Here is a 45889-nt window from a genome sequence, read left to right as displayed (position 1 = left end):
ACCCGGACCGACCTGGTCGACCGACCCCCAGGAGATCTTCGACGAGCTCCGAGCCGCCACGAAGGGCGGCAAGGCCGACTACAGCGGCATCACCTACGACCGCATCCGCGAGGAGGACGGCGTGTTCTGGCCGTGCCCGGAGGGCAGCGAGGGCACCCCGCGGATGTTCACCGACTCCTTCTTCCACCCCGACGGCCGGGCTCGCTTCATCGATGTCGACCACCGCGGGGCGGCCGAGCAGCCGACCGCCGACTACCCGCTCCACCTGACCACCGGCCGGGTGCTCGCGCAGTACCAGTCCGGTGCCCAGACCCGGCGGATCAAGGACCTTCCCGACGAGGGCGCCTTCGTCGAGATCCATCCGCTGCTGGCCGACCGCGTCGGCGCCCACGACGGCGACCCGGTCGTCGTCCGCACCCCGCGCGGCGAGATGAAGGCGCCCGCCCGGATCGTGACCACGATCCGCCCGGACACGGTCTTCGTACCGTTCCACTGGGTCGGCGCCAACAAGCTCACCAACGACGCCCTCGACCCCTCCAGCCGGATGCCGGAGTTCAAGGTCTGTGCCGCGGCGGTGAGCGCATGAGCGAGCGCATGACCGAGCCCATGACCGAGCGCAGGATCGTCATCATCGGTGGTGGCATGGCCGCGGCGCGGCTCGTCGAGGGACTGGTCGCGCGCGGCCTCGGCCCGCAGACGACCGTGCTGGCGGAGGAGCAGCACGTGCCGTACAACCGGATCCTGCTCTCCGCGGTGCTCGAGGGCACCCACCGCCCCGGGGCGCTCGCGCTCCGCGAGAAGCAGTGGTACGCCGACCGGGGCGTCGACCTCCGCCTGAACAGCCTCGTCGTGGACATCCACCGAGACACCAAGACGGTCGAGCTCGCCGACCGCACGACCGTCTCCTACGACCAGGTCGTCCTCGCCACCGGAGCCATCCCGACCCTGCCGCCGATCCGCGGCGTGGTGCGGATGGACGGTTCGATGGACCCGCGGGTGCAGGCCTTCCGCAGTCTCGACGACTGCGCGCGGCTGCTCGACACGCTGCACGACCACCCGCGCAGCGCGGTGATCGTCGGCGGCGGCCTGCTCGGCCTCCAGGTCTCCCGCGCCCTGGCGGTCCGCGGGATCGAGACCGAGATCGTCGAGGGTCGCGACCATCTACTCAGCAGCCAGGTCGACGCCTCGGCCGGCAGGGTGCTGAAGCGGTCGATGGCCAAGCTCGGCACCCAGGTCTACCTCGGCGCCCGCGCGACCCGGCTGACCGACGAGGGCCTCAGGCTCGACAACGGCTACACCCTCGAGACCGACCTGGTGGTGCTCACCGCCGGCGGCCGTCCCCGTGCAAATCTCGCCAGAAGAGCCGAGCTCACCGTCAACCGTGGCGTCGTCGTCGACGACCAGCTCCGCAGCGTCGACGACCCCGATGTCTACGCGATCGGCGACTGCGCCGAGCACAACGCGACCACCACCGGTTTCGTCAGCCCCGCCTGGGAGCAGGCCGGCGTCCTCGCGGACGTCCTGGCCGGCAACCAGGCGGCCTACGAGGGGCACCGGATCGTCGCCCGCCTGCGCGCCACCGACCTCGACGTCTGCGTCCTCGGCGAGCCCGAGAACGAGACCGGCGAGGTCGTCGAGATCGCCAACCCGATCAAGGGCACCCACCGCAAGCTGGTCGTACGTGACGGCCGCATCGTCGCCGGTGCCCTCGTGGGCGATCTGAGCCGGGTCGGCCTGATCACCCAGGCCTTCGACCGGCAGACCGTGCTCGGCGAGCAAGAGGCCGGGCAGCTGCTGCTGCCCGAGCCGTCCTCGTCGGGCTCCGGGATCGCCGACCTCCCCGACGACGCGGAGGTGTGCGCCTGCGCCGGTGTCAGCGCCGGCCGGATCCGGGCGTGCCAGTCCCTCGAGAACGTACGCGACACCACCCGTGCGACTACCGGCTGCGGTGGCTGCGCGCCGACCGTACGTCAGCTCCTGGCCACGCGGCCCAGCGGCAATCAGCTCAGTGCAACGCAGCTCAGTCTGGAAGGAACTACGTCATGAGCCCTCACCTCCGCAAGAAGGTCGTCGTCGTCGGCCACGGGATGGTCGGTCACCGCTTCGTGACCGCCGCCATCGAGCGCGGTCTCACCGAGACCCACGACATCGTGGTCTTCGGCGAGGAGCCGCGTCCGGCGTACGACCGGGTCGCCCTCACCAGCTTCTTCGAGGTCGGCGCCGAGGCACTCTCCTTCCTGCCCTCGGGTGTCTACGAGGACCCGCGGGTCACGCTGCGCACCGGCACCTGCGTCGTCGAGATCGACGTCGCCGCCCAGACGGTGATGCTCGCCGACGGCGAGGAGATGGCGTACGACGAGCTGGTGCTCGCCACCGGAGCGGCACCGTTCGTGCCGCCGGTGCCGGGCGCGGAGCTCGGGAACGTGTTCGTCTACCGCACGATCGAGGACCTCGAGGCGATCCGCGAGGCCGCCAAGACGGCTCGCGCGGGTGCGGTGATCGGCGGTGGCCTGCTCGGGCTGGAGGCCGCCAACGCGCTGCACCAGCTCGGCGTCGAGACCCACGTGGTCGAGCTCGCGCCACGGCTGATGGCGGTGCAGGTCGACGACGCCGGCGGCAACACGCTCAAGCGCCACATCGAGAAGCTCGGCCTCACCGTCCACACCGGGGTGATGACCGAGTCGATCTCGCCCGACGCCGTGGTCTCGGTGGTCGACGAGGACGCCGAGGGTGCCCTCGACGGCCAGGTCAGCGCGTTGAAGTTCAAGGACGTCGAGGAGCCGCTGGCGGTCGACATGGTCGTCTTCTCCGCGGGCATCCGGCCGCGGGACGCCCTGGCCCGAGCGGCCGGCCTGGACCTGGCCGAGCGCGGCGGGGTGCTCGTCGACGAACAGTGCCGCTCCTCTGACCCGCACGTGTGGGCGATCGGCGAGTGCGCCGCGCCGGGCGGGAAGATGTACGGCCTGGTGGCCCCCGGCTACGACATGGCCGAGGTCGTCGCCGACGCCCTGCTCGGTGGCGCCGGCACCTTCACCGGTGCCGATATGTCGACAAAGCTCAAGCTCCTCGGCGTCGACGTCGCGAGCTTCGGCGACGCGCACGGCACCACCGACGAGTGCCTCGAGCTCACCTACTCCGACGCCGTCGCGGGCGTCTACAAGAAGCTGGTGATCAGCGAGGACGGCACCCGCCTGCTCGGCGGTGTGCTGGTCGGCGACGCGAGCGCCTACGGGCTGCTCCGCCCGATGGTCGCCTCGGGCATGACGCTTCCGGAGAACCCGGAGGAGCTGATCCTCCCCCAGTCCACGGGCGGTGGGGGAGGGATCCAGCTTCCGCCGGAGGCACAGATCTGCTCCTGCAACAACGTCACCCGCGGTGACATCGAGGCGGCCGTCGACAACGGCTGCGAGAGCGCTGCAGAGGTCACCAAGACCACCAAGGCCGGCTCGACCTGCGGCTCCTGCAAGGTGCAGGTGAAGAAGATCGTCGAGGATTACTTCACCGCCCAGGGCAAGACCGTCGACACCTCGCTGTGCGAGCACTTCGCGATGACCCGCGCCGAGCTCTTCGATGTGGTCCTGATCCACGGTTACAAGACCTTCGACCAGATCATCGAGGCCCACGGCACCGGCCGTGGCTGTGACCTGTGCAAGCCCGCCGTCGCGTCGATCCTGGCCAGCCAGCTCAACGGCCACGTGCTGGCCAAGGAGAACCGCAAGCTCCAGGACACCAACGACGCCTACCTGGCCAACCTCCAGAAGAACGGCTCCTACTCCGTCGTCCCGCGCATCCCCGGCGGTGAGATCACCCCCGAGGGGCTGATCGTGATCGGTGAGGTGGCCAAGGAGTTCGGCCTCTACACCAAGATCACCGGCGGTCAGCGCATCGACATGTTCGGCGCCCGGATGGAGGACCTGCCCGCGATCTGGAAGCGCCTGGTCGACGCCGGGTTCGAGTCCGGTCATGCCTACGGGAAGTCGCTGCGTACCGTGAAGTCCTGCGTCGGCTCCACCTGGTGCCGTTACGGCGTCCAGGACTCCGTCGGTCTCGCGATCATGCTGGAGACGCGCTACCGCGGGCTGCGCTCGCCGCACAAGCTCAAGGGCGGTGTCTCCGGGTGCGCCCGCGAGTGCGCGGAGGCCCGCGGCAAGGACTTCGGCGTCATCGCCACCGAGAAGGGCTGGAACCTGTACGTCGGGGGCAACGGCGGCGCCATCCCGGCCCACGCGCAGCTGCTCGCCGGTGACCTGACCACCGACGAGCTGGTCCGCTACCTCGACCGCTTCCTGATGTACTACGTCCGCACCGCCGACCGCCTCCAGCGCACCTCGACCTGGATCGACTCGCTCGACGGCGGCCTGGACCGGGTCCGTGAGGTCGTGGTCGCCGACGTCCTCGGTCTGGGCACGGAGCTCGAGGCCGCGATGGCACGGCACACCGAGACGTACTTCGACGAGTGGAAGGCGACGCTCGAGGACCCGGAGAAGCTGCGCCGGTTCGTCTCCTTCGTCAACGCCCCCGAGATCCCGGACCCCAACATCTCCTTCGGGTCCACCCGTGGCCAGATCGTGCCGGACGTCGGGGACGGCCCGGTCTCGCTCGGTGCCACCATCCCTGTCGGCGCACCCACCCTGGAGGAGTCGCGATGACCCAGACGCAGACCCAGACCTACATCTCCGTCTGTCGCCTCGACGACATCGACCCCGAGACCGGCATCGCCGCGCTGGTCAGGGGCGAGGCGGTGGCCGTCTTCCGGACCCTCGACGACCGCGTCTTCGCGCTGTCCAACTTCGATCCGTACGGCCACGCCTCGGTGCTCGCCCGGGGCATCGTCGGTACGCGTGGCGAGGTGCCGTTCGTCGCATCGCCCCTGCTCAAGCAGCCGTTCGCGCTCGAGACCGGTCTGTGCCTCGACGATCCGTCGGTGTCGGTCCCGACCTACGAGGTCGAGATCGTCGACGGCGAGGTCCGCATCGGGGCCCAGCGGGCCTAGATCGTGCCTGTGAGGCCGTGAGCGAAAGTTTGCGTCGACGATCGAGCAGGCCGCGCACGGTGAAACGCTGCCACCGCAAGGTGGGAGCATGGCGGTGCAGAATGCGGAGGAGATCTACGATGCGGATGTGGACAGCGGCGCGCTGAGCGGCTTCCGCGTCGGGGTGACCGCGGCGCGGAAGGCCGAGGAGCAGATCAACCTGCTCGAGAGGCGAGGCGCCCAGGTGGTCTGGGCGCCCGCGCTCTCCGTCGACCCCAACCGGGTCGATGCCGGTGCGCTGCGCGCGGTGACCGAGCAGATCATCGGCCAGAAGATCGACATGTTCCTGGCGACGACCGGCATCGGCACGCGTACGTGGTTCGACGCTGCCGAGGAGTGGGGGCTGCTCGACCAGCTCCTGGAGACGCTCGGCGGTTCCGAGATCCTGGCGCGCGGACCGAAGTCGGTCGGCGCGCTCCGGCGGCGCGGGCTGCGGGAGCTGTGGGCGCCGGAGTCGGAGGAGTTCGACGACGTCCTGGAGCACCTGCGCGGCCGCGACCTCACCGGCAAGCGGATCGTGGTGCAGGAGCACGGGCAGTCGCTGTCGATGGTCGCCCACGCCCTGACCCGGCAGGGCGCCGAGGTCATCAACGTGGTCGTCTACCGGGTCGAGTCGGCCTCGGACCCCGAGCCGATGTTCCGGCTGGTCGAGACGCTGGCCGACGGTGAGCTCGACGCGGTCACCTTCACCTCCGCGCCCGCGGTGGCCGCGTTCATGCAGGCGGCCGGCTCGGTCGGTCTGCGCGACGAGGTCGTCGCGGCGTTCCAGGCCGACGTGGTCGCGGCGTGCGTCGGTCCGGTGACCGCCGCGGCCTTCGAGATGTGGGGCGTACCGACGATGGTCCCCGACCGATCCCGCACCGCCGCCATGGTCAAGATGCTCCAGTCCGAGCTGCCGCTGCGCCGCTCCGGGCTGATGATCGAGCTGATCGGTGGTCACCAGCTGCTGCTCCACGACGACGCCGTCATCCTCGACGGCGCCGAGGTCAAGCTCTCCCCGGCTCCCGCCGCCGTCCTGGGCGCGCTCGTGGCCAACCCCGGCAACGTCGTCTCCCGCCAGGCCCTGCTCGCCATGCTCCCCTCCGGCACGGCCGGCTCCGAGCATGCCGTGGAGATGGCCGTCGCGCGGCTGCGGTCGGCGCTCGGCACCAAAGCCATCCAGACCGTCGTCAAGCGCGGCTACCGGCTGGCGGTGGCCTCATGAGGCTCGTCGTCGCCGCCCACGGCACCCGGCAGCTGCTAGGCAACGCGGTCGCCTCGATCATCGCCAAGCGCGCCGGCCGCGTCCTCGCGATGGAGTCGAAGGCTGCGTACGTCGAGCTCTGTGAGCCGCTGCTCACCGACGTCCTCGCGGACGGCCAGCCTTCGGTCGTGGTCCCGCTGCTGCTCTCGACCGGCTACCACATCAAGGTCGATCTGCCGCAGGCAGCCGAGGGTCTGCCGGTGACGATGGGCCGCGCGCTCGGCCCGGACCCGCTGCTCGCCTCCGCGCAGGTCTCCCGATTGGTCGCGGCTGGTGTTTCGCCAGGTCAGCCCGTAGTCCTGGTCGCTGCCGGCTCCAACGACCCGGATGCCCGCTCCGACATCGCTGCGGCCGGTCGGTTGCTGGCGGAGGCCTGGGGCGGCCCCGTCCGGGTCGCCACCGTCTCCGGTTCCGGGGCCCCCGCCCTGGACGAGCTCGTACGCCCCGGCGACGCGGTCTCGCCCTACCTGCTCGCCCCCGGCTTCTTCTCCGACATGGTCCGGGCCCGTGCCGAGGCCGCTGGCGCCGAGACCGTCGCCGACGTCATCGGCCCCCACCCCGACGTGGTCGAGCTGGTCGTACGTCGCGCCTCCGCCCTCCTCGCCGAGGTCGGCGGTGGGCAGGCGCAGGTCGGGTAGGCGCCGTCCCCCGCTGGCCGAGCCGCCGGAGCTCGACACGCTCCGCCGTAGCCGGCCTCGCGGCTCGACCAGCGAAAAGGCTGTCAGGTCGTGTAGTCGGCGTTGATGCGGATGTAGCCGTCGGTGAGGTCACAGCCGTAGACCGTGAACTCACCCGAGGCGATGCCGAGATCGACCTCGATCGAGACCTCGTCACCAGACAGATAAGTCGACAAATCCGCCAATAGATTTGCCGAGACCTGGGCGGGGTAGGTCTCGGTGCCGCCGAAGGCGATGCGTACGTGGTCGGGGGAGATGTCGGTCTCCTCACGGAGCTTGCCGATCGCCATCGCGACACGGCCCCAGTTGGGGTCGGCCCCGTGGACGGCCGTCTTGACCAGGGGTGAGTTGACGATCGCCTTGCCGACCCGCTTGGCCTGGGCGTCGTCGCGGGCTCCGGTGACCGAGACCGTGATCAGCTTGGACGCCCCCTCGCCGTCGGAGGCGATCTTCTTCACGAGCGCGAGCGCGGCGTCGTAGAGCGCCGCCTCGAACTCAACGAGGTCGACCGCGCCCGCCGCCCCCGAGGCGAAGATCGCCGCGGTGTCGGAGGTCGAGGTGTCGGTGTCGATCGAGACGGCGTTGTAGGTGCGGTCGACGACCCGGCGGAAGGCCGCGTCGAGATCGGCGGCCGGCACCTCGGCGTCGGTGAAGAAGTAGGTGAGCATCGTGGCCATGTCGGGCTCGAGCATCCCGACGCCCTTGGCGATCCCGACGATGGTCGCGCCACCGACGGTGCGGGTCTCGATCTTGGCGATCGTGTCGGTCGTCATGATCGCCGCCGCGGCGGCGTCGAAGTCGGCCTCGCCGGCGGTGCCGACGAGCTTCTCCAGCGCGGGGGTGAGCACGTCCATCGGATACTGCACGCCGATCACGCCGGTCGAGGCCACCAGCAGTTCCTCGGGGCGGACCCCGACGATCTCGGCCGCCCGGCGGCGTACCTCCAGGGCGTTGGCCTCGCCCGTCGGGCCGGTCGCGACATTGGCGTTCTTCGAGATGGTCACCATGCCGCGGAACGCGGAGAGGTCCGAGGTGCGGGAGAGCAGCACCGAGGCGCCGGCGAAGCGGGATCGGGTGAAGACCGCTGCGCTCGTGACCCGGCCCGCGGGGGCGGCGACGACGGCGAAGTCGTCAGCGCCCTCCTTGAGACCGAGGTTGGCGGTGACTCCGACGAATCCGGCTGGTTGAGGCATGCGCACAGCCTAGAACCAGTCAGGGCGGAGGCGGGCCTATGTCCGCAACCAGGCGAACGCGGCCGCCTCGAGGATCATCCAGGACCGGAGTACGCGACCCACGAACGTGATCCCGACGAAGAGCATCAGGTTGGCCTTGAGCGAGCCGTAGACCACCGCGAGGATCGCCAGCGGCGGCAGTCCGCTGAGCGCGGCGACGGCGAGCAGCCCGCCCGCGTAGGCGGGTCTTCCCTGCGTACGTCGCTCCCACTTCTCCATCCGCCGCTGCCACTTCTCGCACGCCATCTTCTTGCGGACGAAGGGAAGGGAGGTGGTGCCGTGGCCGGCGTAGTACCAGACGACCTTGGAGCTGGTCTGGCCGACTCCCGCCACCAGAGCGAGGATGAGAGCGGAGAAGGTGAGGTTCGAGGCGGCCACCGCGAGGTAGGTCTCGAAGTTGATGACGGGGAAGAGTCCTCCGGTGAAGGACGCGGCGAAGGTCCCGAGAATGAGGTCCATCAGCCGACCTCTGGACCGCGCAGGAATTGAAACAATTCAACGGAAGTGTGTTGGGGGATCACCCGCGAAACCTTAGATGTAATTCGTGTCACGATGCGACATCGGCGTCACATCCACATTACGGACGAGCCTCCGAAATGAGGCGTTTCTCACTTAAACATGGGGGTCACGAGGGTATCGGGACCGGCCATCGGAACATCGCCTGCGGTTGGATCGATCAATTGTCCAGGCCCGTGATGGATGACCCACTCTGGTGCACGGTACCCCGGTTGGAGGCCTCTTCAACTGGGGTAACGTGCCTGCAATCGGCGAAACTTTTGAAGGGTGTCGGAATGGTTGACGTGGACAAGGTCCTCGATGAGGCGGGGCTGACGAATCCTCATGTGCGGGAGTATGTCTCCTACTGGGCAGGGGTGACCGGAGCCGAGCGGATCGAGGTTGTCAGCGCAGCCGACGACGAGCGGCTCCTCCAGGAGTCGCTGGAGGCCGGTGAGCTCCTCCCGGTGACGGGCGGGCGCTACTACAGCCGTTCCTACAGCAAGGACACCGCGCGCTCCGAGGAGCGCACCGTGGTCGCCACCTCCAACCCGGAGGACAAGGGCGTCTACAACAACTGGAAGCCCGCCGACGAGACCGTCAAGACGCTCACCGAGCGGATGACCGGCGCCTCCAAGGGCAAGACGATGTACGTCATCCCCTACCTGATGGCTCCCGCCGGTAGCCCCCTCGAGGCCTACGCCGCCGGTGTCGAGCTCACCGACAGTCGCCCGGTCGTCCAGCAGATGATCCGGATGGCGCGCGTCGGCATCGACTACATCAACAACCTCGCGGACCCGAACTCGTTCGTCCGTGCGGTGCACGTGACCGGCGACCTGCCCAACCTCGGACAGGGGACCGACAACGACCAGCGTCTGTTCGCGACGGTCGCCGACCAGCGTACGATCCTCCACTTCGGCTCCTCCTACGGCGGCAACGCGCTGCTGGGCAAGATCGCCCACGGCCTGCGCCAGGCCTGCTACGACGGCCGCGCCTCGGGCAAGTTCCTGGCCGAGCAGTTCCTGCTGCTGGGCATCAAGGACAAGGAGACCGGTGAGGAGTTCCACGTCGTCGGCGGCTTCCCCTCGGCCTCCGGCAAGACGAACCTCTCGATGACGCTCTCTCCCGACGCCCTCGGTGAGCGCTACGAGGTCACCTTCTACGGCGACGACATCGCCTGGATCTGGGTCGGCGAGGACGGCAAGCTGCGCGCCTTCAACCCGGAGAACGGCGTCTTCGGTGTCGCCAAGGACACCAACGAGAAGACCAACCCGGGCGCCATCCAGGCGATCCTGCCGGGCTCGGGCGCGATCTTCACCAACGTCGCCTACAACGAGAAGACCCAGGAGGTCTGGTGGGAGGGGCTCACCAAGCACCACCCGGACGACCTCGACGGCTGGATCGACTGGAAGGGTGAGCGCATCGCCGACCGGATCGACGACGAGCTGGGCGAGCCCTGGGCCCACCCCAACTCCCGCTTCACCACGCCGATCTCGCAGGTGCCCAACGCGGCCCCCGACTTCGACGATGCCGCCGGCGTGCCGATCGACGCGATCATCTTCGGTGGCCGCACCCGTGACCGCGAGCCGCTGATCCGCGCGATCACCGACGTGGCCGAGGGCGTCTACGACGGCCTCACCCTGGGTGCCGAGGCGACCGCCGCTGCCGACGGCCTCGAGGGCGTGCTGCGCTACGACCCGATGTCGATGCGTCCGTTCCTCGCCTACGAGGAGGGCGACTACGCCCGCCACTGGCTGAAGATCATCGGTGAGGCCACCGACAAGCCGGTCTTCGCCCACGTCAACTGGTTCCAGCGCGACGCCGAGGACGGTCACTTCCTGTGGCCCGGCTACCGCGAGAACGTGCGCGCGCTGCTGTGGCTGCTGCAGTTCAAGAAGGGTGAGGTCAAGGGCCAGCAGAGCCCCGTCGGCATCATCCCGACCGAGGACGAGCTCGACCTGCGCGGCCTCGACCTGCCGCAGAAGGACCTCGACCGCATCCTCTCGCTCGACCTGGCTCGCTGGAAGCAGGAGATGGGCTTCCGCGAGGAGCACCTCAAGCAGTTCAAGCTGCCCGAGGAGATCTGGGAGGCGCACAAGCGCGTCGCTGCTGCCATCGACGAGGCCGCTCAGGCCTGATCGAGACCACAGCCGGGGGCGGCGTACGGGATTTCGTTCCGTACGCCGCCTCTTCATGTTTCCGTCTGCTTCCGTTTCCTACGGGAAGATGAACTTTGTTCATATCTGGAACAGATGCCCGGCCAGACATTTACGTGGCCGATCCCGCCCACCTAAGGTTCCTGCCCGTGACGATCCCCATTGACCAGCCGCTTCGTGCTGCCTCGATCACCGAGGCGTACGCGCGGTTCTGGAAGAAGTACGCGACATTCTCGGGTCGCGCCAGCCGCACGGAGCTGCTCTGGCCGATGCTCGTGAACCTTCTGATGCTCATCGTCGCCGTGCTGGCGCGCAACGACGTGGTGAGCCTCGTGATCGGTCTCTATGCGCTGGTCGCGTTCGTGCCGACCATCGCGCTCGGCGCTCGGCGGCTGCACGACATCAACCGCTCGGGGTGGTGGCAGCTGATCCTGGTCGTCCCGATCATCGGCGACATCGTCCTCGCGGTGCTGTGGCTGACCTTCCCGAGCCCCGAGGGCGTCAAGTACGACCTCGCCGCATGACCCCTCGTAAAATTCCCCTAGTAGTTCTCGGGGTTGTCCCCGAATGGCAGGCTATTGGCATGAAGTCCCTCGCAGGAGCCGCAGCGAAGCGGCTCGCCTTCGAGACCCTCGGCTGGCTGCTCGTGGTCGCCGGGATCGCCGCGATGGTGTTGCCGGGTCCGGGGCTGTTGATGCTCTTCGGTGGACTTGCTGTGCTCTCTCGCCAGTACGCCTGGGCTCGCCGCTACGTCGAGCCGGTCCGTCTGCGGGCCCTGCGCGGGGCTGCCGAGGGCGTCGAGACCTGGCCGCGGATCATCCTGTCCACGCTCGGGGCGCTCTCCATCGGCGCCGTCGGCGTCGTCTTCCTGGTCAGGCCGCCCGCGCCGCACTGGTGGCCCCTCGAGGCGTCGCTGTGGCTCCTCGGCGGTGACTGGACCGGCGTGACGCTGCTGGGCTCCTGCGTCATCGCCCTCGCCGTCCTGGGCTACTCCTACAAGCACTTCCACGGCCACCCCGACGCCCGCCACCAGCTCGACGAGGACATCGAGCACTCCGGCGAGATGAACAAGGTCGCCTGACTCGCACGGAAAACCCCGACCGTCGGCTCCGACGGTCGGGGTTTTCGCGTAGTGGTGCTAGGCCTTCCGGCCGTTCGTGCCGGCGTCGTCGCCCTGCGGCGGATTCGGAGTCCAGCCGCGCGACGCGTTGGGGTCCAGGACGTCGCTCGCGGTCTCGGTCCAGTCGTCGCTGTAGTCGGCCTGCCAGTCCTGGTCCTGACCGTTGCGCCGGTCGTTCTTCTTGCCGCCACGGCCGCCGGCCCCACCGACTCCGCCGCGTCCGCCCCGGCTGCCTGCGCCCGTCGGACCGCCTCGGGTCCCGCGCGCCCCTGCACCCGCACCGGCACCCCGGGCACCTGCTCCGGCGCCCGCGCCACGTACGCCCGCTCCGGCTCCGCGCGCTCCAGCGCCTGCGCCGGCACCCGCGCGGGCACCGGCAGCACCGGCCCTGGCGGCTGCCGACCTGGACGTCGCCCCGGCGGTCGCGGCCTTCGCCGACGCTCCGGCAGCGAACCTGCTGGCAAGCGCCTTGGCCACACCAGCACCGAGCAGTGCTCCACCGCCGCCGATCGCGAGCGCGGTCATCCCGCTCGTGCCGCCCGCGAGCGGAGCGAGACCGTCAGCGGTCTCGACCATCGCGTACGACGTCGAGGGTGCCGGCGAGCCGTCGGCGTTCACCCACTGCGTGCCGTTCCACTCGGGGATGTTCTCAGCCTTCGCCGCCTCGATGTTCGCCTTCTCCTGGGCGATCAGCTCGTGGCCCCAGCCGTCGGGGTAGAGGGTGCCGGAGTTGTACTTCGCCATTCGGGCTTGGGATGCCGCGATCGCGCTGTAGGAGCCGGGGGACGAGGGAGGCTGCGGGGCGGGATCGTTCGGAGTGCCGGGCTCCTCGGTCAGCGCACGAACAGGGGGCTGCGAGGTGTAGTTCTGCTGATCTACGACCTCGATCTGTTTGGCGGCGGCCGCCTCGGCGTCTGCAATCGCCGCCTGTTGAGCGTTGTACGCGTTGCGATCGGCTTGCAGAGCCTTCTGGTTCTGAACCGCCTGAGCCGAATCGATGCCAGGGCCGGACTGGGCATACTTTGACGATGAAGCGTCTGGCGCGGAGACAGGTTCGAAAGAAAGCGTCTGTTCGAGCTTTTCGTGGGTCTTCTGGGCGTTCCGCGTCGTGGTCTGCGCTTGGGAGAGAGCGTCTATGGCAGCAGTGAGTTGTTGAACCTTGTTCGTCAGCTTGGTTGCCGAGGTTCTGAACGCTTCCTGGGCCGCACTTGCGGTGTAAGAAGTCTCCTCAAATGCCTCTGGCACCCGCCTGGCCGCAAGGTCGAGATCGCGGGCGAGTTCTTCGAAGGTGCGCTTTGCGGTTTCCCAGTCGTTCAGCCGCGCTTCGACTTCCTCTGGATTGGCGGTGGCCACGTACTGCTTCAAGACGTTCATCATCGCGCCTCTAGGACCCATGCCGGTCATCCCTCCTCATCCTGGCCGAACTTCGACCTAGTTACCGCTTCTTCGATCGCGCCGAGATCTGGGAAGAACGGAAGGTTCACGTCAGGCAGGTTCAGCCTCGCATCCTTCGCCAGGTTGTCGAAGAAAGGCTGGCTGACCAGGTCCACGGCAGTCGTCATCTGGTTGTCGAAGGCCTTCCGAGCGTCCTCGTCGGCGTCTTCGACGGCCCGGACGGCGTCATCGAGACCATCGACGAAAGCAACCATGGCCTTGGATGTCTCTGAGAGGGCAGAGTTGATCCGCTCCGTCGCCAAGTTCATGAGGGTCTCAAGGGTCTCCGCGGTCTTGCTCCCGCCCAACGTGCCAGCACCAGGCTTGTCGACGTGAATCTTGTCGACCTTGACAGTGTCGTCGATGAGAACCTGTTTGATCTTGTTGACGAGGGGCTTGTTAACCCCGGTTGAGCGCGACCCAGTCATCGCCAGCCTCCCGAGTGTTTCCGGATGTTGCTCCAAGTAAACAGGAGACCCCACGGGGTGTCGACCGGAACAGCATTGCCCCAGCGAGCCGATACGCTCTCCGGCATGAGCCGATCTCGGACGTACCCCCTGTTTAGGTCGATGGCTGCTCTTGCTGCTCTGGCTGCTCTAGGCGTGGGCCTGACGGCCTGCGGCAATGAGGATCCGTCCGGCACTGAGCCGACGGGAAGTGGTGCCGCTTCGCCGAGCGAAACCACTTCGACAGAGCCTGCCTCGGAGTGGAAGGTCGCGGAACTGGAAGGGACGCAGTTCAAGGCTCCTCCGGACTGGTCCGTCAGTCTGGAGGATGGCGTCAGTTACGTCATGGGTTCGCCGAAGGACGAGCAGGGGTATCGGGCTGGGCGCGGCATCTTCAACGCCGGTTCGTCGCTTGCGCTCTCGCTCGACGAGCTCGCTACGACGAGTCGCGACAACGTCATCGGGGACTACTCGAAAGTCGAGCGTTTGAAGGACGTGACGTTTGGAGGGACCACGTTCTTCCACATTCGAGGATCCGGTGAGGCGCAGACTTATGACCTCTACGGTGCGCTGGTAGGCGATGTCGAGGTTTCCGTCGCGTGGTCCTTCAACCCTGATCTCGCCACCCAGAAGCAGATTGACGGGTGGATCAACCAGGTCATGCCGACGTTTAAGGCTTAGGACCAATTGGGCTCCGCTGAGCCCTGAGGATCACTGTCGGCGGTGCCCGATAGGTTGCGGTCTGTGGTCGTACATCTCCACCGCGCGCCGCGGACCGATCTGCTCGCCGACTCGCTCGGCGAGCTGTTGTCGGTGCCGCTCCGGGATCCGTTCGCGACGGAGGTCGTGGTGGTGCCGGCGCGGGGGGTGGAGCGGTGGTTGTCGCAGCGGCTGGCGCATCGGCTGGGGGCCGCGGAAGGTCGGTCGGACGGGATCTGCGCGGGGGTCGATTTCAGGACGCCGTGGTCGCTGTTCGCCGAGATCGCCGGCACGGGGGACGAGGATCCCTGGGCGCCGGAGTCGCTGACCTGGCCGGTGCTGGCGGCGATCGACGCGTCGCTGGACGAGCCCTGGGCGAGGCCGCTCGCGCAGCATCTGGGGCACGGGGATGCGACGGAGGAAGGCGCACGTCGGCGGGGGCGGCGGTTGGCGCTGGCCCGGAGGCTGGCGCGGTTGTTCGCTGCGTACGCGGACCAGCGGCCGACGGTGGTGACCGACTGGAGTGCGGGGCGGGACACGGACGGGCTCGGCAACGAGATCGCCGAGGACCTGGCCTGGCAGCCACCGCTGTGGCGTGCGGTCGCTGAGCTGGTCGGCGGACCGACGCCGGTGGAGCGGCAGGCGGCCACGGTCGCAAGGCTGAAACAAGCCCCGACGGAGTTCGAGCTCCCGGAGCGGGTCTCGTTGTTCGGCCACACCCGGCTGTCGGCGACCGACGTCGAGCTCGTGGCGGCGCTGGGGGAGCACCGCGAGGTGCATCTGTGGTTGCCGCATCCCTCGGAGGACCTGTGGGAGGCGCTCGCCGGGCTGGACGGGACGGTCGCGCGGACCGCGGACCGGTCCCACGACGCGGTCGGGCATCCGCTGCTGGCGACACTGGGTCGGGATACGCGGGAGCTGCAGCGCTCCTTGAACGGGTTCTCCGGAGAGGCGATCACCGACGGTGCGTTCGACACCGACGGCCGGCTGCTCGGGTGGCTGCAGGAGGACATCCGGGGCAACACCCTCGGCGAGGCGGCGAGCCGGGTCCTCGATCCCGGCGACCGCTCGATCCAGGTGCATGCCTGCCACGGCGAGGCGCGTCAGGTCGAGGTGCTCCGCGAGGTGCTGCTCGGCCTGCTCGAGGACGACCCGACGCTGGAGCCGCGGGACGTGCTCGTGATGTGCCCTGACATCGAGACCTTCGCGCCGTTGATCGAGGCCGGGTTCGGGCTCGGCGAGATGATCGGCGAGACCGGACACCCGGCCCATCGGCTGCGGGTGAAGCTGGCGGACCGGTCGCTGACGCGTACGAATCCGCTCCTGGACGTGGCCACCAGACTGCTCGACCTGGCCGGCGGCCGGGCGGGGGTGAGCGACGTACTCGATCTTGCTCATCTCGATCCGGTGCGGCGCCGGTTCGGGCTCAACGACGATGCGCTGGAGCAGCTCGAGGACTGGGCCAAGGACGCCGGGATCAGGTGGGGCTTCGACGCGGAGCACCGGGAGCCCTTCGGGCTGGAGACGTATGTCGCCAACACCTGGCGCTTCGGCATGGACCGGATACTCACCGGGGTGGCGATGTCCGAGGATTCGGCGACCTGGCTGGACACGACACTGCCGTTGGACGACGTCGGCAGTGGCAGCGTCGAGCTGGCCGGCAAGTTCGCCGAGCTCGTCGACAGACTGGAGCAGGTGACCGACGAGCTGGCCGGGGTGCATCCGCTGGAGCACTGGCTGAAGGTGATCGAGGAGGGTGTCGCCGGGCTGACGTCGGTCTCGACCGACGACGAGTGGCAGTCGGGCCAGGTGACCCGGGAGCTGTCCCGGGTCCGGGACGACGCCCGAGGTCACGAGGTGGACGAGCTGCGGCTCCCCGACGTGCGCGCGCTGCTGGGCGCGCGGCTGGCAGGCAGAGCCACGCGCGCCAACTTCCGCACCGGCACGCTGACGGTGTCCACGCTGGTGCCGATGCGGTCGGTGCCGCATCGGGTGGTGTGCCTGCTCGGCATGGACGACGGGGTGTTCCCGCGGGTCGGGATCACCGACGGCGACGACCTGCTGGCGCGCGATCCACAGACGGGGGAGCGCGATCTGCGCAGCGAGGACCGGCAGCTGTTCCTCGACGCGCTGCTGGCGGCGACCGAGACGCTGGTGGTGACCTACACGGGTGCCAACGAATACTCCGGCCAGCCGCGACCGCCCGCGGTGCCGCTCGGGGAGCTGCTCGACGCGCTGGATGCCACCGCCGTCTCCGCAGACGGCAGGCCGGTCAAGGAGGTCGTGACGACCAGGCATCCGCTGCAACCGTTCGACCCGCGCAACCTGACGCCCGGAGCCCTGGTGGCGGGACACTCCTTCTCCTTCGACAGGTCCGCCGAGGCCGGTGCCGTCGCCGCGGTGTCCGACAGGGTCGAGCCGCCGGAGCTCCTGCCCGCGCCGCTGGGACCGAGCACCACAGGCGACGTGACGCTCGAGGAGCTGCTGGCCTTCTACCGCGCGCCCGTGCGCGCGTTCTTCCGCGACCGCCTGGAGCTGGCGCTGCCGCGCGACGACGACCCGCTCTCCGACGCGCTGCCGGTCGAGCTCGACGGGCTCGGGCAGTGGTCGGTGGGCGATCGGCTGCTCCACGACCTGCTCGCCGGGATGTCGGAGGAGCAGGCGACGCAGCAGGAGTGGCGCCGCGGCGTACTCCCGCCGAAGTGGCTCGGCTGGCGCATCCTCACCGACGTGATCACCAAGGCGAAGCCGATCGCGGCCGAGGCGCTGCGGGTGCGCCACGCGGCCATCTCCACCGGACAGGCACGCGCCGTCGACGTCGAGGTCGACCTCGGCGACGGACGGCGACTGACCGGCACCGTCCCGCAGGTCTACGGCGACCGGCTCGTCCCGGTCACCTACTCACGCCTGGGCGCCAAGCAGCGGATCGAGTCGTGGGTGCAGCTGGTCGCGCTGGCCGCCTCCGACGAGGACCGGGCCTGGAGCGCCTGGACGCTGGGCCGCCCGGGCAACTCGAGGTCGCGTACGCCGTTCGGGCTCTCCCAGCTCGGACCGCTCGACCACACCGCGATCGACGTGCTGCGCGACCTCGTGCGACTACGAGACAAGGGGCTCTCCGCGCCGCTGCCGCTGCCGCTGAAGACCTCGCTCGCCTACGCCCGCCAGCGGCGCACCCAGGCCGGCGTCGACGATGCGCTCTACAAGGCCGGCTGGGAGTGGAACGACGGACGGTACGAGGGCGAGGAGTCCGACGTGGAGCAGGTGCGAGCCTGGGGCCCGAAGTCCGCGATCCCGGGCCTCGGCGACCCGCCCGAGCCCGGCGAGGAGTTCGACGGGGAGACCTCCCGCTTCGGCGCGCTCGCGATGCGGGTCTGGTCACCGTTGCTCAAGGCCGAGCAGGGGAGCTGGTGATGGACGGATTCGAGCTGACCGGCCCCCTCCCGACCGGCACGACCTTGATCGAGGCCTCGGCCGGCACCGGGAAGACCTTCACCATCGGCGCCCTGGTCACCCGCTACGTCGTCGAAGGGGAGGCGACGCTCGACGAGATCCTGGCGATCACGTTCGGCCGCGCCGCCTCGCAGGAGCTGCGCGACCGGGTGCGATCCCACCTGGTCGAGGCCGAGCGGGCCTTTGCCGCTGCGGTCGCCGGGCAGCGGCCGAGCCCGCTCGACGCCCACCTCGAGCTGCTGCTGGACGTGCCCGACGACGACCTTCGCGTACGCCACGAGCGGGTGCGCGACGCGCTCGCCTCCTTCGACGGGGCGACGATCGCGACGACCCACCAGTTCTGTCAGCTCGTGCTGCGGTCGCTGGGTGTGGCCGGTGACACCGACGCCGGCGCCGAGCTGGTCGAGTCGCTCGACGAGCTGGTCGTGGAGGTCGTCGACGACCTCTATCTGAAGTGGTTCGGCGAGGCGCGCGAGCGGCCGCCGTTCGACCGCGACGACGCGCTCGGGCTGGCGCGCATCGCGGTCGAGGACCCGCAGTCGCGGATCGCTCCGGCGCCGGAAGAGGACCCGGTGGCCGGTGCCAGGGTGCGGTTCGCCGAGGCAGTGCGTGACGAGGTCGACCGGCGAAAGCAGATGCGCGGCGTCCTCTCCTACGACGACCTGCTCTCCCGGCTCGCGGTCGCGCTGGAGGATCCTTCCGCGCCCGCACGGGCACGGATGAGGCAGCGGTGGAAGATCGTGCTGGTCGACGAGTTCCAGGACACCGACCCGGTGCAGTGGCAGGTGCTGTCGCGGGCCTTCGAGGGCCACGCCACGTTGGTCCTGATCGGTGACCCGAAGCAGGCCATCTACGCCTTCCGCGGCGGTGACGTCTTCACCTATCTGACCGCAGCGAGGACGGCCGAGACGCAGGCGACGCTCGACACCAACTGGCGCAGCGACGCGCCTCTGGTCGAGCGCCTCCAGGTGGTGCTGCGCGGCGCGGCGCTCGGCTCTCCCGACATCGTCGTCCACGACGTGAAGGCCCATCACGCCGGGTCCCGGCTGGTGGGTGCGCCGCATCCGTCACCGTTCCGGATCAGACGGGTCGGCCGCACCGGCTTCAAGCTCACCCGCGGCAAGATGATCACCGCCGGCGACGCGCGCACCCACATCGCCCGCGACCTGGCCGGTGACATCGCCGAGCTGCTCGGCTCCGGAGCCACCTGGTGCGATCGGCCGGTTCAGGCTGGTGACATCGCGGTCATCGTCGCGATCCGTTCCCACGGGCTGCTGGTCCAGCGCGTCCTGCAGGAGCACGGCATCCCGGCGGTGATGGCCGGCGGAGGCGACGTCTTCCTGACGCCTGCCGGCGAGGACTGGCTCGCGCTTCTGCAGGCCCTCGACTCGCCCCACCGGGCGCCGCTGGTGCGAGCAGCCGGGCTGAGCGTGTTCTTCGGCTACACCGCGACCGAGCTCGACGCGGGCGGAGAGGCGCTGACCTCGCGCATCGCCGACACCCTGCGTGGCTGGGCACTCCTGCTGCGTGGCCGGGGTGTGGCCGCGCTGATCGAGGCGGCGGAGGAGCGCGGGCTCACCGCGCGCGTGCTGCAGCGCACCGACGGGGAGCGGCTGCTCACCGACGTACGTCATCTCGGGCAGCTGCTCCACGACATCTCCGTGCGCGACGCGCTCGGGCTGCCGGCGCTGCTGACCTGGTTCCAGGACGAGCGACGGCGTTCCGCGGCGACCGAGCGGCCGCGGCGGCTCGACTCGGACGCCGCCGCGGTGCAGATCGTGACGGTGCACGGCTCGAAGGGGCTGCAGTACCCGATCGTCTACCTGCCCTTCGCCTACGACTTCTTCGTGCGCGACCCCGAGGTCGCCCGCTTCCACGACGACTCGGGTCAGCGGACGATCGACGTCACCCGGACCGGCGCCCAGTGGACGCACCACGTGGCCCGTCACCAGGAGGAGGAGCTGGGGGAGGAGCTTCGAGACCTGTACGTCGCGCTGACCCGGGCGCAGTCGCAGGTCGTCGCGTGGTGGGCGCCGACGGCCAACACCGCCACCGGCGGACTGCACCGGCTGCTGTTCGGACGACAGCCCGGAGTCACCACGGTGCCGCCGTCGCAGGAGGTCTTCGACGACGCCTACGCCGAGAGGGTGCTCGGACTCATCGAGAACATGGGCGGACCGACCGCCGAGCCCTCGGTCGTGGCGACGGCGGTCGCGTCGGCGCGGCCATCGCCGGCCGGGAGACTCACTGCGCGGGCGTTCACCCGTGAGGTGGACGCGGAATGGCGGCGTACGTCCTACTCAGGGCTGATACGGGTCGACGAGGGCGTCGCGGCCACCTCGGAGCCGGAGGTCGAGGGCAAGGACGACGAGCCCGTCGCCGAGGACGTCGATCTCGCGCCATCGGTGGTCGAGCTTGTCGAGGCCCCGGAGGAGCACCTCTCGCCGATGGCCGAGCTGCCCAAGGGCGCCGGTTTCGGCTCGCTGGTCCACGCGGTCCTGGAGCACACCGACCCCGAGGCCCCCGACCTGGGCGAGGAGCTGCTGGCGAAGACCCGCGAACAGTTGCGCTGGTGGCCGGTCCCAGCCTCGGCCGAGGACCTCGCGACCGCGATCCTGCCGCTCAACCTGACCCCGCTCGGCCCGCTGGCCGACGGGCTGACGCTGGCCCAGATCCCGCTGCGCGACCGGCTGCGCGAGCTCGACTTCGAGATCCCGCTGGCCGGCGGCGACCAGCGTGGGCCGGGTGCGCCGGACGTACGGCTGAGCGATCTCGCCCCATTGCTGCGGGCCCATCTCCCGGCGGACGACCCGATGGTGACGTACGCCGACCGGCTGGAGGCTCCGCCCCTGGGCGAGCAGTCGCTGCGGGGCTACCTGACCGGCTCGGTGGACGTGGTGCTGCGGCTGCCGAGCGGCCGGTTCGTCGTGGTCGACTACAAGACCAACTTCCTGGGCGTGGAGGCGATGGACTACACCCAGCCGAAGCTCGCCGAGGCGATGCTGCACTCCCACTACCCGCTGCAGGCGCTGCTCTACTCCGCGGTGGTGCACCGCTTCCTACGCTGGCGTCTCCCCGGCTACGACCCCGAGACGCATCTCGGCGGTGTGCTCTATCTCTACGTCCGCGGGATGCTCGGCCCCGACACGCCCGTCGTCGACGGCATCCCGACCGGCGTCTTCACCTGGCGGCCGCCCGCGTCTTTGGCGGTCGCGCTGTCCGACCTGCTGGATGGAGGTACGGCCGCATGATCGAGCGCTGGGAGTCCGACGACCCCTTCGACGCACGCCTGGCCCGGTCCGCGACGGGCCTGTTGGAGTCGTTCAACAAGGAAGGCGTGCTGACTGCCGCCGACGTACACGTCGCGACCCGCGCCGCCGCGCTGGCAGGAGAGGAGCGCGACGAGGTGCGCCTGGCGGTCGCGCTGGCGGTCCGCGCGGTGCGACACGGATCGGTGTGCGTCGACCTGGCAGCGCTGCGGGAGACCGAGGAGACGCTGCCCTGGCCGGATGCTGTCGGGTGGCTCGAGGCGGTCGCGGACAGCCCGCTGGCCGCGCAGTCCGTGGTGCAGGTCGAGGACGGCCTGCTCTACCTCGACCGCTACCACCGCGAAGAAGGGCAGGTACGCGACGACCTGCTCGCCCGCGTGGCCTCACCCCGGGCCGTGGCCGACGAGGCCATGCTCGAGGCGACCGCTGCCCGGCTCTTCCCGGGCGAGGGCTACGCCGAGCAGCGCGCGGCCGCGCTGGCCGCGGCGCGACAGTCGACGACCGTGCTCACCGGCGGTCCCGGCACCGGCAAGACCACGACGGTCGCCGGGCTGCTGGCTCTGCTCACCGAGCAGTCCGCGACCCCGTTGCGGGTAGCGCTGACCGCGCCGACCGGCAAGGCGGCCGCGCGACTTCAGGAAGCGGTCGAAGGTGCCCAGCTGGCGCCGCAGTTCACCGACGCCGACCGCGCTCGGCTCGACGGTCTGACCGCGTCGACCCTCCACCGGCTGCTCGGCTGGCGGCCCGGCTCCTCGACCCGGTTCAAGCACCATCGCACCAACCGGCTTCCGCACGACGTGATCGTCGTCGACGAGACCAGCATGGTGTCGCTGACGATGATGGCCCGCCTGCTCGAGGCGGTGCGTCCGGAGGCGCGGCTGATCCTCGTCGGCGACCCCGACCAGCTCGCCAGCGTCGAGGCCGGCGCGGTGCTCTCCGACCTCGTCGCCGGCCTCGCGGTGCGCTCGCCCGAGGCGGTCGCGGCCCTCCGCACCACCCATCGCTTCGGCGGCGCGATCGGCGCCCTCGCCGCGGCGCTGCGGGACGGCGACGCCGACGCGGCTCTCGAGGTGCTGACGTCGGGCGACCCCGCGGTCGAGCTCGTCGACCCGGCCGACGAGGCTCGGATGGCCGAGGTCGAGCGTGACCTGGTCACCCACGCCGTCGCCCTCCGCGAGGCCGCGCTCGCGGGTGATGCGGCGGGCTGCGTACGCATGCTGGACGAGTCGCGTCTCCTGTGCGCCCATCGCGATGGTCTCTGGGGCGTCTCCCACTGGAACCGGCAGGTCGAGCGTGGCCTCGCGGAGACCACCGGCGAGCCGCTCGGCATCGGCTGGGGCCACGAGTGGTACCCGGGCCGCCCGGTCCTCGTCACCGCCAACGACTACGGCCTCGGTCTCTTCAACGGCGACACCGGCGTCACCTATCAGGATGCCGCCGGCGACCTCCGGGTCGCGATCGCCGGCGGGGCGACGTACGCGCCCTCACGCCTCGGCGACATCGAGACCCTGCATGCGATGACCGTCCACAAGTCCCAGGGCAGCCAGGCCAGGACGGTCACCGTCCTGCTCCCGCCCGACGACTCGCCCCTGCTCACCCGCGAGCTCTTCTACACCGCGGTCACCCGAGCCCAGGAGCGGGTACGCATCGTCGGCACCCCCGACGCCGTCACCGCCGCGATCACCCACCGCGCCCAGCGCGCCTCCGGCCTCCGCCAGCGCCTCGGCCACTGACCACCCACGCCGAGGCGTCACCCCGGACGATCGAGGCGTCACGTACGTCGGCCGAGCTGGCACAGACGCGCCAACTCGGCCGACCCAGGTGACGTCTCGGCCGGCAGACGTGACGCCTCGCCGCGTCAGGACCTCGCGATGGAGGTGGCGAGAGAGGCGAGGTGACCCAGGCGGGCGAGCTCGGAGTCGAGGAAGTCGGGGCCGCCGCGGCGGCCGATGATGACGATCTCGTTGCCGTCGATGCGGGCGCCGGCGAACATGTTCTCGTCCTCGCCCTCGACGTCGATCCGCTCGGGGCGGTCGAGCTCGATGAAGGGGACGTTCTCGGGGGAGCCGTCGGTGGCTCGGGCGATGCCCTTGACGCGGTGGACGCGGATGGCCCAGTCGGCGCGGAAGGTCAGAGGCAGCACGTCCACGAGCCGGTCGAGGGCCTCATGAGCGTTCTCGGTGAGGTCCTCGACCGCCTCGAGGTCGAGGAAGAGGTTGCCTCCGGCGGCGTACCGGGAGATCCAGACGACCTGCACGCCGTCGAGCTCGTTGCAGGCCGAGACGATGGAGTCCGGCATGGTGCCCGGCGAGGTCTCGAGAAGCACGTCGTCGACGGCGAGTCCTTCGGCCTTGTTCTTCTCGACGATCTCGATCGCCTCGATGTCGCCACCGGCTTCACCGATGGCGGAGGCGAGGCGACCGAGGGAACCCGGGACATCGGGCAGCTCGACGCGTAGCAGGAACGGCATGGCCATAGACCCTAGCGTCGTGAACCGACAGCCGTGGCACTGTCCCGGTTACACACCGGTCAACTGACGAGCTATTCGGCGACCGGCTCCAGCAGGAAGAGCGGGAAGATCCGGGAGGTGTTGGGCTGGTATTCGCCGTACGTCGGCCAGGTCTTCACGGCGTAGTCCCACCACTCGTCGCGCTCGGTCCCGGAGAGCTCACGGGCGACGTACGCCTTCTTGGTGCCGCCGTCCTGGAGCGCGACGTCGGGATACTTGCGGAAGTTGGCCACCCAGGCCGGGTTCTTGTCGGACCCGCCCCACGACGCCACCGCGAGGTAGCGTCCGTCGCGCTCGATGCGCATCAGCGGCGTCTTGCGGATCGCGCCGGTCTTGGCGCCGCGGTTGGTGATCAGGATGATCGGCTTGCCGTCGCGCTCGAGGACGTTGGCCTCGGCGCCGTTGGAGGCCTCGAACGCGGCAACCTGCTCGCGCACCCAGTCGGCCGTGCTCGGGATGTACTCACCTTGCAGTTCGGTCATGTCCACTACAACAGCCGAGGACGCGACCTATTCCGAGCCCGGATAACCTCAGGGCCATGAGCGCCATCGAGGGAGTCTCCGACACGTTCGACCCGAGCCGCTGGGACGAGGTCCCCGGCTTCGAGGATCTGACCGACCTGACCTATCACCGGGCCAAGGAGCACGGCACCGTACGCGTCGCCTTCGACCGCCCCGACGTGCTCAACGCCTTCCGGCCGCACACCGTCGACGAGCTCCTCCGCGTGCTCGAGCACGCGCGCACCTCCGCCGACGTCGGCTGCGTGCTCCTGACCGGCAACGGGCCGTCTGAGAAGAACGGCAAGTTCTCCTTCTGCACCGGCGGCGACCAGCGCATCCGCGGCAAGGCCGGCTACCAGTACGAGGAGACCGACGCGTACGCCGCCGGCCGGACCGGCGCGGAGGAGCCCACCCCGATCGACAAGGCCAAGCTCGCCCGCCTGCACATCCTCGAGTGCCAGCGACTGATCCGCTTCATGCCGAAGGTCGTCATCTGCGTCGTCCCCGGCTGGACCGCCGGCGGCGGCCACTCCCTCCACGTCGTCTGCGACCTCACCCTGGCCTCGCTGGAGAACGCCCGCTTCAAGCAGACCGACGCCGACGTCGGCTCCTTCGACGGGGGCTACGGCTCGGCCTACCTGGCTCGCCAGGTCGGCCAGAAGTTCGCCCGGGAGATCTTCTTCCTCGCCGAGGAGTACTCGGCCGAGGACGGCGTACGCATGGGCACCGTCAACCGAGCCGTCCCCCACGCCGAGCTCGAGGACGTCGCGCTCGAGTGGGGTCGCAAGATCAACGGCAAGTCGCCCACCGCGCAGCGGATGCTGAAGTACGCCTTCAACCTCCTCGACGACGGCCTCGTCGGCCAGCAGATGTTCGCCGGCGAGACCACCCGCCTGGCGTACATGACCGACGAGGCCCAGGAGGGTCGTGACCAGTTCCTGGAGAAGCGCGACCCCGACTGGTCGCCCTACCCCTGGTACTACTGATCTGCTCCGGTCACCACTTCAGCTCGATCTCGAGTTCGCGCTCGTCGTCGCCGATCTCGATCTCGAGCTTGAAGTCGACCTCGTCGGGTACGCGCACCTTGAAGCGCAGTCCTTCTCTTTCGAACTCGACCTCGTTGTTGCTGGCGAGCGCGTCGGCCAGGTCACGCAAACGAGCCGCTGCTTCCTCGCGACGCAGCCTCGTCTGTTCGGTGACTTCCATCAGATCCATGCTGAACTCCTTGCCCTGACGTTGAAGATGCGTGATCTCGGCCGAGCGCCATTCGCGCCAGGCCGCCAGCAGCTCGAGGCGCTTCGCCTTCCCATCGCTGACCTAAGGTTGCAGAACGACGCCGATCGACGTGGTGCGGGCGCCCGGCCGGCGGCGCCATCGCAACCTACCCCGCGGTCACGAAGACCGACATGCGAATCGCGTGAACTCCGCTCGAACCTCGCCCATCTCAGCGGGGGAGCGCGGCGAGCTCGCTCAACTCACGCTGATAGGCGCCGTACGCGTCGCGCAGGGCGGCCGCCGGCCAGCCCGACGGTCGGAGCTCGCGGGGGAGGAGCGGGTCGTCGCTCAGGTGGCGCACGATGGCTGCGGCCGTGGCAAGCCTGAGTGCAGGGTCGAGTGTCACGGCCAGGCGGTCGAGCAGATGCTCGGCCTCGCGGGTCCATCCGGCCAGGTCCCACAGGGACGCGGCCAGCTCGACCGGATCCTGGTCCGGCGTCGCCGTGAAGTCACGCAGCACCGGGTCGGAGAAGCGCGGACGCTGGAGGTTGGCCGGCCGGGTCCAGACCCCTTCGCGCAGCTCGGCGAGGCGGTGCGCCTTGAGTGCATCGCGCAGGACGGCGCGCTCCGGACCTGGGCGCCCGGACGTGACGACGACGGCCATCTCCCAGGAGCCGTCCCAAGGCTTGTCCGCCACGCGTACCGCCTCGTCCTGGTGCGCCTGCCGCTGGACGAGCCGCTCGCCGAGCCGGTAGCCGTCGCCGGTGCGCCGCAGGTCGCCGTCGTTGACGGCGCGGGTGAGCGCGACGCGCACGGTCGCCGGAGCGATGCCGAGGAGCTGGCCGGCGCGGGCGAGGTCGGCGGGCGTCAGCGGGGCCGGGTGGGCGCCGAGCATCAGGCTCAGGAGTGCAGAGCGAGCGGAGAGCGGAGCCAGTTCGTCGCGCGCGGTAGCCACCCGTGCATCTTCTCATGCAACATCTATGGACACGGCTGTATCGATTTATGTAACGTCATGAGAAGACGATCCGCTGACACGAGGTGGCCCATGACCAGCACGCACGAGGTGTTCAACCAGGTCCCGCCGTTGGTGGGCCACAACACGGCCGCCGACCCGGTCCTTCGAGAAGGGGTCGAGCGGGAGGGCGCCGCGTGGGCGCTCCCGGAGATCGACGAGCTGGGGCGTCTCGCCGGCAGCGCCGAGGCCCAGGAGTGGGGACGGCTCGCCGAGCGGGTGCCGCCGCGTCTGCACACCCATGACCGCTACGGGCACCGGGTCGACGAGGTCGAGTACGTCCCGGCGTACCACCAGCTCATGCAGACCGCGGTGGAGCACGGTCTGCACGCGGCCCCCTGGGCAGACGAGAGGCCCGGCGCCCACGTCGCGCGTGCCGCGAAGTTCTACACCTGGAACGTCGACGCCGGTCACGGCTGCCCGATCTCGATGACGTACGCGGTGGTTCCGGCGCTGCGGGCCAACCCCGAGCTCGCGGCACGGTTCGAGCCGCTGCTCACGAATCGGGAGTACGACTTCGGCCTGCGCGCCCCCGAGACCAAGCGCGGTCTGATCGCCGGGATGTCGATGACGGAGAAGCAGGGCGGCTCCGACGTACGCGCGAACACGACGACCGCGACGCCGCAGACCGACGGGACGTACGTCCTGCGCGGGCACAAGTGGTTCACCAGCGCGCCGATGAGCGACCTCTTTCTCACCCTGGCCCAGACCGAGGCCGGCGTCTCCTGCTTCCTGGTGCCGCGCGTCCTTCCCGGCGGCGAGCGTAACGCGATGCGGTTCATGCGGCTCAAGGACAAGCTCGGCAACAAGTCCAACGCCTCCTCCGAGATCGAGTACGACGCGGCTACCGGCTGGCTCGTCGGCGAGGAGGGCCGCGGGGTGCGCACGATCGTCGAGATGGTCAACATGACCCGCCTCGACTGCGTGATCGGCTCCTCGGCCGGTATGCGCACCGCGCTGACCATGGCCGCGCACCACGCCAGCCACCGCTCGGCGTTCGGCAAGCTGCTGGTCGACCAGCCGGCGATGCGCAACGTCCTGGCCGACCTGCAGGTCGAGTCCGAGGCGGCGACGACCGCGATGCTGCGGCTGGCGGGTGCCAACGACCGGGCGGTCCGCGGCGACGAGGGCGAGGCGGCCCTGCGCCGGATCGCACTGGCGGTCACGAAGTACTACGTCTGCAAGCGGGCCCCGTTCATGGTGAACGAGGCCCTGGAGTGCCTGGGTGGGAACGGCTACATCGAGGACTTCGACGTCGCGCGCATCTATCGCGAGATGCCGCTCCTCTCGATCTGGGAGGGATCGGGCAACGTGGCCGCGCTCGATGCCCTGCGAGCGCTGGCGAAGGAGCCGCACACCCTGGACGCGTTCCTCGCGGAGGCCGAGCTCGCTTCCGGCGCCGATGACCGCTACGACGCCGCGCTGGACCGGTTGAAGAAGGAGTTCACCTCCTTCGACGACCTCGAGCTGCGGGCGCGGCGGATCGTGGAGCAGCTGGCCCTGGTCTTCCAGGGGTCGCAGCTTCTCCGGTACGCACCGGCGGCCGTCTCCGACGCGTTCTGCTCCTCGCGTCTCGGCCGGGACTGGGGCGGTGCTTTCGGCACGCTGTCCCCGCGCGGCGACCTGGACGCGATCCTCGAGCGGGCGCTGCCGGCATGACCGTCTCGGTCACCAAGGACGGTCCGGTCACGACGATCGGGATCAACCGTCCCGACGTACGCAACGCCGTCGACCGGGCGACGGCGGAAGCCCTGGTCACCGCGTTCGAGGAGTTCGACGCCGATCCCGATGCTGCCGTCGCGGTGCTGCACGGCGAGGGCGGCACCTTCTGCGCCGGCGCCGACCTGAAGGCGGTCGCGGGCGGGGACCCCAACCGGTTCGAGCCGGACGGGCACGGCCCGATGGGTCCGACCCGGATGCGCCTGGGCAAGCCGGTCATCGCCGCGGTCGCCGGTCACGCCGTCGCCGGCGGCCTGGAGCTGGCGATCTGGGCCGACCTGCGGGTCATGGAGGAGGACGCCGTCTTCGGCGTCTTCTGCCGGCGCTGGGGCGTACCTCTGATCGACGGCGGCACCGTCCGGCTGCCGCGCCTGATCGGCACCAGCAACGCCATGGACATGATCCTGACCGGCCGTCCCGTCGGCGCCGACGAGGCGCTGCGGATGGGGCTGGCCAACCGCGTCGTCCCGCCCGGCCAGGCCCTCGCGGCGGCCCAGGACCTGGCCCGCCAGCTCGCGGCGTTCCCGCAGACCTGCATGCGCCACGATCGGCTCTCCGTGCTGGAGCAGGAGGGGCTCATCGAGCAGGACGCCCTGGCCGCGGAGTACCACCACGGCGTCGTCTCGGTCACCACCGACACCGTCGCCGGTGCGACCCGGTTTGCAGGTGGAGCCGGGCGTCACGGTTCCTTCGGCACCGACTGAGTGACGTACTGGCCCATCAGCACCTGGATGAGCCGACGGCCGACGGACATGGCGTGGGTGCGGTCGGAGCCGGCGAGTCCCAGGAGAGGGTCGAGGCCGCGTACGTGAGGGCCGAGGGCGATGTGCGGAAGCAGCATGATGATGGCGGCGACGAGCGCGTCGCGGTCGGTGTCCTCGCGGAGCGCGCCGATGGCGATGCCGAGGTCGATCATGCCGCCGATGACCTCGAGGTAGTCGACGTAGACGGCCTCCCGGACAGCGGCGAGAGCGCTGGGGTTGTGCTCGAGGTTGGCCGAGACCAGCATCTGCCGGTGGCGTGGGTGGTCGTAGAAGTAGCTGATCCACGCGTCCATGAGCAGGTTGACCGAGCCGACGTAGTCGGTCATCCACGGCAGGTCGGCGCTCGCCGCCTCCATCGCCGCTCGGATGTCGTGGCTGGCCCGGGCGATCAGGTGGACGAAGAGGTCGGACTTGTCGGGGAAGTACTGGAACAGGCTGCCCTTGGAGATCCCGGCCTCACGACAGATCGTGTTGAGGCTGGCCGCGTTGTAGCCCCGGATCCCGAACTCCTCCTCGGCCGCCCGGCGCACGGCATCGCGTTTGGCCTCCGGGAGGCGCTCCCAGGTCGGCGTAGGCACTGGCGCCACCCGCCCCCTCTCATGGCTGGACGCTCGCATCGTAGCGTGCTCCGCGCCGACCCCTTGACCGTGCTGTGAGCGCGCCCCTAGCCTGTGACCAGTGGTCATATGACCACTGGTCACGTTCGGGCGGAGGCGCGATGTCGAGCACTGGCAATGACATTCTGAGGCGTCGTTCCCAGGCGGTCGCCGAGGCGGTGGCGTCCCGTTTCGCGCCGACGACCTACACGCAGGTGGACCGGGTCGGGCGCACCGAGGTGCGGTTGGCGATGCCGGACTGTCTCGTCGAGTTCGAGCTGAACTGGATGCACGACCTCGTCGAGGTCTTCGTCCAGCCTGTGGGTTCGGGGAGACGTGGCCGGCAGCGGCTGGTCGGGTTGCTTCCCGCCTACGACCGTGCGCTGTTCGAGAGCGAGACCACCCGCGCGGTCGGACGCGGCGGCCTGCGCGGCATGGCCGCCCAGATCGATGCCGCCGCCCGTGCCTTCGCGCGGCTCTACGACGACAGCCCGGCCAGCCGCGAAGCCAGTTCCTGACCTCGGCGCTCACCCCAGCGGCAGCGGGGCGCTCTCCTTGGTGTTGCCGAAGGCGAACGTGGTCTCGATGGAGGCCAGGGCGGGCATGGTGCGGAGGTTGTCGCGCAGGAACTGCTCGTAGGTCTCGAAGGACGGCGTGACGATCTTGAGCAGGTAGTCGTGGTCGCCGGCCAGGACGTACGCCTCGGTGATGTCAGGGATGGCCCGCAGGTGCTCCTCGACGGCCTCGACAGCGGCGTTGGTGTGGGTGGCCATCTTGATGCGTACGAAGGCGGTGATGTTCATGCCGACGGCGTGCGGGTCGATGACGGCGCGGTAGCCGCTGATCACGCCGGCCTCCTCCAGGGCTCGTACGCGGCGCAGGCACGGCGAGGGGGAGAGGCCGACGCGGTCGGCGAGCTCCTGGTTGGTCAGGCGGCCGTTCTGCTGGAGCTCCCAGAGGATGTGCTTGTCGGTGTCGTCGAGGGTGCGCATGGTGGCAGATTCTGCCACTAGAGGTGGGGATGACGGCAGATCCGGCAATCATATGCGCCGCTGATTTCCCTATCGTGGCGCGACATGGGGATGCGACAGGGGCGCGGCACACGAGCGCCGGCCGGGTGGGCGGCGCTGGGGATGACGGTCGTTCTCTGGTCGTCGTTCGCGCTCAGCACGCGCGGCATCGGCGGGTCCAGCCTGACTCTTGCCGATGCCGCGTTCCTCCGCTTCGCGACCCCCGTGATCCTGCTGGCCCCGCTGCTGCCGAGCACGATCCAGGCCGTACGCCGCGAGCGGCCGCAGGTGCTCGCCCTGCTGCTCGTCGGCGGACTCCCGCACTTCCTCGTCTTCGCGTTCGGCGCCCAGCTCACCAGCGCTGCGCTGACGGGGATGCTGGTGCCGGGCACGGTGCCGCTGTTCGTCACGCTGCTCGCGATGGCACGCGGCCAAACCTCGCTGCCTCCTCGCCGGCTGATGGCGCTGGCGCTCATCACGGCCGGGGTGGCGGTGAGCGGGTTCCTGGTCGGCGATGGCGCGTCGCTCGGCGGGGTCGGCCTGCTCCTCGTCGGCGGGTTCGCCTGGGCCGTGTTCACCTCGGGCCTGCAGCGTACGAGCCTGACGCTCCTGCAGATGGTGCTGACGATCTGCGCCGTCTCGAGTCTGGCCGCCCTCGTCCTGGCGGGCTCCGGTGCGATGCCGTCGCACCTGCTGGCGGGGACCGCCGAGGTCGGCGACGTGGTTGCCCTCACCGTCCTCCAGGGCGTCGGGACCGGCCTGATGTCGACGCTCTGCTACGCGTTCTCCGTCAAGGCGCTCGGCAGCAGCCGGGCGTCGGTGGGTGGCGCGGTGAGCCCCGTGCTGACCGCCGTCGTCGCGGTCCCGGTCTTCGGCGAGCAGATCGGTCTCGGGCTCGCCGTCGCCCTGGCGCTCATCGTGGCCGGCGTGGCCGCGTTCAACGGGTTCGGCGCGGCCGAGTCCGAGACCGCCGCGAGCCGGCGGTCAGGACAGGGCTCGGCGGGCGGTGTCGAGGAACGTCCGGAACGCCTCGCGCTCGTCGGGACCGAGGTCGGCGAGCATCTGCTCCTCGAGCTCCTCGACGCGCGGGTCGTAGGCGTCGAGGAAGGCACGTCCCTCGGCCGTGAGGCTGATCAGCATGCGGCGGCGGTTGTCGGGGTCGGTGCGGCGCTCGATGAGGCCGCGGCGCTCGAGTGCGCCGATGAGGTCGGCGGCTGACTGGGCCCGTACGAACGAGGCGCGGGCGAGGTCGGCGGCGCTCATCGTGGGGCGGCGCTCGAGCACCGAGAGGGCGGTGTACTGCAGGGCGGTGACCCCTGATTCCTTCAGCACGGCGTCGAGCCGCGCTCGGGTGGCGAGCTCGAGCTGCTTGACGACGTAGAGCAGCAGGGGTGCGTCGGTCATGCGGTCATTCAAGCACCGTGGCGCTTGCAAGAACCGACTACGTCTGCACCTCCTCGCGCTACACCGGTGCCTCGCTGGGCACCAGCTCGCGAGAATTCGTCGACGCCTGAGGTCCCCATGCAGCAGAGTCCGCTGTGCGCGTCGCGGCGGGCTCTGCTGTCTCATCTGTCGCGGGCCGGCCGGCGAGCCGCCAGGTATTCGGAGGGCATGCCCGGCCCGGGCCGCACCGCGACCTGTTCGGGCGGGACGTCGCCGTGCCGCTCGCACCTCGTCGAGACGTGGACCGGCTCGCCGCAGTCGGCGTGCAGGTAGTCGATGGGGCGCCCGTCGGGTGCGAACCAGGTGTCTCCCCACTCGGTGAGGGCGATCAGCGCTGGCCGCAGGCCCTGGGCCATGACGGTGGGCCGGTAGTCGCCGGTGTCGTCGCGCGTCATCAGGCCGGCTTCGACGAGCGTGGCCAGCCGTGTCTTGAGGATGTTGGTGGCGATGCCGAGGTTGTGCTGGAAGTCCCCGTAGCGCGTGACGCCGGCGAAGATCGCGTCCCGCAGGATCAGCAGGGTCCATCGCTCGCCCACGACCTCGAGGGAGCGGGCGATGGAGCAGATCTGGCCGTCGTACGTCTTTCCGAGCACGAGGACAACTCTAACAAGCCACTTGCATGATGAAAGTGCTCACGTCTACGGTGGTGCTTGCATGATGAAAGTCACGTTCCGAGGAGACAGCCATGAGTGACCTGACCGCAACCTTCACCGTCGATGCCACGCCTCAGGAGGCGTACGAGGCCATCAACGACGTACGCTCCTGGTGGGGGCACCACATCGCCGGCCCCACCGACCAGGTCGGTGCCGAGTGGTTCTACCTGGTGCCGGACATCCACTACTCCAAGCAGCTCGTCAAGGAGCTGGTCCCGGGCGAGCGCGTCGTGTGGGAGTTCACCGACGGCTACCTCGACTTCATCGCCGACAAGAAGGAGTGGATCGGCACGACCGGCCGCTTCGAAATCGCCGCCGACGGCGATCAGACCCGCGTGACCTTCACCCACGAGGGCCTCGGGCGTGGGGACGAGTGCTTCGACGTCTGCTACGACGCCTGGACCCACTACATCACCGTCAGCCTCAAGGGCCGGATCGAGTCCGGCGAGGGCACCATCCGGACCCACGACGAGGACAAGGCCGCCATCGCCCGGTGACGATGGTCAGGCGAGGATGCCTCGGATCTCGTCGATCGTCTGGACGAGCAGCGCACCGGTGTGCGGCTTCGCGACACCCATCGTCGGCTCCGGCCAGAGCGTCAGGGGGACGCTCTGACCGTCCGCGGACGTGATGCCGAATCCTTCGACGACCCGCGCGGTGTTGATCCTGACCTCGGCCGCCGCGACCGACGCGCCCCGTCCGGAGAGCGCGAGCAGTCGCGTCGGCCGCCCCGGGCCGCTCTTCCAGACCGAGACCTCGTCGGGGCTCACCACGAGGATCGTCGCCGAGAGCTTCCACATCCCCATCTGCGGCCGGGTGAAATAGGCGTGGGCCGTCGCCCGGAACGTCGTGAGCGTCCTGCGCTGTCCGCGGACGGTCAGGGCACCGTACGCGACGAGGGCCGCCAGGCCGGCCAGCAGGGCGATCACGATCAGGATGAGCAGCAGCACGGCGGGTAGTCCACCACATCCGCTGGTGAGGAGTGGTCGATATGGGCTCTCCGGAGCGGCTCGGGAGGGCCCGAAATGACCACTCCTGGTATTTACTGAATCCATGCTGAAGACCTGGTCCGGCCGCGGTCGTCTGGCGTTGTACGTCGCCGCGACCGTGCTCGGGATCGTGGAGGCGGCGGTTCTGACCACCGACCCCTACGAGGTCGCGGGCGGGGTCGCGCTGCTGGTCGGGTTCACACATGCCGCCTCGATCCCGTTGGCGCTGCGGCGTCCGGTGGAGGCGGCCGGGCTCTCCCTCGTCGCGGTGACCGTGGCGGCGCTGGCGATCGTGAGGCAGGGCGAGAGCGGATGGCCGTGGATGATCCCGCCGCCGACACTGACGCAGCTCGTGGTGCTGGTGGTGCTGACCCTGGTCGCCGGGTGGCGGTTGGCGGCGATCACCCTGGGGATCCAGGTCGCTGCCGGGGTGGTGCTGGCCGTGGTCGGGATGGCCTGGAACGACCTCGTCCCCTCGCTCATCGAGGTGGCCAACTTCGCCTCGCTCGCGCTGCTGATGGGAGCTCTCGCCACGGTCGCCAGGCGGCTCTCGGAGTCGCGCAGCGCCCTGCGTGAGGAGCACGAGCGCCGCTCGGTCGTGGAGGAGAAGGCGCGCATCGCCCGCGAGCTGCACGACGTGATCGCCCACAACATGTCGCTGATCACCGTGCAGGCCAGGTCGGCTCCGCACCGGGTCGACGACGTCAGCCCGGCGGCGGAGGCGGAGTTCGCAGAGATCGCCGACCTGGCGGCCTCGGCGCTGCGGCAGATGCGCGGGGTGCTCGACGTGCTGCGTACCGAGGAGGGGCAGTCGGGCCGGGTCCCGGTGCCGGACATCGGCGGGTTGGGCGAGCTGTTCGAGAGCGCTCGCGGGACCGGGCAGCGGGTCGAGGTGCGCGGTGACCTTCCCGAGCTCACCGATGTCGTCCCCGAGGTGGGCACCGCGGCCTACCGGATCGTGCAGGAGGCGCTCAGCAATGCCCGCCGGCACGCTCCCCGCGAGGCGGTCGGCGTCGACCTGACGCTGGGAGAGGAGGACCTGGAGATCCGGGTCGCCAACGCGCTGGACGGGGCCGGTCCCGCCGAGGCCACCGGAGGTGGTCACGGGTTGATCGGGATGCGCGAGCGTGCCGCCGCCGTCGGGGGCAGCCTCACCGCCGGAGCGGTCGGCGGGGAGTTCGTCGTCGAGGCCCGCCTCCCGGACCGAACCGCGGGCCGTACGCCCTCGCTGGGCCAGGACAAGAAGAGCCAGGACAAGAAGAACGGTAGAAAGACCCCGTGACGGTGAAGATCGTGGTCGTCGACGACCAGGCGATGGTGCGCTCCGGCTTCGTGGCGCTGCTCAGCACCCAGCCGGACATCGAGGTCGTCGGCACCGCGGCGGATGGCTCTGAGGCGTTGCAGGTGGTGCGGCGTACGCATCCCGACGTGGTGCTCATGGACGTCCGGATGCCGGTGATGGACGGCATCGAGGCGCTCCGGCAGCTCTCCGAGAACCCGGCCACGGCCCAGACCAAGGTGGTCATGCTGACCACGTTCGACGCCGACGAGTACGTCCACGAGTCGCTGCGTCTCGGCGCCAGCGGTTTCCTGCTCAAGGACGCCTCGCCCGACGAGCTCGCCTCCGCGATCCGGGTGGTCCATGCCGGCGAGGCGCTGCTCTCGCCTTCGGTGACCCGGCAGGTGATCGCGCAGTTCGCCCGCGCCCCGCGCAAGCGCAAGCAGGACCCGCGCCTCAAGCAGCTCACCGAGCGCGAGCGCGAGGTGCTCGAGAACATCGCCCGCGGCAGCTCCAACAGCGAGATCGCCGCCGAGCTCTTCCTCGCCGAGCAGACCGTGAAGACCCACGTCAGTCGCATCCTCGGCAAGCTCGGACTCCGCGACCGCGCCCAAGCCGTCGTCTTCGCCTACGAGAGCGGCCTGGTCGCTCCGCACGTCTAGGGACCGTCTTAGGGGTCATCCCGCACTACCCCGGTAGGGGGTCGAATGGCTCCTGGGAGTGACGCGCGGCAGCACACCTGATTCCTACCGTCACGGCCATGACAGTTGTGACGCCGCTCAGGTACGGCCTCAACGAGGCCGATGGAACCATCGGACCCCGCCTCCTCGCCTGTGACCCGCCCGGAGGGGCTCGGGTCGTCGAGGCATTCGGGGATGTCGTGACCGCCGACCACATCGCGGTCCTGGTGCCCGGCAACGGCCACCACCTCGGCAACTACTTCACCAACGCCGAGGCCCACAGTCCGCGCTCCCGGGGGCAGCTGCTGCTGCGTACGATGCAGGAGATCGCGCCGGAGAGCCGGTCGGCCGTCGTGGTCTGGCTGGGCTACCACTCGCCGCCGGAGTGGTACAACGCGATCACCAACGGGCCCGCCTACGCCGGCGCCCGCGACCTGGCCGCCCTCACCCACTACCTGCCGCGTGCCGCCCACCTCACCCTGGTCGGGCACAGCTACGGCTCGACCGTCGCCGGCCTGGCGCTGGCCAGCGCCCGCGCCGAGGACTGCGTGGCGCTGGGCAGCCCCGGGATGGGTGTCGTGCACCGCTCCGAGCTCGGGTCACGCACGCGGCTCTGGGCGGCGTACGGCGAGACCGACCGGATCCGGCTGGTCCCGCAGGTACGCCTCGGCCGCCTCGGTCTGGGGCGCGGGCCGCTGCACCCCGAACTGGGCGCGACCCGCTTCGGGACCGGCGACATTCCCGGCCACTGCGGCTACTACACCGAGGGCAGCGAGTCGCTGCTCAACATCGCCCGGATCGCGCTCGGGCGCTACGACGAGGTGACGAACGCGTCGGGCCCGACGCGCCGCCGTTCGTCCCTCACCACGTCGGCTCGACCGACAGAACTGGAGGCAGCAGCATGATCACCGACGAACCCGCCATCTGGACCCAGGGACTCCGCAAGAGCTACCCCGGCCGCGGCGCCGCGCTGGACGGCATCGACCTCGCCGTCCCCGCCGGCACCGTCCACGGCCTGCTCGGCCCCAACGGAGCCGGCAAGACCACGACCGTACGCATCCTGGCCACCCTCGCCAGCTTCGACTCCGGCCAGGCGTGGGTCGCCGGCCGCAACGTTGCCCGCGACCGGGCCGGCGTGCGGGCGCGGATCGGCATCGCCGGTCAGTACGCGGCGGTCGACGGTGTCCTGACCGGCCGCCAGAACCTGGAGATGTTCGCCCGCCTGTACCGGATGCGAGCCCGGGAGGCACGCCAGCGAGCCGACGAGCTGCTGGAGCGCTTCGACCTCGTCGAGGCCGCCGGCCGCCCGGTGCGCGGCTACTCCGGCGGCATGCGGAGGCGGCTGGACCTGGCCGTCAGCCTGATCCGCAGCCCCCGGGTGCTCTTCCTCGACGAGCCCACCACCGGGCTGGACCCGCGCAGCCGGATCGAGGTCTGGGACGCGGTTCGCGAGCTGGCCGACTCCGGCACGACCGTGCTGCTCACGACCCAGTACCTGGAGGAGGCCGACCGGCTGTGTTCACGCATCACGATGGTCGACCGCGGCCGGGTCGTCGCCGAGGGGACGCCCGCCGAGCTCAAGTCCAGCGTCGGCGGCCGCGACCTCGACGAGGCGTTCCTGCTGATCACCGAGGGGGCCTGAGATGACCACGATGACCGAAACCACCGTCCACGGATCACGCATCACGTGGGCGACGATCGACACCTGGGTCGTGGCCAAGCGCCACCTCCTCCATCTCGTACGCCGCCCCGACGAGCTCCTCGGCACGCTGATGATCCCGGTGATGGCCGTGGCCATGTTCGGGTTCGTCTTCGGTGAGGCCTTCGGGGTCGCGATGGACGTGCCGGGGTCGGAGTATCGGGAGTTCCTGCTCCCGGGCCTCTTCGCACTCACCATGGCGTTCGGCATCGGCAACACCACGATCTCGGTCGCCGAGGACGTACGCGGCGGGGTGCTGGACCGGATGAGATCACTCCCCATGTCGCCGGTCGCAGTGCTGGCCGGGCGTGCTCTGGCCGACGTGATCCTGGCGGTCGTCGAGCTCAGCATCCTGCTCGCGCTCGGGACGCTGTTCGGCTGGCAGGCCCATCTCGGGATCGGCGGGGTGATCGCCGCCCTCGGCCTCCTGATCCTCCTCAGGATGGCCTTCTCCTGGGTCGGCATCCTGCTCGGCCTGCTGGTCAGCGGACCCGAGGCGGCGATGAAGTACTTCGCGCTCGTCTTCCCGCTCGCCATGGTCGCCGACACCATCGTGCCGACCGACCTGATGCCGGGTTGGCTGGCCCTCCCCGCCGAGTGGAACCCGCTCTCCTCCACCGTCATCGCCACCCGCGAGCTGTTCGGCAACATGACCGTCCCGGCGACCTCCTGGGTCGGCGAGCAAGCCCTCACCATGGCCGTCCTCTGGCCGGTCGCCATCATCGCGGTCTGCCTGCCGTTGGCCATGGCCCGGCTTCGCCGGCTGGGGCGGTGACCACGATGACCACGCTCCCCACCCAGGCGCACCGTCAGGTCAACGCCTACACCGAGCTGATGCGTCGTGTCAGGCAGGAGGGTCTCCTGGAGCGGACGCCGAGGACGTACGCCCGGCGGGTGGCCCTCCTCGGCGCCGGCTTCGTGCTCGCGCTGATCGCCCTGCTCGTCCTCGGTCAGACCTGGTGGCAGCTGCTGGTCGCCGCGGCCTTCGGGGCCCTGTTCACCCAGGCCGCGTTCCTCGCCCACGACGGCGCGCACCGCCAGATCTTCGCCTCCGGCCCGAAGAACGAGTGGGCCTCCCGCATCCTCGGCAACCTCGTCGTCGGGCTGAGCTACGGCTGGTGGATGCGGAAGCACACCCGCCACCACGCCAACCCGAACAAGGTCGACGCGGACGAGGACATCCGCCCCTCGGTGCTGCTGTTCACCCCCGAGGACGTCGAGCGACGTACCGGTCTCAAGCGGTGGCTCACCGCTCGCCAGGGATGGCTGTTCTTCCCGCTGCTGACCCTCGAGGGCATCAACCTCCACGTCGGCGCCGTCCGCACCGTGATCAGCGACCGAGACCTCAAGCATCGGCGTACGGAGGCAGCGCTCCTGGCGCTGCGGCTGATCGGGTGGCCGGTGCTGGTCTGCTCGGTGCTGGGCCTCGGCCTCGGCGCGGCGTTCCTGGGCGTGCAGCTGGCCGTCTTCGGCATCTACATGGGCGCCAGCTTCGCCCCCAACCACAAGGGCATGCCGCTGGTCCCGCGCGACACCCGGATCGACTTTCTCTCTCGCCAGGTCCTCACCTCCCGCAACATCCGCGGGGGACGCTGGGTCGACCGGCTCATGGGTGGCCTGAACCTGCAGATCGAGCACCACCTCTTCCCGAGCATGCCGAGCAGCAGCCTTCGCCGCGCCCAGCCCCTGGTCCGCGCCTACTGCGCCGAGCAGGGCGTGCCCTACACCGAGGCCGGTCTCCTGGAGTCGTACGCCATCGTCGTCCGCCACCTCAACCGTGTGGGCCTCGGTGACCGCGACCCCTTCGCCTGCCCGTTCGTCGTGGTGAACCGGACGGGCTGATGGGGCCCCAGGGATACCCGGTCGACCGGGTATCCCTGGGCTTGACGGGCACTGAAACACCCACCCAGTCCACGAAGTGCCCGTCCAGTCCCCGCGTTCGTCTCGCCATTCGAGCTGGCGAGCCGATCACGCGCCGACGAGAGCTGCTACGGAGCCGAGGCGGCGACCAGCTCTCCGCGGACCCGGCCATGATCCGAGTAGCCCGTATCGACCTCCACGGAGCCCGCGCCACCCAGTTCCTTCTCCCACGCCCGGCAGAGGGCTGCGGCCTCGCCGTCCTTCCGGGCCCGTCGGTCGAAGGTGACCCGGGTGACGTACCCGCCCTCGGACCAGACCAGCACCCCGTCGACCTCGGCCCGGAAGCGCTCGCCGTCGGGCAGCACCAGATCGATGTGGTCGCTGTCGTAGTCGCGAATCCCGGGGAAGTCCTCGTTGTCCTCGGGCAGGCTGGACAGCCGGATCGGCTCGCGCAGGTCGAGCTCGATGGTGTCGGGGTCGCGGACGAGCTGAGCCCACGCGACCAGCGTGGCGACGAACAGCACCGGGACCGCGAGCAAGCCGACCCCGGTCCAGGCCAGCGGCTTCGCGTTCTTCCCCGACAACCGCACCGCGGCGGCCGCCCCGAGCAGGACGAGCGCGACCACCACGAGGAGCAGCAGCACGGCCCCGACCACGATGATCAGAACCGCGCCACCCGCACCCATGGGGTCAGTATCCCGACAGCGACGGTGACCCGCACCGGCAATGCGGCTACCCGACGGTGTCGACGATGCAGGCGGCCAGGGTGGAGAAGTAGACGGCGCCGGCGAACAGCGCATGGAAGCCGACCCGGACCGGCAGCCGGCCGTCGAAGATCGAGCGCAGCGCGAGCTTGTAGGCGCTGACCGTCGAGAGGTGGCTGCCGCCCATCGCCCGCGTACGCCGCAGCAGCATGCTGTCGCCGAAGATGTTGCCGATGCTGATGAGGGCGAACGCGGCCCAGGCCCACAGGACCGGTCCGGCCAGGACGTACGCGATCCAGGACGCCGCTCCGACGACGGAGAGTGTCGCATGGGTGACGGCCACCCGCGAGCGGCCGTGGCTGCGCCGGAGCCAGCCCGTCAGCAGCAGGACTCCGACCGCTGCCTGGACGAGCCACGCCACGAGGACGACGTACGTCATGGCGCGACCGTATGAGCCCTCGTGGCGTGGTGGATGTGCACTGCCGACGATCCCCGATAGAGGGGAGGAGACGGCTCAGAACGGGGTCAGCGTCACCGCCATCTCGGAGGCGTTGTCCTCGACGTACGAGGCGAAGCCGCCGACGTCGTCGAAGGCGAACCCGTAGGCCTTCCTGTCGACGGTGTTGTCGTGCATCGCCTTGCTGTACGCATGGACCGGCGCGCCCTGGTAGAACCCGCCCGCGTCGCCGGTGGGCTGGTCGGCGGAGGCGAGCAGCGTGGTCCGGTTGAAGCCGGCGCCGAGCACGGCGGCGACGGGGCCGGTGATGCCGTCGTTGGGGGCGGCCAGGGCGCCGTCGCAGAAGAGCACGTCCCGGGTCGAGGGCCGGCTGAACGCCTGGACGCCGCCGTCGAAGACGAACCGGTCGCCGGTGACCCGACCGGTGAAGGTGGCGTTGTTGGCCCTCACGACGAGCGGCTCGCCGGTGTACTTCGACCAGACCTGGTCGATGTAGGAGTCGAAGAAGGTCGTGGAGAACGTCCCGGCGTCCAGCCCGTGACCCGGCGCGATGATCCGGCGGTCGTCGACGACGAGGGAGCTGAAGTCGGGGGAGGCGGAGACGGCGGAGAAGATCTTCGCGCGGCCGCCCTCGACGAGGGTGCCGGTGGTCGGCGACTGCTCGCCGGTCAGCGCGATCGAGAGCGGGACGCTGAACATGTCGACCATGGTGGTGTTGCAGTAGATCCGGCCGCTCTTGTAGGTGAACTCCACGCAGTCGTGCAGCACGCCGTAGCTGGGGTCGGACTCGACCCAGGCCGCCGGGTAGGCGAGCGCGTTGCCCTCGTTGACCTTGAACTTCAGCTTCTCGCCGAGCGAGAAGTAGATCCGCCCGGACATGTCGGCGGGGATCTGGGAGAGCGTGTCACCGCTGCTCGCGAACGGGATCGCGTAGTCGGCGTAGCCGTCGGCACCGTTGTCGGCGAGCGAGACCGGCACGAGCGAGCCCTCGGGAGTGACCCGGGACTGCTCGCCCGTCGCCAGGTTGGTCCCGACGACGTAGAAGTGGATGGAGGCGTTGTCGTACGCACCGGTCCTGTTGACGAACCGGAGCCGGATCGCGGCCTGGGCGGTGGCGCCCCGCGGCCGCATGGCCTGGGTGGCCTGCCAGTGGGTCCCGCCGAGGAGCGGTAGGGCGAGGGCGGCAGAGGTGGCGGTCAGTACAGATCGTCTGGTCAGCATGGGACCTCCCGAGTGGGGAACTGTAGGAACCCGAATTACAGTAAGGGTCCTTTACAGAAAAAGTCCATACCGATCGTGTGACCAAAACGGCCTCCTGGGGGCAGCGGATGTCTCGTCAACCTCGGTAGCCTGAATGCTTGTGAAAGTTGTCGTGCTCACCGGAGCCGGGATCTCGGCCGAGAGCGGTCTTGCGACCTTCCGGGACGCCGATGGGCTCTGGCAGGGGCACCATGTCGACGATGTGGCCACACCCGAGGCCTTCCAACGCGACCCGGCGACGGTCCACCGCTTCTACGACGACCGCCGCCGCGAGCTGCGGTCGGTGGTGCCCAACCCTGCCCACCTCGCGCTGGCTCGGCTCGAGCAGGTTCTCGGTGACGAGCTGCTGGTGGTCACGCAGAACGTCGACGACCTCCATGAGCGGGCCGGCTCCCGCCGGGTCGTGCACATGCACGGCGAGCTGCTCTCGGCCCTCTGTGACTCGTGCCAGGGTCGGTTCGCCTGGGACGATGATCTCGGGGATGCGCCCGCGTGCCCGGGCTGCGGCAACGACACCCTGCGGCCCGACGTGGTGTGGTTCGGGGAGATGCCCTACGACCTCGACCTGATCGAGCGAGCGCTCGTCGAGGCCGACCTCTTCGTCGCCATCGGCACCAGTGGTGCGGTCTACCCGGCCGCCGGATTCGTACGCATGGCCGCCCTCGCCGGGGCCAAGACCCTCGAGCTCAACCTGGACCCGTCCGAGACCTCGCACCTCTTCGACGATGCCCGTCACGGGCCGGCCGGCAAGCTGGTGCCGGAGTGGGTTGCCGACGTGCAGGCGCTGTCGCGTTGACCCCTTCGTAATATCTGTCACGATAGGCCGCGTGTTTCGCCATGCCGTCCCCACGACCGTCCTCATCGTCGCGCTGACCAGCGCTCTCGCCGGCTGTGGCGAGAAGGAGGGGACGCTGTCCCAGGCGCGCGAGTACGCGAAGCAGCCCGGCAACCAGATCGCCGAGCACGCCCGGACCGCGATGCACGACATCGACACCGTTCACGTCGAGGGCGACGTGCTCGACCCGCAGGGCACCAAGATCACCGTCGACCTCGACGTCTCCGCAGCGGACAGCTGCGTCGGCAAGGTCAGCATCGGTGACGGCGAGATCTCGCTGCGCTCCATCGCCGGATCCGCCTGGTACCAGGGCGACGAGGAGTTCTGGAAGTCGATCGCACCGGCCAAGGGCGAGGGCGAGCGCATCGCCAAGCGGGTCGGGGAGAAGTGGGTGAAGCTCGAGGGCGAGATGGCCAGCCTGCGCGCCTTCTGCAGCATCGACAGCCTCACCGCCCAGATGGTCCCGGCCGAGGCCGAGGCGCAGGCGATCGGCCCGGCGATGGCTGCCGATGGCCCTGCGGTGCGCCTCGATGTCACCCATGGCGAGACCGAGAGCCGGACGTACGTCCTGGCCTCGGAGCCCCACCGCATCGTGAAGTGGACCCAGGGCAGCTCCGGCGAGCTCACCTTCTCCGACTTCGACAAGGAGTTCCAGGTCGAGGAGCCCGCCCCCGACGAGGTCTTCGACCTCGCCGAGCTGGAGAAGTGAACCTCGCGGAATGAATCCTCGGTCGTGAGGATTGCTAAGTAATGTGCCCACCTCGACGACCAGACCAACGCGCAGCTCGGTAGGACTTCGGAGCGAACGCGGGCCGATCCTGCTCGCGGTGATGGTGTCGCTCAGCCTGGTCGCGATCGACATGACGATCCTGGCGACGGCGGTGCCGAGCGTGGTGAAGGACCTCGGCGGCTTCGAGCAGTTCCCGTGGCTCTTCTCGATCTACGTGCTGGCCACTGCGGTGACCACGCCGCTGTACGCCAAGGTCGCCGACCGGCTCGGGCGCAAGCCGGTGATGATCGCCGGGATCGTCGCGTTCCTGGTCGGGTCGCTGCTGTGTGGTCTGGCGTGGTCGCTGCCCGCGCTGATCGTCTTCCGCGCGATCCAGGGCATCGGCGCCGGGGCCATCCAGCCAATGGCGATGACCATCGTCTCCGACATCTACACCCTCGAGGAGCGGGCGGTCGCGACGTCGTACGTCGCCTCCGTCTGGGCCACCGCCGCCATCGTCGGGCCGACGCTGGGCGGCGTCTTCGCCGACTACCTCGACTGGCGGCTGATCTTCCTGATCAATCTGCCGATCGGCGCGGTCGCGCTGTGGCTGCTGCGCCACTTCCGCGAGGACCGCCGGCCTGCTGCGACGACCGCGATCGACTGGGCCGGGGCGGGGCTGCTGACCGTCGGCGGCATCGCGCTGCTGCTCGGGCTGCTCGAGGGCGGGCACGCCTGGGCGTGGGCGTCCTGGCCGTCCTACCTGATCTTCGCGGTCGGCATCGTGGCCCTGGTCGCCTTCGGTTTCGTCGAGCGGCGGGCCGTCGACCCGGTGCTGCCGCCGTGGGTCCTGGGCCACCGCGTCCTCGCGCCGGCCAACGCCGCCAGCCTGATCGTCGGGGTGGTGATGCTCGGGCTGACGACGTACGTCCCCCTCTATGCCCAGAGCGTGCTCGGTCACTCGGCCGTCGTCGCCGGGTTCGCGCTCGCCGGGATGAGCATCGGCTGGCCGATCGCCGCCGCGACGGCCGGCCGGATCTACCTCTCGAAGGGGTTCCGGGCGGCGGTCGCGCTCGGGGCGCTGCTGGTGATCGTCGGCGGGCTCGTGCTGGCCACGGTCGGTGAGAGCTCGTCGTTCTGGCACCTGGCCATCCCGTGCTTCGTGCTCGGTCTCGGCTTCGGGTGGTCGGTCAACCCGGGCGTCGTCGCGGCCGGTTCCGCGGTCGACTGGGAGGTGCGTGGCGTCGCCACCGGGTCCAACATGTTCGCCCGCTCGGTCGGCTCGGCGTTGGGCGTCGCGCTCTTCGGCGCGGTCGCGAACGGGCTGGTCCGGAGCGAGTACGCCGGGGGAGAGGTGCCGGCGCTGGAGGCCCTGCCGCCCGATGTCCTCGCGCCAGCGCTGCACGTCGTCTTCCTCGTCGGCCTGGTCGTCTCGCTTCCGCTGCTCATCGTGGCGTGGCGTACGCCTGTCCGGATCAATCCCTGACTCAGCCATTTTGGAACAGGGGTTACCACTGAGTAACCACTGCGTCGTAGACTCCGACGCATGCTGAAGCGCGACCACTATGAGGAAGACCACGAGGACTTCCGAGCCTCCGTCCAGCAGTGGCTGGAGCGTTCGGTCAAGCCCCACACCGACAAGCACATCGCCGACAAGGCGCTGCCCCGCGAGTTCTGGCTGGAGGCTGGCGAGAACGGCTTCCTCGGGCTCGCGATCCCGGAGGAGTACGGCGGCGCCGGCGCCGACGACTTCCGCTTCAACGCGGTCCTCGCCGAGGAGCTCGCCAAGATCGGCGCGGCCTACCCGACCTGCGTCGGCATCCACTCCGACATCACCGCTCCCTACCTCGTCCGCCTCGGCACCGAGGAGCAGAAGCAGCGCTGGCTGCCGGGCGTGGCGTCGGGTGAGATCCTGCTCGCCATCGGCATGACCGAGCCCTCCGGCGGCTCCGACCTGGCCGCGCTGAAGACCACCGCGGTCCGCGACGGCGACGAGTGGGTCATCAACGGCTCCAAGACCTTCATCACCAACGGCTACTCCTGCGACCTGGTCATCACCGCGGTCCGCACCGACCCGGAGAAGGGCGCCAAGGGCATCACCCTCTTCGCGATCGAGGCGACCAAGGAGGGCTTCTCGCGCGGCCGCAAGCTCGACAAGGTCGGCATGGAGGAGTCCGACACCGCCGAGCTGTTCTTCGAGAACGTACGCGTCACCGACGCCGAGATCATCGGCGAGCTCAACCGCGGCTTCATCCACATGATGGAGGAGCTCCCGCAGGAGCGCGTCTCGTGTGCGGTCGCCAACATCGCGCAGGCCAAGCAGATCCTGCTCGAGACCGTCCAGTACGCCAAGGACCGCAAGGCCTTCGGTCAGTCCATCGGTGCCTTCCAGCACAACAAGTTCCTGCTCGCCGAGCTGGTCACCCAGATCGAGGTCGCCGAGGCGTACGTCGACAAGTGCGTCGCCGCCCACGCCCGCGGCGAGCTCAGCCCGGTCGAGGCCTCCAAGGCCAAGTGGTGGTCCTCGCAGGCGCAGTCCGAGGTCCTCGACCACTGCGTCCAGATCCACGGCGGCTACGGCTTCATGAACGAGTACCGCGTCGCTCGCGCCTGGCGCGACGCCCGCGTCACGAAGATCTGGGCCGGGTCGAACGAGATCATGAAGGAGCTCATCGGCCGAGACCTCGGCTTCTGAGCCGAACGAAACATTCGTTCGTACCCCACGGGCGGCCGCTCCTCCGGG

General features: G+C 69.9%; 44 protein-coding genes and 1 pseudogene. 29 read left to right on the top strand and 16 right to left on the bottom strand.

Annotation, left to right across the window (positions count from 1 at the left end):
* The 6 genes from ACFVJS_RS05295 to ACFVJS_RS05270 all read left to right on the top strand — a co-directional run.
* Positions 1 to 586: molybdopterin oxidoreductase family protein (locus ACFVJS_RS05295; RefSeq protein ID WP_378877890.1), on the top strand; the 586-nt coding region annotated here is incomplete at its 5' end.
* Positions 583 to 2046: an FAD-dependent oxidoreductase gene (locus ACFVJS_RS05290; protein WP_378877889.1), complete on the top strand. Its 1464-nt coding sequence runs from the start codon at positions 583 to 585 to the stop codon at positions 2044 to 2046. The genes ACFVJS_RS05295 and ACFVJS_RS05290, both read left to right, overlap by 4 nt.
* Positions 2043 to 4649: a nitrite reductase large subunit NirB gene (nirB, locus tag ACFVJS_RS05285; protein WP_378877888.1), complete on the top strand. Its 2607-nt coding sequence runs from the start codon at positions 2043 to 2045 to the stop codon at positions 4647 to 4649. Before ACFVJS_RS05290 ends, nirB begins: the two co-directional genes overlap by 4 nt.
* Positions 4646 to 4993, top strand: a complete 348-nt coding sequence (gene nirD, locus ACFVJS_RS05280; RefSeq protein ID WP_378877887.1) for a nitrite reductase small subunit NirD — start codon at positions 4646 to 4648, stop codon at positions 4991 to 4993. The genes nirB and nirD overlap by 4 nt, the downstream gene beginning before the upstream one ends.
* 88 nt (positions 4994 to 5081) lie before the next feature.
* Positions 5082 to 6236, top strand: coding sequence for a uroporphyrinogen-III synthase (locus ACFVJS_RS05275; RefSeq protein ID WP_378877886.1), 1155 nt, complete (start codon positions 5082 to 5084; stop codon positions 6234 to 6236).
* On the top strand, positions 6233 to 6913 hold the full coding sequence (locus tag ACFVJS_RS05270) for a sirohydrochlorin chelatase (RefSeq protein WP_378877885.1): 681 nt from the start codon (positions 6233 to 6235) through the stop codon (positions 6911 to 6913). The genes ACFVJS_RS05275 and ACFVJS_RS05270 overlap by 4 nt, the downstream gene beginning before the upstream one ends.
* 83 nt (positions 6914 to 6996) lie before the next feature.
* On the opposite strand, the gene argJ is transcribed toward ACFVJS_RS05270, so the two are convergent.
* The gene (argJ, locus tag ACFVJS_RS05265) at positions 6997 to 8145 is read right to left on the bottom strand and encodes a bifunctional glutamate N-acetyltransferase/amino-acid acetyltransferase ArgJ (RefSeq protein WP_378877884.1); all 1149 of its coding nucleotides are present in this window, start codon (positions 8143 to 8145) and stop codon (positions 6997 to 6999) included.
* Positions 8146 to 8181: 36 nt separating this feature from the next.
* A complete protein-coding gene (locus ACFVJS_RS05260) occupies positions 8182 to 8643 on the bottom strand; it encodes a hypothetical protein (protein WP_378877883.1) in 462 nt (153 codons plus the stop codon).
* 332 nt (positions 8644 to 8975) lie between these two features.
* Between ACFVJS_RS05260 and ACFVJS_RS05255 the strand changes: the two genes are divergently transcribed.
* From ACFVJS_RS05255 to ACFVJS_RS05245, 3 genes are all read left to right on the top strand, one after another.
* Positions 8976 to 10817, top strand: coding sequence for a phosphoenolpyruvate carboxykinase (GTP) (locus ACFVJS_RS05255; RefSeq protein WP_378877882.1), 1842 nt, complete (start codon positions 8976 to 8978; stop codon positions 10815 to 10817).
* A gap of 167 nt (positions 10818 to 10984) precedes the next feature.
* A complete protein-coding gene (locus tag ACFVJS_RS05250; RefSeq protein ID WP_378877881.1) occupies positions 10985 to 11359 on the top strand; it encodes a DUF805 domain-containing protein in 375 nt (124 codons plus the stop codon).
* A gap of 59 nt (positions 11360 to 11418) precedes the next feature.
* Entirely contained in the window at positions 11419 to 11916 is a 498-nt protein-coding gene (locus ACFVJS_RS05245) for a PGPGW domain-containing protein (protein ID WP_378877880.1), read from the top strand.
* 57 nt (positions 11917 to 11973) lie between these two features.
* On the opposite strand, the gene ACFVJS_RS05240 is transcribed toward ACFVJS_RS05245, so the two are convergent.
* Entirely contained in the window at positions 11974 to 13359 is a 1386-nt protein-coding gene (locus ACFVJS_RS05240) for a hypothetical protein (protein ID WP_378877879.1), read from the bottom strand.
* Positions 13356 to 13817, bottom strand: coding sequence for a hypothetical protein (locus tag ACFVJS_RS05235; RefSeq protein ID WP_378877878.1), 462 nt, complete (start codon positions 13815 to 13817; stop codon positions 13356 to 13358). The genes ACFVJS_RS05240 and ACFVJS_RS05235 overlap by 4 nt, the downstream gene beginning before the upstream one ends.
* Before the next feature lie 141 nt (positions 13818 to 13958).
* Here ACFVJS_RS05235 and ACFVJS_RS05230 point away from each other — a divergent pair, with 141 nt between their 5' ends.
* The 4 genes from ACFVJS_RS05230 to recD all read left to right on the top strand — a co-directional run bounded on the left by ACFVJS_RS05230 (position 13959) and on the right by recD (position 22986).
* Entirely contained in the window at positions 13959 to 14516 is a 558-nt protein-coding gene (locus ACFVJS_RS05230; protein WP_378877877.1) for a hypothetical protein, read from the top strand.
* Positions 14517 to 14579: 63 nt separating this feature from the next.
* Entirely contained in the window at positions 14580 to 17945 is a 3366-nt protein-coding gene (gene recC / locus ACFVJS_RS05225) for an exodeoxyribonuclease V subunit gamma (protein WP_378877876.1), read from the top strand.
* Positions 17945 to 21235 (top strand): UvrD-helicase domain-containing protein, encoded by a 3291-nt coding sequence (locus tag ACFVJS_RS05220; protein WP_378877875.1) that lies wholly within the window; start codon positions 17945 to 17947, stop codon positions 21233 to 21235. The genes recC and ACFVJS_RS05220 overlap by 1 nt, the downstream gene beginning before the upstream one ends.
* Complete coding sequence (gene recD / locus ACFVJS_RS05215) at positions 21232 to 22986, top strand: exodeoxyribonuclease V subunit alpha (protein WP_378877874.1); 1755 nt, start codon at positions 21232 to 21234, stop codon at positions 22984 to 22986. The genes ACFVJS_RS05220 and recD overlap by 4 nt, the downstream gene beginning before the upstream one ends.
* 125 nt (positions 22987 to 23111) lie before the next feature.
* Here the strand turns inward: recD and ACFVJS_RS05210 are convergent, their stop codons facing one another.
* Together ACFVJS_RS05210 and ACFVJS_RS05205 are read right to left on the bottom strand one after the other, a co-directional pair.
* Positions 23112 to 23729 (bottom strand): amino acid-binding protein, encoded by a 618-nt coding sequence (locus ACFVJS_RS05210; RefSeq protein ID WP_378877873.1) that lies wholly within the window; start codon positions 23727 to 23729, stop codon positions 23112 to 23114.
* Between the two features lie 65 nt (positions 23730 to 23794).
* On the bottom strand, positions 23795 to 24244 hold the full coding sequence (locus ACFVJS_RS05205; protein WP_378877872.1) for a nitroreductase family deazaflavin-dependent oxidoreductase: 450 nt from the start codon (positions 24242 to 24244) through the stop codon (positions 23795 to 23797).
* Positions 24245 to 24300: 56 nt separating this feature from the next.
* On the opposite strand from ACFVJS_RS05205, the gene ACFVJS_RS05200 reads away from it, so the two are divergent.
* Positions 24301 to 25248: a 1,4-dihydroxy-2-naphthoyl-CoA synthase gene (locus tag ACFVJS_RS05200; protein ID WP_378877871.1), complete on the top strand. Its 948-nt coding sequence runs from the start codon at positions 24301 to 24303 to the stop codon at positions 25246 to 25248.
* A gap of 10 nt (positions 25249 to 25258) precedes the next feature.
* Here ACFVJS_RS05200 and ACFVJS_RS05195 read toward each other — a convergent pair whose 3' ends face one another.
* Both ACFVJS_RS05195 and ACFVJS_RS05190 read right to left on the bottom strand, forming a co-directional pair.
* On the bottom strand, positions 25259 to 25477 hold the full coding sequence (locus ACFVJS_RS05195) for an amphi-Trp domain-containing protein (RefSeq protein ID WP_378877870.1): 219 nt from the start codon (positions 25475 to 25477) through the stop codon (positions 25259 to 25261).
* A 229-nt stretch (positions 25478 to 25706) separates the two neighbouring features.
* Entirely contained in the window at positions 25707 to 26432 is a 726-nt protein-coding gene (locus ACFVJS_RS05190) for a PaaX domain-containing protein, C- domain protein (RefSeq protein WP_378877869.1), read from the bottom strand.
* 90 nt (positions 26433 to 26522) lie between these two features.
* Between ACFVJS_RS05190 and ACFVJS_RS05185 the strand changes: the two genes are divergently transcribed.
* Both ACFVJS_RS05185 and ACFVJS_RS05180 read left to right on the top strand, forming a co-directional pair.
* Positions 26523 to 28148: an acyl-CoA dehydrogenase family protein gene (locus ACFVJS_RS05185; RefSeq protein ID WP_378877868.1), complete on the top strand. Its 1626-nt coding sequence runs from the start codon at positions 26523 to 26525 to the stop codon at positions 28146 to 28148.
* Positions 28145 to 28912, top strand: coding sequence for a crotonase/enoyl-CoA hydratase family protein (locus ACFVJS_RS05180; RefSeq protein WP_378877867.1), 768 nt, complete (start codon positions 28145 to 28147; stop codon positions 28910 to 28912). Before ACFVJS_RS05185 ends, ACFVJS_RS05180 begins: the two co-directional genes overlap by 4 nt.
* On the opposite strand, the gene ACFVJS_RS05175 is transcribed toward ACFVJS_RS05180, so the two are convergent.
* The gene (locus ACFVJS_RS05175) at positions 28888 to 29550 is read right to left on the bottom strand and encodes a TetR/AcrR family transcriptional regulator (RefSeq protein ID WP_378877866.1); all 663 of its coding nucleotides are present in this window, start codon (positions 29548 to 29550) and stop codon (positions 28888 to 28890) included. The genes ACFVJS_RS05180 and ACFVJS_RS05175 overlap by 25 nt on opposite strands.
* Positions 29551 to 29690: 140 nt before the next feature.
* On the opposite strand from ACFVJS_RS05175, the gene ACFVJS_RS05170 reads away from it, so the two are divergent.
* The gene (locus ACFVJS_RS05170) at positions 29691 to 30086 is read left to right on the top strand and encodes a hypothetical protein (RefSeq protein ID WP_378877865.1); all 396 of its coding nucleotides are present in this window, start codon (positions 29691 to 29693) and stop codon (positions 30084 to 30086) included.
* 9 nt (positions 30087 to 30095) lie between these two features.
* Here the strand turns inward: ACFVJS_RS05170 and ACFVJS_RS05165 are convergent, their stop codons facing one another.
* Positions 30096 to 30560 (bottom strand): Lrp/AsnC family transcriptional regulator, encoded by a 465-nt coding sequence (locus tag ACFVJS_RS05165; RefSeq protein WP_328528480.1) that lies wholly within the window; start codon positions 30558 to 30560, stop codon positions 30096 to 30098.
* A gap of 84 nt (positions 30561 to 30644) precedes the next feature.
* Here ACFVJS_RS05165 and ACFVJS_RS05160 point away from each other — a divergent pair, with 84 nt between their 5' ends.
* Entirely contained in the window at positions 30645 to 31796 is a 1152-nt protein-coding gene (locus ACFVJS_RS05160; protein ID WP_378877864.1) for a DMT family transporter, read from the top strand.
* Here ACFVJS_RS05160 and ACFVJS_RS05155 read toward each other — a convergent pair.
* Together ACFVJS_RS05155 and ACFVJS_RS05150 are read right to left on the bottom strand one after the other, a co-directional pair.
* Positions 31752 to 31982 (bottom strand): annotated as a pseudogene (locus ACFVJS_RS05155) (MarR family transcriptional regulator); the annotation flags it as partial. The gene ACFVJS_RS05160 and the pseudogene ACFVJS_RS05155 sit on opposite strands and share 45 nt — an antisense overlap.
* 161 nt (positions 31983 to 32143) lie before the next feature.
* Positions 32144 to 32614, bottom strand: a complete 471-nt coding sequence (locus ACFVJS_RS05150; protein ID WP_378877863.1) for a winged helix-turn-helix transcriptional regulator — start codon at positions 32612 to 32614, stop codon at positions 32144 to 32146.
* 92 nt (positions 32615 to 32706) lie between these two features.
* On the opposite strand from ACFVJS_RS05150, the gene ACFVJS_RS05145 reads away from it, so the two are divergent.
* The gene (locus ACFVJS_RS05145; protein WP_378877862.1) at positions 32707 to 33171 is read left to right on the top strand and encodes an SRPBCC domain-containing protein; all 465 of its coding nucleotides are present in this window, start codon (positions 32707 to 32709) and stop codon (positions 33169 to 33171) included.
* Between the two features lie 6 nt (positions 33172 to 33177).
* On the opposite strand, the gene ACFVJS_RS05140 is transcribed toward ACFVJS_RS05145, so the two are convergent.
* Positions 33178 to 33624: a hypothetical protein gene (locus tag ACFVJS_RS05140; protein ID WP_378877861.1), complete on the bottom strand. Its 447-nt coding sequence runs from the start codon at positions 33622 to 33624 to the stop codon at positions 33178 to 33180.
* A gap of 103 nt (positions 33625 to 33727) precedes the next feature.
* Between ACFVJS_RS05140 and ACFVJS_RS05135 the strand changes: the two genes are divergently transcribed.
* The 6 genes from ACFVJS_RS05135 to ACFVJS_RS05110 all read left to right on the top strand — a co-directional run bounded on the left by ACFVJS_RS05135 (position 33728) and on the right by ACFVJS_RS05110 (position 39163).
* A complete protein-coding gene (locus ACFVJS_RS05135; RefSeq protein WP_378877860.1) occupies positions 33728 to 34945 on the top strand; it encodes a sensor histidine kinase in 1218 nt (405 codons plus the stop codon).
* On the top strand, positions 34942 to 35604 hold the full coding sequence (locus ACFVJS_RS05130) for a response regulator transcription factor (protein ID WP_008354702.1): 663 nt from the start codon (positions 34942 to 34944) through the stop codon (positions 35602 to 35604). The genes ACFVJS_RS05135 and ACFVJS_RS05130 overlap by 4 nt, the downstream gene beginning before the upstream one ends.
* Positions 35605 to 35702: 98 nt before the next feature.
* On the top strand, positions 35703 to 36527 hold the full coding sequence (locus ACFVJS_RS05125) for an alpha/beta hydrolase (RefSeq protein ID WP_378877859.1): 825 nt from the start codon (positions 35703 to 35705) through the stop codon (positions 36525 to 36527).
* Positions 36524 to 37264: an ABC transporter ATP-binding protein gene (locus ACFVJS_RS05120; RefSeq protein ID WP_378877858.1), complete on the top strand. Its 741-nt coding sequence runs from the start codon at positions 36524 to 36526 to the stop codon at positions 37262 to 37264. Before ACFVJS_RS05125 ends, ACFVJS_RS05120 begins: the two co-directional genes overlap by 4 nt.
* 10 nt (positions 37265 to 37274) lie before the next feature.
* A complete protein-coding gene (locus tag ACFVJS_RS05115) occupies positions 37275 to 38096 on the top strand; it encodes an ABC transporter permease (protein ID WP_378877857.1) in 822 nt (273 codons plus the stop codon).
* Between the two features lie 5 nt (positions 38097 to 38101).
* On the top strand, positions 38102 to 39163 hold the full coding sequence (locus ACFVJS_RS05110) for a fatty acid desaturase family protein (RefSeq protein ID WP_378877856.1): 1062 nt from the start codon (positions 38102 to 38104) through the stop codon (positions 39161 to 39163).
* Between the two features lie 146 nt (positions 39164 to 39309).
* On the opposite strand, the gene ACFVJS_RS05105 is transcribed toward ACFVJS_RS05110, so the two are convergent.
* From ACFVJS_RS05105 to ACFVJS_RS05095, 3 genes are all read right to left on the bottom strand, one after another.
* Positions 39310 to 39867: a hypothetical protein gene (locus ACFVJS_RS05105; protein WP_378877855.1), complete on the bottom strand. Its 558-nt coding sequence runs from the start codon at positions 39865 to 39867 to the stop codon at positions 39310 to 39312.
* Positions 39868 to 39913: 46 nt separating this feature from the next.
* The gene (locus ACFVJS_RS05100) at positions 39914 to 40324 is read right to left on the bottom strand and encodes a hypothetical protein (protein WP_378877854.1); all 411 of its coding nucleotides are present in this window, start codon (positions 40322 to 40324) and stop codon (positions 39914 to 39916) included.
* Between the two features lie 75 nt (positions 40325 to 40399).
* A complete protein-coding gene (locus ACFVJS_RS05095; RefSeq protein WP_378877853.1) occupies positions 40400 to 41563 on the bottom strand; it encodes a beta-1,3-glucanase family protein in 1164 nt (387 codons plus the stop codon).
* Positions 41564 to 41696: 133 nt separating this feature from the next.
* Between ACFVJS_RS05095 and ACFVJS_RS05090 the strand changes: the two genes are divergently transcribed.
* The 4 genes from ACFVJS_RS05090 to ACFVJS_RS05075 are packed head-to-tail and all read left to right on the top strand — an operon-like array spanning position 41697 to position 45841.
* Entirely contained in the window at positions 41697 to 42398 is a 702-nt protein-coding gene (locus tag ACFVJS_RS05090) for an NAD-dependent deacylase (protein WP_378877852.1), read from the top strand.
* 31 nt (positions 42399 to 42429) lie between these two features.
* Complete coding sequence (locus ACFVJS_RS05085; protein WP_378877851.1) at positions 42430 to 43146, top strand: hypothetical protein; 717 nt, start codon at positions 42430 to 42432, stop codon at positions 43144 to 43146.
* Between the two features lie 43 nt (positions 43147 to 43189).
* The gene (locus ACFVJS_RS05080) at positions 43190 to 44632 is read left to right on the top strand and encodes an MDR family MFS transporter (protein ID WP_378877850.1); all 1443 of its coding nucleotides are present in this window, start codon (positions 43190 to 43192) and stop codon (positions 44630 to 44632) included.
* Positions 44633 to 44692: 60 nt separating this feature from the next.
* Positions 44693 to 45841 (top strand): acyl-CoA dehydrogenase family protein, encoded by a 1149-nt coding sequence (locus ACFVJS_RS05075; RefSeq protein WP_371264370.1) that lies wholly within the window; start codon positions 44693 to 44695, stop codon positions 45839 to 45841.
* The last annotated feature ends 48 nt before the right edge of the window (positions 45842 to 45889 follow it).

This window comes from Nocardioides sp. NPDC057772 (assembly GCF_042798075.1).
Classification (GTDB): Bacteria; Actinomycetota; Actinomycetes; order Propionibacteriales; family Nocardioidaceae; genus Nocardioides.
Note: the sequence above shows the minus strand (reverse complement) of the source record. Positions and strands in the feature narration are given on the sequence as shown.

Coding starts and splice junctions, on each gene's coding strand:
- ACFVJS_RS05290 (WP_378877889.1), top strand. CDS start 583: ATGAGCGAGCGCATGACCGAGCCCATGACCGAGCGCAGGATCGTCATC.
- nirB (WP_378877888.1), top strand. CDS start 2,043: ATGAGCCCTCACCTCCGCAAGAAGGTCGTCGTCGTCGGCCACGGGATG.
- nirD (WP_378877887.1), top strand. CDS start 4,646: ATGACCCAGACGCAGACCCAGACCTACATCTCCGTCTGTCGCCTCGAC.
- ACFVJS_RS05275 (WP_378877886.1), top strand. CDS start 5,082: ATGGCGGTGCAGAATGCGGAGGAGATCTACGATGCGGATGTGGACAGC.
- ACFVJS_RS05270 (WP_378877885.1), top strand. CDS start 6,233: ATGAGGCTCGTCGTCGCCGCCCACGGCACCCGGCAGCTGCTAGGCAAC.
- argJ (WP_378877884.1), bottom strand. CDS start 8,145: ATGCCTCAACCAGCCGGATTCGTCGGAGTCACCGCCAACCTCGGTCTC.
- ACFVJS_RS05260 (WP_378877883.1), bottom strand. CDS start 8,643: ATGGACCTCATTCTCGGGACCTTCGCCGCGTCCTTCACCGGAGGACTC.
- ACFVJS_RS05255 (WP_378877882.1), top strand. CDS start 8,976: ATGGTTGACGTGGACAAGGTCCTCGATGAGGCGGGGCTGACGAATCCT.
- ACFVJS_RS05245 (WP_378877880.1), top strand. CDS start 11,419: ATGAAGTCCCTCGCAGGAGCCGCAGCGAAGCGGCTCGCCTTCGAGACC.
- ACFVJS_RS05240 (WP_378877879.1), bottom strand. CDS start 13,359: ATGACCGGCATGGGTCCTAGAGGCGCGATGATGAACGTCTTGAAGCAG.
- ACFVJS_RS05235 (WP_378877878.1), bottom strand. CDS start 13,817: ATGACTGGGTCGCGCTCAACCGGGGTTAACAAGCCCCTCGTCAACAAG.
- ACFVJS_RS05230 (WP_378877877.1), top strand. CDS start 13,959: ATGGCTGCTCTTGCTGCTCTGGCTGCTCTAGGCGTGGGCCTGACGGCC.
- ACFVJS_RS05220 (WP_378877875.1), top strand. CDS start 17,945: ATGGACGGATTCGAGCTGACCGGCCCCCTCCCGACCGGCACGACCTTG.
- recD (WP_378877874.1), top strand. CDS start 21,232: ATGATCGAGCGCTGGGAGTCCGACGACCCCTTCGACGCACGCCTGGCC.
- ACFVJS_RS05210 (WP_378877873.1), bottom strand. CDS start 23,729: ATGGCCATGCCGTTCCTGCTACGCGTCGAGCTGCCCGATGTCCCGGGT.
- ACFVJS_RS05205 (WP_378877872.1), bottom strand. CDS start 24,244: ATGACCGAACTGCAAGGTGAGTACATCCCGAGCACGGCCGACTGGGTG.
- ACFVJS_RS05200 (WP_378877871.1), top strand. CDS start 24,301: ATGAGCGCCATCGAGGGAGTCTCCGACACGTTCGACCCGAGCCGCTGG.
- ACFVJS_RS05195 (WP_378877870.1), bottom strand. CDS start 25,477: ATGGATCTGATGGAAGTCACCGAACAGACGAGGCTGCGTCGCGAGGAA.
- ACFVJS_RS05185 (WP_378877868.1), top strand. CDS start 26,523: ATGACCAGCACGCACGAGGTGTTCAACCAGGTCCCGCCGTTGGTGGGC.
- ACFVJS_RS05180 (WP_378877867.1), top strand. CDS start 28,145: ATGACCGTCTCGGTCACCAAGGACGGTCCGGTCACGACGATCGGGATC.
- ACFVJS_RS05170 (WP_378877865.1), top strand. CDS start 29,691: ATGTCGAGCACTGGCAATGACATTCTGAGGCGTCGTTCCCAGGCGGTC.
- ACFVJS_RS05165 (WP_328528480.1), bottom strand. CDS start 30,560: ATGCGCACCCTCGACGACACCGACAAGCACATCCTCTGGGAGCTCCAG.
- ACFVJS_RS05160 (WP_378877864.1), top strand. CDS start 30,645: ATGGGGATGCGACAGGGGCGCGGCACACGAGCGCCGGCCGGGTGGGCG.
- ACFVJS_RS05145 (WP_378877862.1), top strand. CDS start 32,707: ATGAGTGACCTGACCGCAACCTTCACCGTCGATGCCACGCCTCAGGAG.
- ACFVJS_RS05135 (WP_378877860.1), top strand. CDS start 33,728: ATGCTGAAGACCTGGTCCGGCCGCGGTCGTCTGGCGTTGTACGTCGCC.
- ACFVJS_RS05125 (WP_378877859.1), top strand. CDS start 35,703: ATGACAGTTGTGACGCCGCTCAGGTACGGCCTCAACGAGGCCGATGGA.
- ACFVJS_RS05120 (WP_378877858.1), top strand. CDS start 36,524: ATGATCACCGACGAACCCGCCATCTGGACCCAGGGACTCCGCAAGAGC.
- ACFVJS_RS05115 (WP_378877857.1), top strand. CDS start 37,275: ATGACCGAAACCACCGTCCACGGATCACGCATCACGTGGGCGACGATC.
- ACFVJS_RS05110 (WP_378877856.1), top strand. CDS start 38,102: ATGACCACGCTCCCCACCCAGGCGCACCGTCAGGTCAACGCCTACACC.
- ACFVJS_RS05105 (WP_378877855.1), bottom strand. CDS start 39,867: ATGGGTGCGGGTGGCGCGGTTCTGATCATCGTGGTCGGGGCCGTGCTG.
- ACFVJS_RS05100 (WP_378877854.1), bottom strand. CDS start 40,324: ATGACGTACGTCGTCCTCGTGGCGTGGCTCGTCCAGGCAGCGGTCGGA.
- ACFVJS_RS05095 (WP_378877853.1), bottom strand. CDS start 41,563: ATGCTGACCAGACGATCTGTACTGACCGCCACCTCTGCCGCCCTCGCC.
- ACFVJS_RS05090 (WP_378877852.1), top strand. CDS start 41,697: ATGCTTGTGAAAGTTGTCGTGCTCACCGGAGCCGGGATCTCGGCCGAG.
- ACFVJS_RS05075 (WP_371264370.1), top strand. CDS start 44,693: ATGCTGAAGCGCGACCACTATGAGGAAGACCACGAGGACTTCCGAGCC.